General features: G+C 69.7%; 59 protein-coding genes and 2 pseudogenes (1 of these 61 cut by a window edge). 28 read left to right on the forward strand and 33 right to left on the reverse strand.

What is annotated here, in order from left to right; translation table 11 throughout:
- Positions 1–29 precede the first annotated feature (29 nt).
- The 4 genes from H7X46_RS22845 to H7X46_RS22860 all read right to left on the reverse strand — a co-directional run bounded on the left by H7X46_RS22845 (position 30) and on the right by H7X46_RS22860 (position 3212).
- Positions 30–341: a hypothetical protein gene (locus H7X46_RS22845; protein WP_186361349.1), complete on the reverse strand. Its 312-nt coding sequence runs from the start codon at positions 339–341 to the stop codon at positions 30–32.
- 98 nt (positions 342–439) lie between these two features.
- Positions 440–1060 (reverse strand): response regulator transcription factor, encoded by a 621-nt coding sequence (locus H7X46_RS22850; protein ID WP_186361350.1) that lies wholly within the window; start codon positions 1058–1060, stop codon positions 440–442.
- Positions 1057–2226, reverse strand: a complete 1170-nt coding sequence (locus H7X46_RS30890; protein WP_186361351.1) for a histidine kinase — start codon at positions 2224–2226, stop codon at positions 1057–1059. The genes H7X46_RS22850 and H7X46_RS30890 overlap by 4 nt, the downstream gene beginning before the upstream one ends.
- Positions 2223–3212 (reverse strand): hypothetical protein, encoded by a 990-nt coding sequence (locus H7X46_RS22860; RefSeq protein WP_186361352.1) that lies wholly within the window; start codon positions 3210–3212, stop codon positions 2223–2225. Before H7X46_RS22860 ends, H7X46_RS30890 begins: the two co-directional genes overlap by 4 nt.
- A 1315-nt stretch (positions 3213–4527) precedes the next feature.
- Here H7X46_RS22860 and H7X46_RS22865 point away from each other — a divergent pair.
- From H7X46_RS22865 to H7X46_RS22885, 5 genes are all read left to right on the forward strand, one after another.
- Positions 4528–4887, forward strand: coding sequence for a VOC family protein (locus H7X46_RS22865; protein WP_186361353.1), 360 nt, complete (start codon positions 4528–4530; stop codon positions 4885–4887).
- Positions 4888–5361: 474 nt separating this feature from the next.
- Positions 5362–5892 (forward strand): DUF6886 family protein, encoded by a 531-nt coding sequence (locus H7X46_RS22870; protein WP_186361354.1) that lies wholly within the window; start codon positions 5362–5364, stop codon positions 5890–5892.
- Positions 5893–6045: 153 nt separating this feature from the next.
- Positions 6046–6237, forward strand: coding sequence for a hypothetical protein (locus H7X46_RS22875; protein ID WP_186361355.1), 192 nt, complete (start codon positions 6046–6048; stop codon positions 6235–6237).
- Positions 6238–6338: 101 nt separating this feature from the next.
- Positions 6339–6710 (forward strand): helix-turn-helix domain containing protein, encoded by a 372-nt coding sequence (locus tag H7X46_RS22880; RefSeq protein WP_345355741.1) that lies wholly within the window; start codon positions 6339–6341, stop codon positions 6708–6710.
- Entirely contained in the window at positions 6710–7507 is a 798-nt protein-coding gene (locus H7X46_RS22885) for a DUF2637 domain-containing protein (protein ID WP_186361356.1), read from the forward strand. The genes H7X46_RS22880 and H7X46_RS22885 overlap by 1 nt, the downstream gene beginning before the upstream one ends.
- Before the next feature lie 256 nt (positions 7508–7763).
- Here the strand turns inward: H7X46_RS22885 and H7X46_RS22890 are convergent, their stop codons facing one another.
- Positions 7764–8555 (reverse strand): HAMP domain-containing sensor histidine kinase, encoded by a 792-nt coding sequence (locus H7X46_RS22890; protein WP_186361357.1) that lies wholly within the window; start codon positions 8553–8555, stop codon positions 7764–7766.
- Positions 8556–8571: 16 nt separating this feature from the next.
- Between H7X46_RS22890 and H7X46_RS22900 the strand changes: the two genes are divergently transcribed.
- Positions 8572–9743, forward strand: a protein-coding gene (locus tag H7X46_RS22900; RefSeq protein ID WP_370588921.1) for an IS3 family transposase whose coding sequence is annotated in 2 segments (ribosomal slippage) — positions 8572–8860 and positions 8860–9743 — 1173 coding nt in all. Because the reading frame shifts where the segments join, the coding sequence is not laid out codon by codon here.
- On the opposite strand, the gene H7X46_RS22905 is transcribed toward H7X46_RS22900, so the two are convergent.
- The 4 genes from H7X46_RS22905 to H7X46_RS22920 form a co-directional block, all read right to left on the reverse strand.
- Positions 9700–10140 (reverse strand): hypothetical protein, encoded by a 441-nt coding sequence (locus H7X46_RS22905; protein WP_186361358.1) that lies wholly within the window; start codon positions 10138–10140, stop codon positions 9700–9702. The genes H7X46_RS22900 and H7X46_RS22905 overlap by 44 nt on opposite strands.
- Positions 10121–10819 carry a response regulator transcription factor gene (locus tag H7X46_RS22910; RefSeq protein WP_186362846.1) on the reverse strand — a complete coding sequence of 233 codons (699 nt, stop codon included), beginning with the start codon at positions 10817–10819 and terminating at the stop codon, positions 10121–10123. Before H7X46_RS22910 ends, H7X46_RS22905 begins: the two co-directional genes overlap by 20 nt.
- Positions 10820–11011: 192 nt before the next feature.
- The gene (gene fetB, locus H7X46_RS22915; RefSeq protein ID WP_186361359.1) at positions 11012–11776 is read right to left on the reverse strand and encodes an iron export ABC transporter permease subunit FetB; all 765 of its coding nucleotides are present in this window, start codon (positions 11774–11776) and stop codon (positions 11012–11014) included.
- Positions 11773–12453, reverse strand: a complete 681-nt coding sequence (locus H7X46_RS22920; protein WP_186361360.1) for an ATP-binding cassette domain-containing protein — start codon at positions 12451–12453, stop codon at positions 11773–11775. Before H7X46_RS22920 ends, fetB begins: the two co-directional genes overlap by 4 nt.
- Before the next feature lie 246 nt (positions 12454–12699).
- Here H7X46_RS22920 and H7X46_RS29160 point away from each other — a divergent pair, with 246 nt between their 5' ends.
- From H7X46_RS29160 to H7X46_RS22965, 9 genes are all read left to right on the forward strand, one after another.
- On the forward strand, positions 12700–13185 hold the full coding sequence (locus H7X46_RS29160; RefSeq protein ID WP_222131394.1) for a DUF1259 domain-containing protein: 486 nt from the start codon (positions 12700–12702) through the stop codon (positions 13183–13185).
- 22 nt (positions 13186–13207) lie between these two features.
- Positions 13208–13528 (forward strand): DUF1259 domain-containing protein, encoded by a 321-nt coding sequence (locus H7X46_RS29165; protein ID WP_222132560.1) that lies wholly within the window; start codon positions 13208–13210, stop codon positions 13526–13528.
- Positions 13529–13540: 12 nt separating this feature from the next.
- Positions 13541–14500: a YbhN family protein gene (locus H7X46_RS22930; protein ID WP_186361361.1), complete on the forward strand. Its 960-nt coding sequence runs from the start codon at positions 13541–13543 to the stop codon at positions 14498–14500.
- A gap of 17 nt (positions 14501–14517) precedes the next feature.
- Positions 14518–15555: a phosphatidylglycerol lysyltransferase domain-containing protein gene (locus tag H7X46_RS22935; RefSeq protein ID WP_186361362.1), complete on the forward strand. Its 1038-nt coding sequence runs from the start codon at positions 14518–14520 to the stop codon at positions 15553–15555.
- A gap of 126 nt (positions 15556–15681) precedes the next feature.
- Positions 15682–15897 carry a DUF378 domain-containing protein gene (locus tag H7X46_RS22940; RefSeq protein WP_186361363.1) on the forward strand — a complete coding sequence of 72 codons (216 nt, stop codon included), beginning with the start codon at positions 15682–15684 and terminating at the stop codon, positions 15895–15897.
- Between the two features lie 134 nt (positions 15898–16031).
- Positions 16032–16496 (forward strand): Chromate resistance protein ChrB, encoded by a 465-nt coding sequence (locus H7X46_RS22945; RefSeq protein ID WP_345355707.1) that lies wholly within the window; start codon positions 16032–16034, stop codon positions 16494–16496.
- A 3-nt stretch (positions 16497–16499) separates the two neighbouring features.
- Entirely contained in the window at positions 16500–16931 is a 432-nt protein-coding gene (locus H7X46_RS22950; RefSeq protein ID WP_186361365.1) for a chromate resistance protein ChrB domain-containing protein, read from the forward strand.
- A 29-nt stretch (positions 16932–16960) separates the two neighbouring features.
- A complete protein-coding gene (chrA, locus tag H7X46_RS22955; protein ID WP_186361366.1) occupies positions 16961–18412 on the forward strand; it encodes a chromate efflux transporter in 1452 nt (483 codons plus the stop codon).
- Positions 18413–18890: 478 nt separating this feature from the next.
- Entirely contained in the window at positions 18891–19553 is a 663-nt protein-coding gene (locus tag H7X46_RS22965) for a hypothetical protein (RefSeq protein WP_345355696.1), read from the forward strand.
- 73 nt (positions 19554–19626) lie between these two features.
- On the opposite strand, the gene H7X46_RS22970 is transcribed toward H7X46_RS22965, so the two are convergent.
- From H7X46_RS22970 to H7X46_RS22980, 3 genes are all read right to left on the reverse strand, one after another.
- Entirely contained in the window at positions 19627–20436 is an 810-nt protein-coding gene (locus tag H7X46_RS22970) for a class I SAM-dependent methyltransferase (protein ID WP_186361367.1), read from the reverse strand.
- Positions 20433–22025, reverse strand: coding sequence for a radical SAM protein (locus H7X46_RS22975; RefSeq protein ID WP_186361368.1), 1593 nt, complete (start codon positions 22023–22025; stop codon positions 20433–20435). Before H7X46_RS22975 ends, H7X46_RS22970 begins: the two co-directional genes overlap by 4 nt.
- A gap of 122 nt (positions 22026–22147) precedes the next feature.
- Positions 22148–23524, reverse strand: coding sequence for an NAD(P)/FAD-dependent oxidoreductase (locus tag H7X46_RS22980; RefSeq protein WP_186361369.1), 1377 nt, complete (start codon positions 23522–23524; stop codon positions 22148–22150).
- A gap of 610 nt (positions 23525–24134) precedes the next feature.
- On the opposite strand from H7X46_RS22980, the pseudogene H7X46_RS30055 reads away from it, so the two are divergent.
- Together H7X46_RS30055 and H7X46_RS30060 are read left to right on the forward strand one after the other, a co-directional pair.
- A pseudogene (locus H7X46_RS30055) lies at positions 24135–24580 on the forward strand (L-threonylcarbamoyladenylate synthase); the annotation flags it as partial.
- An 87-nt stretch (positions 24581–24667) separates the two neighbouring features.
- Positions 24668–25048 (forward strand): Sua5 family C-terminal domain-containing protein, encoded by a 381-nt coding sequence (locus H7X46_RS30060; RefSeq protein WP_369774553.1) that lies wholly within the window; start codon positions 24668–24670, stop codon positions 25046–25048.
- 148 nt (positions 25049–25196) lie between these two features.
- Here the strand turns inward: H7X46_RS30060 and H7X46_RS22990 are convergent, their stop codons facing one another.
- Positions 25197–25838, reverse strand: a complete 642-nt coding sequence (locus H7X46_RS22990) for a carbonic anhydrase (protein ID WP_186361370.1) — start codon at positions 25836–25838, stop codon at positions 25197–25199.
- A gap of 301 nt (positions 25839–26139) precedes the next feature.
- Between H7X46_RS22990 and H7X46_RS22995 the strand changes: the two genes are divergently transcribed.
- Both H7X46_RS22995 and H7X46_RS23000 read left to right on the forward strand, forming a co-directional pair.
- Positions 26140–26487 carry a DUF427 domain-containing protein gene (locus tag H7X46_RS22995; RefSeq protein WP_186361371.1) on the forward strand — a complete coding sequence of 116 codons (348 nt, stop codon included), beginning with the start codon at positions 26140–26142 and terminating at the stop codon, positions 26485–26487.
- On the forward strand, positions 26484–26864 hold the full coding sequence (locus H7X46_RS23000) for a hypothetical protein (RefSeq protein WP_186361372.1): 381 nt from the start codon (positions 26484–26486) through the stop codon (positions 26862–26864). The genes H7X46_RS22995 and H7X46_RS23000 overlap by 4 nt, the downstream gene beginning before the upstream one ends.
- On the opposite strand, the gene H7X46_RS23005 is transcribed toward H7X46_RS23000, so the two are convergent.
- Positions 26861–27610: a class I SAM-dependent methyltransferase gene (locus H7X46_RS23005; protein WP_186361373.1), complete on the reverse strand. Its 750-nt coding sequence runs from the start codon at positions 27608–27610 to the stop codon at positions 26861–26863. The two genes, H7X46_RS23000 and H7X46_RS23005, sit on opposite strands and share 4 nt — an antisense overlap.
- A 251-nt stretch (positions 27611–27861) precedes the next feature.
- On the opposite strand from H7X46_RS23005, the gene H7X46_RS23010 reads away from it, so the two are divergent.
- On the forward strand, positions 27862–28197 hold the full coding sequence (locus H7X46_RS23010; RefSeq protein ID WP_186361374.1) for a glutaredoxin domain-containing protein: 336 nt from the start codon (positions 27862–27864) through the stop codon (positions 28195–28197).
- A gap of 71 nt (positions 28198–28268) precedes the next feature.
- Positions 28269–28571: a nitrate/nitrite transporter NrtS gene (nrtS, locus tag H7X46_RS23015; RefSeq protein WP_186361375.1), complete on the forward strand. Its 303-nt coding sequence runs from the start codon at positions 28269–28271 to the stop codon at positions 28569–28571.
- A 90-nt stretch (positions 28572–28661) separates the two neighbouring features.
- On the opposite strand, the gene H7X46_RS23020 is transcribed toward nrtS, so the two are convergent.
- From H7X46_RS23020 to csoR, 4 genes are read right to left on the reverse strand one after another with little or no spacing between them, the layout of a single operon-like run.
- Positions 28662–28880 carry an SHOCT domain-containing protein gene (locus H7X46_RS23020; protein WP_222131395.1) on the reverse strand — a complete coding sequence of 73 codons (219 nt, stop codon included), beginning with the start codon at positions 28878–28880 and terminating at the stop codon, positions 28662–28664.
- A 33-nt stretch (positions 28881–28913) separates the two neighbouring features.
- Positions 28914–31106, reverse strand: coding sequence for a heavy metal translocating P-type ATPase (locus H7X46_RS23025; RefSeq protein ID WP_345368245.1), 2193 nt, complete (start codon positions 31104–31106; stop codon positions 28914–28916).
- Positions 31103–31342, reverse strand: coding sequence for a cation transporter (locus tag H7X46_RS23030; RefSeq protein WP_186361377.1), 240 nt, complete (start codon positions 31340–31342; stop codon positions 31103–31105). Before H7X46_RS23030 ends, H7X46_RS23025 begins: the two co-directional genes overlap by 4 nt.
- Positions 31339–31713, reverse strand: a complete 375-nt coding sequence (gene csoR, locus H7X46_RS23035) for a copper-sensing transcriptional repressor CsoR (protein WP_186361378.1) — start codon at positions 31711–31713, stop codon at positions 31339–31341. The genes H7X46_RS23030 and csoR overlap by 4 nt, the downstream gene beginning before the upstream one ends.
- 151 nt (positions 31714–31864) lie before the next feature.
- On the opposite strand from csoR, the gene H7X46_RS23040 reads away from it, so the two are divergent.
- The 3 genes and pseudogenes from H7X46_RS23040 to H7X46_RS23050 all read left to right on the forward strand — a co-directional run bounded on the left by H7X46_RS23040 (position 31865) and on the right by H7X46_RS23050 (position 34293).
- Positions 31865–32296: a heavy metal-responsive transcriptional regulator gene (locus H7X46_RS23040; RefSeq protein WP_186361379.1), complete on the forward strand. Its 432-nt coding sequence runs from the start codon at positions 31865–31867 to the stop codon at positions 32294–32296.
- A gap of 121 nt (positions 32297–32417) precedes the next feature.
- Entirely contained in the window at positions 32418–33380 is a 963-nt protein-coding gene (locus H7X46_RS23045; protein WP_186361380.1) for an IS481 family transposase, read from the forward strand.
- Positions 33381–33410: 30 nt separating this feature from the next.
- A pseudogene (locus tag H7X46_RS23050) lies at positions 33411–34293 on the forward strand (IS5 family transposase).
- Between the two features lie 1280 nt (positions 34294–35573).
- Here H7X46_RS23050 and H7X46_RS23055 read toward each other — a convergent pair.
- The 11 genes from H7X46_RS23055 to H7X46_RS23100 all read right to left on the reverse strand — a co-directional run bounded on the left by H7X46_RS23055 (position 35574) and on the right by H7X46_RS23100 (position 47790).
- On the reverse strand, positions 35574–35957 hold the full coding sequence (locus H7X46_RS23055) for a helix-turn-helix transcriptional regulator (RefSeq protein ID WP_005456801.1): 384 nt from the start codon (positions 35955–35957) through the stop codon (positions 35574–35576).
- Positions 35872–36270: a tyrosine-type recombinase/integrase gene (locus H7X46_RS30895; RefSeq protein WP_267285383.1), complete on the reverse strand. Its 399-nt coding sequence runs from the start codon at positions 36268–36270 to the stop codon at positions 35872–35874. The genes H7X46_RS23055 and H7X46_RS30895 overlap by 86 nt, the downstream gene beginning before the upstream one ends.
- A gap of 49 nt (positions 36271–36319) precedes the next feature.
- Positions 36320–37171, reverse strand: a complete 852-nt coding sequence (locus tag H7X46_RS30900; protein ID WP_083844754.1) for a phosphoadenosine phosphosulfate reductase family protein — start codon at positions 37169–37171, stop codon at positions 36320–36322.
- A gap of 96 nt (positions 37172–37267) precedes the next feature.
- The gene (bioD, locus tag H7X46_RS23065; protein ID WP_005456800.1) at positions 37268–37948 is read right to left on the reverse strand and encodes an ATP-dependent dethiobiotin synthetase BioD; all 681 of its coding nucleotides are present in this window, start codon (positions 37946–37948) and stop codon (positions 37268–37270) included.
- 97 nt (positions 37949–38045) lie between these two features.
- Complete coding sequence (gene fabI / locus H7X46_RS23070; RefSeq protein ID WP_005456799.1) at positions 38046–38831, reverse strand: enoyl-ACP reductase FabI; 786 nt, start codon at positions 38829–38831, stop codon at positions 38046–38048.
- 239 nt (positions 38832–39070) lie between these two features.
- Entirely contained in the window at positions 39071–40753 is a 1683-nt protein-coding gene (ilvD, locus tag H7X46_RS23075; RefSeq protein WP_005456798.1) for a dihydroxy-acid dehydratase, read from the reverse strand.
- Positions 40754–40788: 35 nt separating this feature from the next.
- Complete coding sequence (locus H7X46_RS23080) at positions 40789–42234, reverse strand: NADP-dependent isocitrate dehydrogenase (protein WP_186361382.1); 1446 nt, start codon at positions 42232–42234, stop codon at positions 40789–40791.
- Between the two features lie 41 nt (positions 42235–42275).
- Positions 42276–42875, reverse strand: coding sequence for a hypothetical protein (locus H7X46_RS23085; RefSeq protein ID WP_005456790.1), 600 nt, complete (start codon positions 42873–42875; stop codon positions 42276–42278).
- A 91-nt stretch (positions 42876–42966) separates the two neighbouring features.
- Entirely contained in the window at positions 42967–45597 is a 2631-nt protein-coding gene (locus H7X46_RS23090; RefSeq protein WP_073577308.1) for a DUF2309 domain-containing protein, read from the reverse strand.
- A 154-nt stretch (positions 45598–45751) separates the two neighbouring features.
- Positions 45752–47335 (reverse strand): proton-conducting transporter membrane subunit, encoded by a 1584-nt coding sequence (locus H7X46_RS23095; protein WP_005456783.1) that lies wholly within the window; start codon positions 47333–47335, stop codon positions 45752–45754.
- Positions 47332–47790, reverse strand: a complete 459-nt coding sequence (locus tag H7X46_RS23100; RefSeq protein WP_005456782.1) for a hypothetical protein — start codon at positions 47788–47790, stop codon at positions 47332–47334. Before H7X46_RS23100 ends, H7X46_RS23095 begins: the two co-directional genes overlap by 4 nt.
- 126 nt (positions 47791–47916) lie before the next feature.
- Here H7X46_RS23100 and H7X46_RS23105 point away from each other — a divergent pair, with 126 nt between their 5' ends.
- From H7X46_RS23105 to murF, 3 genes are all read left to right on the forward strand, one after another.
- Positions 47917–48216, forward strand: coding sequence for a winged helix-turn-helix domain-containing protein (locus H7X46_RS23105; RefSeq protein ID WP_005456781.1), 300 nt, complete (start codon positions 47917–47919; stop codon positions 48214–48216).
- Complete coding sequence (locus H7X46_RS23110) at positions 48216–49085, forward strand: DUF6671 family protein (RefSeq protein WP_005456780.1); 870 nt, start codon at positions 48216–48218, stop codon at positions 49083–49085. The genes H7X46_RS23105 and H7X46_RS23110 overlap by 1 nt, the downstream gene beginning before the upstream one ends.
- A gap of 150 nt (positions 49086–49235) precedes the next feature.
- Entirely contained in the window at positions 49236–50546 is a 1311-nt protein-coding gene (murF, locus tag H7X46_RS23115) for a UDP-N-acetylmuramoyl-tripeptide--D-alanyl-D-alanine ligase (protein WP_370588922.1), read from the forward strand.
- Here the strand turns inward: murF and H7X46_RS23120 are convergent.
- On the reverse strand, positions 50451–51584 hold the full coding sequence (locus H7X46_RS23120) for an L-threonylcarbamoyladenylate synthase (protein ID WP_345368243.1): 1134 nt from the start codon (positions 51582–51584) through the stop codon (positions 50451–50453). The genes murF and H7X46_RS23120 overlap by 96 nt on opposite strands.
- A gap of 134 nt (positions 51585–51718) precedes the next feature.
- The gene (locus H7X46_RS23125; RefSeq protein ID WP_158057000.1) at positions 51719–53035 is read right to left on the reverse strand and encodes a folylpolyglutamate synthase/dihydrofolate synthase family protein; all 1317 of its coding nucleotides are present in this window, start codon (positions 53033–53035) and stop codon (positions 51719–51721) included.
- 214 nt (positions 53036–53249) lie between these two features.
- Between H7X46_RS23125 and H7X46_RS23130 the strand changes: the two genes are divergently transcribed.
- Entirely contained in the window at positions 53250–54281 is a 1032-nt protein-coding gene (locus H7X46_RS23130) for a TerC/Alx family metal homeostasis membrane protein (RefSeq protein WP_043537254.1), read from the forward strand.
- Positions 54282–54690: 409 nt separating this feature from the next.
- Here H7X46_RS23130 and H7X46_RS23135 read toward each other — a convergent pair whose 3' ends face one another.
- Positions 54691–55170: a winged helix-turn-helix transcriptional regulator gene (locus tag H7X46_RS23135; RefSeq protein WP_186361383.1), complete on the reverse strand. Its 480-nt coding sequence runs from the start codon at positions 55168–55170 to the stop codon at positions 54691–54693.
- A gap of 88 nt (positions 55171–55258) precedes the next feature.
- A protein-coding gene (locus tag H7X46_RS23140; RefSeq protein WP_005456773.1) for a hypothetical protein crosses the window boundary here: on the reverse strand, positions 55259–55367 show its 3' portion. The gene runs 389 nt beyond the window's last position; the window shows 109 of its 498 coding nt (coding positions 390–498); its start codon lies off the right edge, out of view; the stop codon is at positions 55259–55261.

Genomic DNA, 55367 nt, shown 5'->3' on the forward strand with positions numbered 1-55367 from the left:
TCGCGCGCCCGGTCCGGCGACGGACCGGATCAGCGCCCGGAGGCGCCCTTGGCGCAGCCGACGGCGACACCTGCCAGCGCCGCGGGTGCGTTGCCGGTCAGGATTCCGGGCGCCGCGGTCCACATCGCGTTCTCGTAGCAGGCGCCTTCCCGCTTACCGATCGGCGCGTGGCCCCCCTTCGAGCAGCTCCCCGGCCCGCCCTTGGCCTGGGCGGCCGTGCCGGAGCAGCCGGGCGAGTCGTCCGCGAACGCGGCGCCGGGCACTGCCACCGCTCCGGACGCGGCCAGCACCACACCCGCTCCGACCGCCGCGGCGCGTCGGGCCCACCTGTTGTTCTTCATACATTCCCCCCGCTCGTGATCGTTCGTCGAGCGGCCCACGTCCTACCAGCCGACCCCGACGCGCGTCTGTGAGCGCGGCCACACCCGGGGTGCCGCCGTCAGAGCCAGCCCGCGTCCTCGGCGATGCGGATGGCGTCCATGCGGTTGCGGGCGCCGACCTTGCTGATGGCGTTGGACAGGTAGTTGCGCACGGTGGTCGGGGCGAGGCTGAGCTCGCGCCCGATCTCGGCGGTGGAGATGCCGGCGCGCACGCTGCGCAGCACGTCGCGTTCCCGGGCGGTCAGCGGGCTGTGGCCGGTCTTGCGGGCCTGGGCGATGAGCGTCGGGTCGATGACCCGTTCGCCTGCCGCGACCGCTCGCACGCTGGCGGCGAGGGTGCCGGAGGGGGCGTCCTTCGGGAGGAAGCCCCCGACGTCCGCGTCGAGCGCGGTCAGCAGGTGGCCGGGCTGGCTCAGGCCGGTCAGGATCAGCACCCGGCACTCCGGGACGGTCTGCCGCAGCGCGGCGGCCGCGGACAGCCCGTCCGTCCCGGGGAGGTCGATGTCGAGGACCGCGACCCGCGGCCGGAGCCGCTCGGCGGTCTCGACGATGTGGTCACCGCGGTCGAGCTCGGCGACGACCTCGAGGTCCGGTTCCAGGGAGAGCAGCGCGGCCAGCGCGCCCCGGATCAGGTGCATGTCCTCGGCTATCAGGACGGTGATCGGGTCCGCGCCGCTCATCCCGGCAGCGCTCCCTGGCCCGCAGCGGCGAGGGGCGGCGGTTCGGCGGGGACCTCGACGTCGAGGACGAAGTCGTGCCCGTGCCGGGCGGCGCTCACCCGGCCACCCAGCGGAGCGGCCCGTTCGGCCAGCCCGGTCAGGCCGTGGCCGGCACCGGGCCCGTGGCGTGCCCCGTCGTTGCGGATGCGGAGGTGCGTGATTCCGCCCCGGCAGGTCAACCGGAGCCGGCACGTCTCTGCCTCGCTGTGCCGCAGCACGTTCGTCCCCGCCTCCCGCACCACGCCGGCCAGCATCCGGTCGCTGTCACCCGCCGGTGCGGGGCCATCCTCGTCGAGATCCACCGTGACGTGGATCCCGGCGCACTCGAGCAGTGCGGTGAACGCCGCGATCTCGCCGGTCAGCGTGAGCGACTCGGCGCCGTCGATGGTGGTGTGGATCTTGCCGAGCACGTCGTCGGCCAGGTCGGCGACCTCGTCGAGCTGCCGGCGGGCCGCGTCCGGTTGCCGGTCGGCCAGTGCGGTCGCCAGGTCCCCCTTGAGCGAGATGGCCGACAAGCTCTGGCCGAGAAGGTCGTGCAGGTCGCGGGAGAGCCGTTGCCGTTCCCGGCCGAGCGCCGCCGCCGCGGTCCCGGCGCGGGCGGTCTCCAGGTCGGTCAGGGCCCGCATGAGCAGGGCGGCCCCGGCCAGCGCTGCGGTCGCGACGGCGAACCCGAAGCCCCAGTACACGCTCACCCAGGCCGCCTCCCACCAGCTGACGTCACCGGCGTCGAACCATACGAGCTGGGTCCACAGCATGCCCACGACGGGGACTGCCCCGACCAGAACGGCGAGCGCGGGGGGTCGCAGCAGGAGCAATGCGGACGCGGTGACGAAGAACTGGCTCGACGCCCAGTTGAACCCCCAGACGGGGAGCGGCAGGTACACCAGCCCCAGCAGGACGAGCCCGCTGAGCGGCCAGCCTCGGGGTCGGCGGTGGCGCACCACCGCCAGGCCGTGGTGCACGTGGAGGGCACCGATCGCGGCGGCCACCGGCAGGACGTGCTCCCAGGGGACCGCGGCGGCGGCACCGGAGGGGTCCCCCGTCACCGTGTACAGCGTCGGGGCGATCAGGAACAGCACGGTGGTCGCGCCGATCAGGAGCGGGGCGCGATGGCGTGCGGCGATCACGCGTCGTCCCTCCGCTCGTCGATCCGGACCCGCGGCTGCCCGGCGGTGAGGTCGGCGGTCAGCGTGACGTGCCGGGCCTCGCGGGCGGCCAGCAGCTGCGCGATCCGGTCGTGCAGCTCGGCCCGGGCGGACGGGGCCAGCTCGCCCGCGGCCGGGGTGACTGCGTCGTCGCGGATCTCGACGGCCATGCCCCCGGCGCGCAGCAGCGTGGCGGCGAGCTCGATCTCCGCGTGCACCGACGCGTCGCGGTAGCCGTGGACCAGGTCGCGCGCCCGTGCCAGCGCGGAGCGGGACAGGTCGGTCAGCTCACCGATCTCGGAGGCGGGGGTCGAGGCATCGGCCCGGCGGGCGCGGCGGGCGATCTCGGTCAGCTCGGCGCTCACCGCGCTGCCGACCTCGGCCTCCACCCGCAGGCGTTCCTGGGCGACGGCCGCCGCCACCAGCTCCGCCCGGGCCATGCGGACCCGGCGCACCGACCCGACCAGCCGGAACATGATGTCGATGGCCAGCGCCTTGCTCGTCATCAGCGCCGGCCACAGCGGTGCGATGCCGAACCACACCGACAGGGCCGGGGTCACGACCGTGACGAGCCCGGCGAACACCATCCACGACCACGGCGCGGGCAGAGCCAGCAGGACGGCGGTGGCCACGACCAGCATGCTGTAGATCCAGGCCGGGCCCAGCAGCGGGAGCCCGCCGACGGCGACGACGGCGATCGCGGCGACGGCCCACCCGGACAGCGGGTGCCGGTGGCCGCGCACGGCGCCGCGGACGACGAGCAGGTACCAGGGCAGGCAGGCCGCCATGCCCAGCGTCAGCCGGACCGCGAGCAGAGGGTCGTCGTGCCCGGCGTAGGTGGTGTGCGCCGCGAGTCCCTGCGTGACGGCGACGAACGGCACCGCCAGGGCCAGGCCGGCCGCGGCCAGCTCGAACACCCTCGACGCGTGGCCCGGCTCGGCCTCCCCGCGGGCCGCGTCGGGGTCCACGGTCAGCCCCCGTCGGCCTCGGGTGACGACGACGCGGACGGGGTCGGCTCCGGCGAGCTCGTGCCGGGCCCCGGCTGGTCCGGTTCCGGTTGCTGCGTCCCGGACGGCTGCGCCGAGGGCGTCGGCGTCGCGCTGCTTCCGTTCGTGGGCCGGATGTACGCGCCGATCGGGCCCCGGGTCGGTGACGGGGTGGCCGAACCCTGGCCGGCCGGCTCCTCGGAGGGCGACGCGCCCGGCTGCTCGCTCGGGGTGGCTCCGTCGGTCGTCGGCGCCGGGGGCGGTGCAGCTGCCGTGCTGTCTGCGTTGCCGCCCACCTCGTCGGTGGTGCCGGGGGTAACCGGTTCGACGACAGCACCGCGGGCAGGGACGGACTCCGTCGAGGCCGGACCGGCCACATGCCCGGTCCGGGACGGCGCGGCCGGGCCGGCGGGTATGCCGCCGTCGTCTCCGCCGGCCGGCGCACCAGGGGCCGGTGCGGGGGCACCTGCCGGGGCGGGGGCACCTGCCGGGGCGGCGGCACCGGCCGGGGCCGGCGGCGGCGCGGCGGGGCCGTGGTTCGCGGCGAGCGAGCGCGCCGTCGCGCTGTACCCGGTCAGCTCGGGAGCCGTCACGGCCACCACCCCGAGCGTCGCCGTCGAGAAGATCGCGAAGCACGCTGCGGTCATCGCGAGACGCCGGGGCGGGCGGGCCGGGCCGTCCGCCACCCGGCGGTGTGGAGATGGCGGCGACAGCGTCGGCCGCTCCGCGACCGGTGGCCGGTCGGCCTCCACCGTGCCGAGGCCACCGCCGCCCGCACTCGGCCGATGATCGCTCACGCGGCCCCCCACAGAGTCGGCAAGATCAGCCCTCCGATCGCATTCTGCTGCACGACGGTCACCGCGTCGACCTCGCCGCCGACCGCCGGGCCCCCGGGCAGTAGATGCGATTGTCACATGTCACCCGGCGACGCCCGGCCCGCGGGACTTGTGACATCTGCATCTACTGGAGGACCGGGCGCACCGGGGACCCTCGTTCCAGTCGGGTTCGGGGCGGGCCCGTACGGGCCGCGCGGGCGGTGTGCGACATGGGGGGTTCACACAGCGCCCGCGCGGCCCGGTGTCCGACGAGCCCGGGCGCGTCCGGGAACGTGCTCCGGTCCCGGCCCCACCTCGACGAACAGCCGGAAGCACGCGGCGCACCGTCCCACGAGGGTCCTGCAGTCACACACTCCGCAACGTCGAAGCCGGCCACCTGGTCAGGACACATCGACCCGTTCCGGAACGGGAAGCCCTCTACCGTTCGAGCTGAACGCATCAGCGGCACGCGGGAGTGGACGATGATCACCGGGGTACACGCGCTGATCTACAACCAGGACGCCGAGGGGCTGCGGGAGTTCTTCCGCGACAAGCTCGGGTTCGGCTCCGTGGACGCGGGCGGCGGGTGGTTGATCTTCGCCCTACCGCCGGCCGAGCTCGGTGTCCATCCGACCGACGGCGACGCCACCCACGAGCTGTACCTGATGTGCGACGACATCCAGGCGACGCGCACCGAGCTGGAGGCCAAGGGGGTGGAGTTCGTCGGTCCGATCGAGGACGCCGGATTCGGGCTCGTCACGGCGATGCGCATCCCCGGCGGTGGGGAACTGCGAATCTACGAGCCCAGGCACGCGACCCCGCAGCCCTGGTCCGCGCGCTGATCCGTCACCTTCGACGTAGTAATTCGGTTCCGCAGGGCGCCCCTATCGTCGTCCCTTCACGGTCGGTCCGGCGAGGACCTTCCTGTCATGCCCTCCTCGTCGACGTCGATCTCCGCCGCTGCGTCCGTGCGAGCAGGTGTCGCTGCCCAGCTTGAGAGCAGCTGCATGGCTTCGGCCGTGCGAGAACCCGCCTCGACCGTGAAGAAGAGCATGACCAGGCCGGTGATCTCCTCGCGGCGCCGGCTCGTCCCTGCCGGGCCGAGGGGCGGGGGCAAGGTACTCAGTCCCGACTTGTATCCCGACCCTCGGTCTGGCTGCCGTCTCGGCGGGCCGTGAGGAGGTCACCCGCCGCACTCCCTGATTTCCGAAGCGGTGCCGGGTTCGGGCGGAGCCCGCCGGAGGTGCTGCCACCCTGACACCGGATCCGGGCGAACACTGTGTCGCCAGCCCTTGCGACGGGTGAAGCATGCCGTCATGCGCCCCGCTCCCGGTCACGTCCTGCACTTCTCCGAGGACCCCACGATCCAGGTGTTCGAGCCTCACGTTGCCCGGACTGCGCGCCAGAAGGACGCCTACGTCTGGGCCGTGGATGGCTTCCAGGCTCCGAGCTACTGGTTCCCCCGGCAGTGCCCTCGCGCGATGGCCTGGCGGACGTCTTCCACGACCGACGATGACGCACGGGCGATCATCGGTCCTGGCCCGGAGACCCGCGTCCACGCCGTGGAGTACGCCTGGGTGGATCGCATCCGGGACGCGAAGCTCTTCGCCTACCAGCTGCCGTCGGAGACCTTTGAGCCGTTCGGCGCCCCGGAGCCGCACGCCTACGTGTCGACGGCAACCGTGCGGCCAGCAGGCCCGCCGGAGCCGGTGGGTGACCTCTTGGCACTGCACGAGGTCAACGGAATCCAGCTTCGGCTGCTACCGCGGCTTCATGCGTTCTGGGCGGCCGTCACGACAAGCAGCCTCGGGTTCAGCGGCATCCGGCTGGGGAACGCGCAGCCGTAGCACCGAAGCCGCTCGGAGATCAGAGCACTCCTCCACCGGCCGGGGCCGGGTAGCCGAGCCTCGGCGCCGCGAACGGGCCGGAGGTGTAGTGAGCGAGCGACGGGGTCCGACGTGCCGGCCCCGCGCCGCTGGAGGCGGCGCCTTGACGGCCTCGTGAGCCACACGCTGCGTAAGACCGTGGCGAGCTTCCTGGACGGCTCCGGACGAGTCCGCCCGAAGATCAGCGATCAGCTAGGTCACTCGAAGATCACCATGACGCAGGACCGCTACCTCGGTCGGCGGCTCACCGATCGGGAGACCGCGGAGATCCTGGAGAATATGTTCGAGCCGGACAGGGACGAGTAAAGGTCCCAAAGTGGTACTGCGATCTTGACCGCCGATCACGACCGAGGGGCCGACCTGCGGGAAACGTGGACCTAACGCTAAAGCATACGAACCACCACGACGTGCTGGTCGAAGGTCCAGAGATCCAGGTCACGCCCGTTGGCGCCCTCACCCGGCAGCTCGATGACCATCAAGTGCAGCAACTGATCAAGGGCTACGAGGCCGGCGCGACCGTCTACGAGCTGGGTGACCAGTTCGGTATCGAGCGTCGCACCGTCAGCGCGATCCTCCACCGCCACGGCGTAGCGATGCGTCGACGTGGCCTATCCGACGAGCAGATCGACGACGCGGTTCGGCTCTACCACCAAGGGTGGTCGCTGGCCCGGATCGGTGACCGCATGGGCGTCGCCGCCGGCACCGTGCGCCAACGGCTGCACGAGCACGGTGTCACGATGCGGGACACCCAGGGGCAGCCCGGGGCAGGTGCGGTCTGATGCGCGCCGAGCCAGCCACATCCCAGCCCGCCCCCGATCGATCACTTCGTCTGCAGTGCGCGTGCACGCTGTTGGTGGCCGTGGGGGCGGCCTACGTCTCCTATCGGCACGGCCGTGAGTTCGCCCTCCGGTTCGGTGCCGACGAAACTACCGCCACCCTCTGGCCTCTCATTGTCGACGGCCTCTTGACGATGGCAACGATCGAGCTGTGGAAGGCCGGTCACCGGTATCGCGCCAGCGGGCAGTGGAAGGCATGGTTGTCGTTCGCCCTCGGGATCGGGCTGTCGCTGTGCGCCAACATCGCCTCCGCGCCCGAGCTGAACGCTTTCTCCATCGCCGTGGCCGCCTGCCCCCCGCTGGCACTACTGCTGTCGGTGGAACTACTCAACCAAGCGCTCAAACGCCGCCGCGCGGAAACCTCAAGCGGCACCGATCACGAGCCCGACGAGAACGCATCACCAGAGCCGCACTCACCGGACACGGGTGAAAGCAGGTCGTCAGAGAACTCCGAGACGAGCGCCGAGATGCCAGCACTGCACACGATAGTGAACAACGTTCCTGGTCACAGCACCAACAGCGCCGACGCTGACTCAGAGCCACCGGACGGCGGCGACGATGATCTACTGCTAGAGGAGGCGTACCGGCTCGATGCCGAACACTGGAACCTCTACCAGCGGCCGATCTCAGCCGACACCCTCCGCCGCAAGCTCAGCATCGGCTCGCGGCGATCCCGCGCTCTCACCCGACACATCCGACAACACCGACGGCCCGGACCAGCGCTCGCGGCGGTGGAATGAGCGCCGGACCCGCGGTGGGCTGCCGCCCGGGAGCCGGCAACCCACCGCAAAGTTGCCGGGGACGGCGAATTCCCCCGAGCCCGGCGATCATCTTCCCGTCGGCTCGGCATGTTCAGTGGGTATCGGCCGACATTCCCAAGACCGGGTCCGACCCGGTTGTTGCACGAAGGGGAATCGACGGCAGGGGTCACGACTGCGCTCGGATCGCAACAAGTATTGCTGTCCGCCAGCCCGTGAGGTGCCGGGCATTGGCCGCTTATCCGTGCGGTTGCTGGTCGTGTGGAGCGGGGAGGGTGATGGAGGCGTCGGCGCCGGTATCGGGGCGGTTGGTCAGGTGGGTTTGGCCGCCGTTGGCGGTGATCAAGGCTGCGGTGATGGCGAGTCCGAGGCCGCTTCCGGGGTGGGTGCGGGCGGTGTCGGGTCGGGTGAAGCGGTCGAAGGCGTGGGGCAGGAAGTCGTGGGGCAGGCCGGGGCCGTGGTCGAGGACGTGGATTTCCGCGCGGCCGTTGGTGTGGGTGGCGGTGAGGTGGATGTCGCCGGTGGCGTGCCGTAGCGCGTTGTCGACGAGGTTCGCGATTGCGCGGTCGAGGTGGTCGGCGTGGGCCAGTGCGGCCAGTCCGGTGGGGGCTTCGACGGTGATGTGGCGGCGATGGTGCTGGAGTGCGGGGCGGAAGCGGTCGGCGACGGCTTCGAGCACGGGACCAAGTTCGACCACTGTGGACGATGGTCTGGTCTGCTGGCGGTCGGTGCGGCTGAGGGTGAGCAGGTCTTCGGCCAGCCGGGACAGGCGTTGGGTTTCGGCCAGCGCGGAGTGCAGGGCGGTGGTGAGTTCGTCGTGGCTGCGGGGGCGGCGCAGGGCGAGTTCGAGTTCGGTGGTCAGCAGGCTTAGCGGGGTGCGCAGTTCGTGGCTGGCGTCGGCGATGAACTGGCGCTCGCGGGTCAGGGCGGTGTGTAGCCGGGTGAGCATGGCGTTGAGGGTCTGGCCCAGGCGGGCGATTGAGCTTGGCCCCGTGGCCCGGACACCTGACCTGAGGTGACCGTCGGTCACCAGGGAGGATGTTGCGGTGCCTGCACCACACCCGCCTGAGTTTCGTCAGCGTGCCGTCGAGTTGGCTCGTCTGGGCGACAAACCGGTCGCCGCGCTGGCCAAGGACCTGGGCATCAGCGAGTCGTGTCTGCGGAACTGGATGGCCCAGGCGGACGCCGATGAGGACGGTGACTCGGCGCGGCTGACCAGTGCGGAGAAGAAGGAACTGGCCGAGCTGCGTAAAAAGAACCGGCAGCTCGAGCTGGAAAACGAGATCCTTAAACGAGCAGCGGCCTATTTCGCCCGGGAAAACATACTCCCAAAGTAATCTACCCGCTGGTCCGTGAGTTGGCCGACGACGGTATTGACGTCGCGGTGGCCTGCCGGGTGTTGAAGGTTTCCCGTTCCGGCTATTACGAGTGGTCCACCCGGCCGCCCTCGGCCCGTGACGAGGAGAACGAATTGTTACTCAAGCACATCCGCCAGATTCACGCCGAGTCCCGCGGCACCTACGGTTGGCCGCGGGTGCACGCCGAACTCACGCTCGGGCTGGGCCTGCCGGTCAACCACAAACGGGTCGCACGACTCATGCGACAGGCCGGCATCCAGGGCCTCTACCGGCGCCGCCGGCGTGGCTGCACCGTGCGCGACCCCGCCGCAGATCCAGCCACCGACCTGGTCAATCGCAACTTCGCCGTCGAGGAGCCCAACCGCCTGTGGATCACCGACATCACCGAGCACCCCACCGGCGACGGGAAGGTGTACTGCGCCGCGGTGATGGACTCCTATTCCCGCCTCATCATCGGCTGGTCGATCGCCGACCACATGCGCTCCGAACTGGTCACCGACGCCCTCGGCATGGCCATCCTGCGCCGAAACCCCGAAACCGGGACAACAATCCTACATTCCGACCACGGCGCGCAATACACCTCCTGGGCGTTCGGCCAGCGACTCCGGGCCGCCGGCCTGCTCGCCTCGATGGGCACCGTCGGAGACTGCTACGACAATTCCATGATGGAATCCTTCTGGGGCACCCTGCAACTCGAACTCCTCGACGCTAAACAGTGGAAAACCCGCGAGGAACTTGCCAACGCAATCTTCGAATGGATAGAATTCTGGTATAACCCGAAACGGAGACACTCCCGCATCGGAATGCACAGCCCCGTCACGTTTGAAGCCCTGCACACGGAGTCAGACCAACACCACTGACCCCACACCCGATGTGTCCGACGAACAGGGCCAAGCTCACGATCTCGTCGCCGGTGTCGGGGACGGGGAGGTGGTGCTCGGGTTGGTCGGCGTCGATGGTGGCTGCGCGGCTGCGCATGGCTTCGACCGGTCGCAGGGCGGCGCCGCTGAGGGTGTAGGCGGCAAGCACGGCCACGAGCAGCACCAGCGGGAACACGATGAGTAGTTCGCGGATGAGGTCGGCGACGATGCCGTTGGCGTGCTGTTGCAGGACGCCGGTGGGGTCGCCTTCGTTCACCGCGTCGCGGAACTGCAGCACGGTCGCGATGCCCGCCCCGGCAAGGACGAGGGCCATGACGGCGGCGAACAGGATCGTCAGCCGCCAGCGGATGGGCAGTCTAGCCAGCAGAGGGCGCATGGTGGCCTCCGTCGGTGCGGAGTCGGTATCCGGCACCGCGCACGGTTTCGATGGAGCGCACGCCGAAGGGCCGGTCGATTTTCTGCCGCAGGTAGCGGACGTAGACATCGACCAGATTCGAGGTGGTGTCGAAGGCGGTGTCCCAGCAATGATCAAGCAGTTGGTCGCGGGTGTGCACCATGCCAGGCCGGCGCATGAGCGTTTCCAGCAGCACGAACTCCCGGTTACTGAGGAAGATTTCGGTGTCGCCGCGCCAGACGCGGTGGCTGGCCGGGTCCAGGTGCAGATCACCTGCTTGTAGTACGGGCGTGCGGTCGGCGAGGCCGCGGCGGGCGAGTGCGCGGAGCCGGGCGAACAGTTCGGTGAGGTGGAACGGTTTGGTCAGGTAGTCGTCGGCGCCGACGTCCAGGCCGCGGATGCGGTCGGGCACCGCACCGCGGGCAGTGAGCATGAGCACTGGCGTTGCCACCTTCCGCGTCCGCATCCGCGTGCACACCTCGAACCCGTCCGGTCCGGGCAGCATCACATCCAGCACGATCACGTCGTACTCGCCAGCCAGCACCGCGGCCAGGGCTTGGTCACCGTCGGTGGCGACGTCGGCGACGTGGCCTTCTTCTCGCAGCCCGCGGGAGAGGAGCGCGGCCATTTTGGGTTCGTCTTCGACTACCAGGACGCGCATGGCCACCTCACGATCCGGCATCCCCGGTCACCGGGGAAGTTGTTCTCATCGTCCTCTCATCGACTGCTCGTACCGTCTGCGGTGCAACCAGGGTTGCAGCACACGAGTGCCCCAGCGAGCAGGAGGGGAGCATCGACGTGTCCGTCAATGCGCAGCTCATCCCCGGTGGAGAATGCGCCCCACGACGTCCGGCTAGCGGCGGAGCCGATGAGCTGTGGTGTCGAACAGTCGACGCTGGGCGAGGTGGCTGGCCACGGCGGCGGCCACGGTCGCGGCGGCCAGCAGCATGTACATGACCACGATCTGGTAGCGGATCGCGGTCAGTGGGTCGACGCCGGCCAGGATCAGCCCGGTCATCGCCCCCGGCAGGCTGATCAGGCCGACGACCTTGGTCGAATCGATCGCGGGCAGCAGTGCAGTACGGGCGGCCGAACGCCGGTGCGGGGCGAAGGCGTCCACGAGCGACATCGCCAGCGCCAGGCGCGCCTCGATCACCGGCCGGGCGTGACGCACGTCTTCGACCAGCCGCAGCAAGGTCAAGCCGGTGGCCTGCATCGCGGTGGCCACGATCATGCCGCCGATCGGCACCACGACCTCGGGCCGAGCCGGCAGGACGCCCAGGAGCAGCAGGCTGGCCAGCGAGACCAGCGAGCCGACGGCGATCGCGACGGTGGCCAGCAGCCATCCGCGAGGCACACCCCGACCGCGCCGACCAGCAACGTGCCCGGCGACCAGCACCATCAATCCCACCCAGCCCGCGGCACCGAGCAGCCCGGCGTGCTGGAACAGCAGCAGGAGCACGACGCCGACGGCGGCCAGTTGCGCGGCGGCCCGCGCGGAGGCGATGAGCAGGTCGCGGGTGAGGCCGAACCGCTGGTGGACGGCGACCGCGACGGCCACCGCCACCAGCAGCACCGATGCCGCCACCTGCAGCCAGGTCACGTCCGTGGTGATCATGAGGCTGCCTCCGGGTACTGGATGTCGTCGGGTGCGCCCGAGGCCAGCACGCGGCCGTGGTCCAGCAGGATGACGTGGTCGGCGACGCGGCGGACTTGGTCGGCGTTGTGGCTGACCAGCACAACCGCACAGCCGCGCCCGACAAGATCGCGGACGGTGCGCTCGATGGCGGTGGCACTGGCCGCGTCCAGTGACGCGGTGGGCTCATCGAGCAGCAGAACCTCCGGCTCCAGCGCCAAGGCGCGAGCCAGGCACACCCGTTGGGCTTCCCCGCCGGACAGCCCTGTGGTGCTGCGATCGAGAAACGACAACGGCAGGCCGACCCGAGACAACAGGGCACCTACCTCCTCTGGGGCCACGTGCGGGCAGCCGAGGCGGATCTCCTCGGCCACCGACTCGCTCAACAACTGGGGCTGCTGCGCGACGAGCTGCACTCGGCGTCGCAGATCCAGCACGTCATACCGGCCCAGCGCGGTCCCGTGGAAGGTGATCTGCCCGGCGTCGGGGTCATCCAGCCGGACCAGCAACCGCAGCAACCGCGACTTGCCCGCCCCACTGCGGCCCACCACAGCGGTGCACGCAGCGGGCGGGATCTGCGCCGAAACGTCCTCCAGCACGAGCGCCGGGCCGTGCCGCAGCGTCACGCCACGGAGGGCGAACACCGAGTCCTGCTGCACATCGACCCCCTCGCTGAGATTCTTGTAACCATGGTTACATCGTGGAGGATAGTGATGGCAATGCCTCAACGGCTCCGTTCCGAGAAGTCAGGCTGGTTCTCCCGGCCAAGTCACATCGGCCCTTCGGTCACCGTGGCCGTGCTCGCGGCTGTGGCCCTCGTGGTCAGCGGCTGCAGCGGCGGAACCACACCGCCGCACCAGCAGCATCCCGCCGCGGGCACGGGTGCCCAAGCCGCGGAGGCGCCAGTGCCCACGACCGAGGCTGACTGGCGAGGTGCGGCCGAGGTGCTGGGCCGGCCGGGCAAGCTCAAAGACGGCACGGTCTACCGGTTCAGCTTCCCGCGCTCGGACCTGGACGTGACCTCGCAGAACGTGACGGTCAAGCCCGCGTTGGCGCTGGGCTCCTACGCGGCTTTCGCTCGCTATCCGGATGGCTCGTCGATGGTGATGGGCGATTTGGTGGTCACCGAAGGCGAGTTGCCCGCCGTGACCGATGCGTTGCAGCGCGCGGGGATCAACCAGACCGCCATTCACAAACACCTGTTGGATGAATCCCCGCCGGTGTGGTGGAGCCCATATCCACGGCCACGGCAACCCCCAAGACCTCGCCCGCGGCATCCGGTCCGCTCTGGACGCCACTGCCACGCCACCGCCCAGCAGCCAGCAGCAGCCCCCGCCGGAGCTGGACACCGCAGGAATCGATGCCGCGCTCGGGCGCAAAGGAACCGCTGAAGGCGGGGTCTATAAGTTCTCCGTGCCCCGCAAGGAGACCATCAGCGATTCCGGCATGGTCGTGCCACCCGCGATGGGCGTGACCACGGCGCTGAACTTCCAACCCACCGGCGGAGGCCGCGCCGTGATCAACGGCGACTTCGCCATGACCGCAGGCGAAGTACAGCCGGTGCTACGAGCCCTACGGCAACACGGCATCAGCGTGATCTCACTGCACAACCACGGACTGAACGACGAACCGCGCCTGTTCTACACCCACTTCTGGGCCGAAGGCGACGCTGTCCAACTCGCCCAAGCCCTGCGCCCGGCGCTGGACGCCACCAACGTGAAGCCACCCAAGTAACGGGCCGCAGCCATGACGCACCACCTGGTCGACTCCCGCACGTCCCCCCGCGGCGGCAAGGGCCTGCCGACGGCGGCGCGGCGTCTCGGGATCGTGGTGTCGGTCGTGCTGATCGGCGCGGCCGGGTGGCTGCTGGTCCGGGAACTGCGCGGGCTGCGTTTCGGCGCGGTCGTGGGCTATCTCGGCACGGTCTCGCCCGGGTGGCTGCTGGTGGCGCTGGTCGGCACGGTCGCGGCCTACGTCGCGCTCGTCGGCTACGACGCGCTCGCGCTGCGGCACGTTGGCCACCCGTTGCCGTGGCGGCGGGTGGTGCGCGTGGGGTTGATCGGGTTCGGGATCAGCAACACGGCCGGCCAGGTGTGGTTGGCCGGTGGCGCGGTGCGGTATCGCCTCTACCGGGCGGCGGGGCTGGCTGCCGGCGAGATCGCCGGCGTGGTCGTGTTCGTGTCGCTGGCGTTCTGGCTGGGCTATCTCGCCCTGGCCGGCGTGGTGTTCCCCCTCGCCGCGCCCGGCGTGCCCCCGAGTCTGCGGCTGGGCGTTCCGCTGGACACGCTGGGGTGGGTCTGCCTGGCCCTGGTGGGCGCCTACCTGGCCTGGTGTGGGCTCGGGCAGGACCAAGCCCGATTGCGCCCACCGGCGCTGCGGGTGGCGCTGCCCCAGGTCGGGGTGGCCGTGCTGCGCACGCTGCTCACCGCGAGCGTGCTGTACGCGGTGCTGCCGGAGGGGGTCGACTACCTCGCCGTCCTGGGCGTGTTCGTGTTCGCCGTCGGCATCGCAACCCTCGGGCAGGTGCCGGGCGCGGCCGGGGTGCTGGAGGCCGTGGTGCTGGTGGCGCTGCCCGCCCTCGACCCGGCCGCGGCCGTGGGCGCGCTCGTGCTGTTCCGGCTCCTGTACTACCTGCTGCCCCTCGCGGCGGCGCTGGTCGCCCTGACCTTTTCCGAACTCCACCCCCGTCCCGGAGGCGCATCGTGAGCCCGGAGACGCAGCACATGCCCACCCGGCGAGAGCGCTCGTTCGAGCGCGCCCGCGCGATCCTGCGTGCCTACCCGGCCGCCAAGGCCCAACTCGCCGTGCTCGACGACAAGCACCTCTTGTTCAACTCCGCCGGCACCGCCTTCATCATGTACGCCGGCCACGGCCGCAGCTGCGTCGCCCTCGGCGACCCGGTTGGCCCGCCGCAGCACGCCCCCGCGCTGATCCGGCAATTCCACACCATGTGCACCACCCGCGGGCTGCGGCCGGTGTTCCACGAACTCAGCAATGACCACCTCGCCACCGCCACCACCCTGGGGCTGCACCCGCTGCGCATCGCCGAGGAAGCCCGCGTGCGCCTGGACACCTTCTCGCTGACCGGCCGCCGGCGGCACAACCTGCGCAACCGGCTGCGCAACGCGACCAAGGACGGGCGCACCTTCACCTGGGTCCCCTCGTTGGCCCACGCCCCGCACCGGCTGTCCGAACTACACGCAATCTCCCACGAGTGGCTGGGCACGAAACCTTCCCGGGAAAAACGCTTCTCGCTGGGCCGGTTCGACCCCGACTACCTGACCACCGTCGACTTCGCTGCCGGCCTCATCCAGCAGCACGACCAGCCCCTCGCCTTCGTCACCACCTGGGCCGGTACCAGCCACCAGGAGCTGTACCTCGACCTCATGCGCTGCCGGCCCACTGCCCCGCGCGGCACCATGGACCTGCTGTTCGTCCGCATGCTGCAGCAGGCCCACGCCGACGGATACACCTGGTTCAACCTCGGCATGTCCCCGCTGCCACCGGCCACCGACGACCTCTCCACACGGCGATTCGGCCGGCTCTACGCCCAGGCCCGCGACCTCGCGCACCACTTCTACAACCTCGACGGGCTACGCCAGTACAAAGACAAATTCGACCCCCACTGGTCGCCCCGCTACCTACTCGCCCCGAGCCGACCCGGCCTCCTCCGCGCCCTGTCCGACGTCGCCCTGCTCACCTCCGGCGGCACCCGCGGCATCCTCGGCGACACCTGGCACCACCTCACCCGACGCCGATGACCCAGCCACCCGCCCGACAACCCATACACCAGCCACACCCGCCAACGCAGCGACGAGAAGCCCCGGTTTGCTCCAAGCAGGCCTGCTGCACACCGTCCCCGTCCCCAACATGGAAAGGAAACCGCGATGCGACCGCAGAACACCCTGGATTGGGTAGCCTTTGTCCTCCTGCTTGTCGGCGCGTTCGCCTGGGCCGCGTTCATCACCGACGTCAACGTCCTCGACGTAGCCCTGGAACCCATCGCCGACGTCCTCGACGACACCGTCTTCGGACTCATCGGCCTGGCCGGGCTGTACTGGATCGCCCGCGTACTCGGCCTGCCCCCGAAAGCCTCAAGATAGCGGCGTGCCCTCTGCCGCTGTCCGCACAGCGCGACCGTCCCCTGCAGAAGAGGGTATTGATGTAACCATGGTTGTACTGCAACCATGGTTACATGTCATCGGAGGCTGCTGGCCCACATGCGCCCGGGGAGTGGGTGTTGCTGTCGTACCGCATGCCGCGGGAGCCCTCCACCCCGAGGATCGCGGTGTGGCGCAAGCTCAAACGCCTCGGCGTGGCTCAACTCGCCGACGGGGTCGTCGCGCTCCCGGCCGACGCGCGCACCCGCGAACATTTGGAATGGCTCGCCGACGAGATCATCGAGGGCGGCGGCATCGCCGGGATCTGGATCGCCCGGCCAGCCAGCCTCGCACAGGAGCGGGAACTGGCCTCGGGGATGGCCGAAGCCCGGGCGGGCGAATACCGCGCCCTCGCTGAGGAAGCCACCACGGCCGCCGACCTGGCAGAGAACGCGCGGCTGTCCACGGCGCGGCGACTGCGGGCCGAACTGCGGCGCATCACGCGCCGCGACTACTTCCCGCCACCGGATCGTGAGCAGGCGCGCCGCGCGGTCGAAGCGCTGCTGCATCCCACCGCAACCGACCTGCCGCAGGAGAGCTGACCGATGAAGTGGGCCACCCGCGCCAACATCCACATCGACCGGGCCGCCTGTGCCTGGCTGATTCGCCGCACCATCGATGCCGAGGCGGAGTTCGTCTTCGTCGCCGACCCCGCCGAGGTGCCCACCGACGCGACCCCGTTTGACATGCGCGGGGTCGAACTCGGGCACCACCAGGGGGATTGCAGCTTCGAGACCATCCTGCGCCGCTACGACATCACCGACCCCGTGCTGTGGCGCATCGCCGAGGTCATCCACGAAGCCGACCTCGACGACGAACGCTACGACGCCCCCGAAGCCCCCGGTATCGATGTCGCGCTGCGCGCGCTGTCGATGGTTTGCGACGACGAGCAAGTCCTGGCCCACACCCGCCCGCTGTTCGACGGGCTCTACGAGTACTACCGCCGCGCCACTCTGCTCGGCCGCGAACCCGCATAGCCCCCACTGTCCACAGAGGAACAGAATCGATGCGCGACACCCCCGACCAGTCCACCCCGAAGCCACCAGAGCCGCCGCAGGACACCTCCGAAAACGCCCCGGAATCCGCGGCCACACCCCAGTCGCGTAGCGGCGATCTGGTGCCATTTCGGCAGGCGCTGCGGACCTGGTTTGCCATCTCGCTGCAGACCTTCGGCGGACCGGCCGGGCAAATCGCGGTCATGCAACGCACCCTGGTCGACGACAAACGCTGGATCGGCCAACGCCGCTTCCTGCACGCCCTGAACTACTGCATGCTGCTGCCCGGCCCCGAAGCCCAACAACTCGCCATCTACGTCGGGTGGCTGCTCAACGGAGTCCGCGGCGGACTCGCCGCCGGCACGCTGTTCGTCCTGCCCGGTGTCATCGCCCTACTCGCGCTGTCCGCCATTTATGTGGGCTTCGGTGACACCATCCTCGTCACCGCGATCTTCGCCGGACTTGGCCCCGCAGTGGTGGCCATCGTCGCCCAAGCCGTCCACCGGGTCGGCAAACGCGCCCTGACCCACCCCGCCCTGATCGCCATCGCGATCGGCGCCTTTCTCGCCCTGGCACTGTTCGGCGTCCCGTTTCCCATCGTGATCGCCGTGGCCGCATTCGCCGGATGGCTGCTCGCCAAGATCAAACCCCACGCACTGCGCGCCGGAAACGGCACCGAGAACAGCAACGGCCCGCAACCACTGATCGCCGACGATGCCCTGCACACCGAACGCCCCACCCTCGGTCGAGCCGCCCGCATCATCCTCATCAGTGCGGCACTCTGGGGACTGCCGCTACTGGCCGTCGCGCTCCTGACCGGCGTGGGCAGCGTGTTCACCACCCAGGGCATGTTCTTCTCCGGCACCGCACTCGTGACCTTCGGCGGCGCCTATGCCGTGCTCGCCTTCGTCGCCCAACGTGCCGTCGAAGTCTATGCCTGGCTCTCGGCAGGGGACATGGTCCGCGGTCTGGGCCTGGCTGAAACCACCCCGGGACCATTGATCATGGTCGTGCAGTTCGTCGCGTTCCTCGGCGCCTACCACCACCCCGGCGGCCTCAACCCCTGGATCGCCGGAATCCTCGGCGCGCTCATCACTACCTGGGTCACCTTCGTGCCCTGCTTCCTGTTCATCTTCCTCGGCGCCCCACACATCGAACGACTCCGCAACAACCACACCCTCTCCGCGGCGCTGACTGGCATCACCGCCGCCGTGGTCGGTGTTATCGCCAACCTCGCCCTCTACTTCGCCACCCACACCTTCTTCGGGGCCAGCAATCAGCTTCGCCTGGGAATCTTCGATGTGAACGTCCCCGACCTGGCCACCGTCAAACCGGTCGCGGTCGCCATCACCGTCGTCGCCATCGTCCTGATCTTCCGGCTGCGCTGGTCAGTACTCCGCACGCTCGGCATCTGCGCCTTGCTCGGCCTTGTCGCAGGGCTGACCGGGCTACCAATGACCTGAACACGAGCCAAGCCGCTGCTATCAGCGGTGCCGCTTACATCTCCTACCACCACGGCCGCAACGACTGAGGTGAACGCATCCGCACACGACACACGACGGATCCGCATCGGCCAACGATCCCTATTCGCCGTCAGCAGACCCCGGCATGAACCAAGACGAGCAGCTCATACCCAAGTGCAACCCAACTACCTTGCGGGATTAGAACTCGAGAAGCCGTCCTGACCAGCACTTTTGCGTCAGACACCGGAAACGCACCACGGACCGACAGGAAGCCCCTTCACCTGCCATTTCCGCAGGTCATCGAACATGGAGGGGCTTCCTATGGTTACCCTACCTGTGGAGGTTGGGGGAGCTTATTTCAACACAAAGTACCAGGTCACAGCGCTAGAAGGACTGCGGTAAAAGCTGCCGGACCTGAATGCGCCCGCCCAAACGAAACCGAAGCAGGCTAAGCCTGGCCGCGCTCGACGGAGACCAAGTGCGGCAACTGATCGAGGGCTACACCTCGGGCGCGACCGTCTACCAGCTGGGTGATCAGTTCGGTATCGAGCGCCGAACCGTGTCCACCATCCTGCATCGCCACGGGGTCCCGATGCGCCGTCGCGGCCTGTCCGCCGAGCAGATCGACGACGCCGCCCGGCTCTACCACCAGGGGTGGTCACTGGCCCGGATCGCCGGACGCATGGATGTCGCTGCCTGCCCACCCCTCGCGCTGCTGCTATCGGTCGAACTACTCAACCAGGCCATCAAGCGGCGCCGCGCGGAGATGACGATCGAGAACGGTCCTGAGTCTGCCGAGGCCGGCTCAGCGCTGCCGGCTTCGGCAGATTCAGGCGGGGCCAGCCAGACGCTGGACGCTCTTGTAGAGGCCGAGAGGGTGCCAGCATTTCGCACGGTCGTGAACAACATGCCTGGTCATAGCACCGAAGCCGACTCAGCGGAACCGTACGGTGAAGAGGGTGATCCGCTATATGGGGAGGCATACCGGCTCGACGCCGAACACTGGAACCTGTACCAACGCCCGATCTCAGCCGACACGCTCCGCCGCAAGCTCAGCATCGGCTCGAAACGAGCCCGCGCCCTCACCCACCACATCCGCCAGCACCGCCAACCCGCAGCAGTGCTCACGGCAGTGGACTGAGCACCGGACTCGCGGTGGGCCGCCTCCGCCGGGCGCTAGGCCCGAAGAGGTGGAGGCCCACACACCACGTTGCTTATCGTGGTTTCTCTGCTGTGATGAGCGCATATCCAAGGGTGCCGGTGGCGGCGGCGTCGGCGGCGAGTCGCGTGTAGTGCAGTACGGCGTTGACGTCGATCCCGGCGGCGACGAGTTGGTCGGGGGCGGTCATGCGGAGCAGTTTCAGCCGCGCTTCCATCATGTCGATCATCGACCGCAGTGCCTCGTCGTGGCTTTGGGTGTCGGTGGTGCGTAGTCCGGCGGTGTCGAGGATGGCGATGTAGTCGTCAAGTGGACGGGCGTCGGCGATGCAGGCGACCCAGCCGGCAAGTCCGGTGAGTTCGGTGGGGAGACCGTCGGGGTGCACGGTGATGTCGGTGATGCCGACCCGGCCACCGGGCCGGAGCACGCGCGCGAATTCACGTGCTGCGGTGGGTTTGTCGGGGAAGGTGCAGAATGCGCATTCGCAGACCACGGCGTCGAACTCGGCGTCGGCTAGGGGGATTCGTTCGGCGTCGCCGGTGTGAAAGCGCACCGTCTGCCCGAGGCCGGCGTTCTCGGTGGTGGCCCGCGCCTTGTCGACCGTGGCTTGATTGAGCTCGATTCCGTCGACATGTACGCCGCGTTGGGTGGCCAGCAGGCGGGCCGTGGCGCCGGGGCCCGCAGCGACGTCGACGACATGCTGCCCGGCGCGCAGGTCGAGGGCGTCGGCCAACCGCTCGGTGAGAGCCTGCCCGCCGGGGTGATAGGACTCGCCGAGCAGCAGTGCCACCGCGTCGTTGCCGTAGGCTGCCGCGCAGCAATTCTTGATCTCGGCCGCATCTGCCGGACTGTGTCGGGTGCTCATGATTCCACCGCCTTGCGTCCCACGTTCGTCGTGTCTGGCGCGACGGCGTTCCGGTCGGCGTCTGCGTTTGTCGCGATTTTCGAGCCGTAGGGCGAGTCCGTCAGGAGGGGCTGGAGTTCGGTCGCGTTGGGTACCACGCCGGGGATGTCGACTCCGGACTGCTGGGCGCGGACTTGTTCGCGGTAGCCGACGGAGTTGTAGGCACAGAAGGGGATGAGGCGCCCGTCGGGGGTGATTTCCTCGACGCAGCACTTCATGAGTTGTTTGACGTTGAGGGTGTAGGGGTCCTGGAAGTCCTGGACCACGATCATGAAAGCCTTATCGCCGAGGTCCTTGGCGGCTTCGGGCAGGTCGATGCCGCATGCTTCGCATTCCAGGTCAGCCGCGGTGGTCTCCAGGTTGGTGCTGGTGGTTTCGGTGCCCATGAAGGCCGACGCGCTCCAGAGCTTTTCCAATGCTTCGCGGACGCCTTGGTCGGGCATGACGCGGTTGGTGACGTAGTCCAGGTAGTCGTCGAGGTTGATCAATCGTGGGATGGGGATGACGTCGGTGCGGTCGGCGGTCTTGTCGACCAGCAGGTAGGTGATCGAGCGGCAGGTGGGAAAGCAGCACGGCACGGGGAAGAAGTCGCTCGTGCGGAACCAGTCTGGACACTGGTCGGCGAGCAGTTCGATCACGTCCGAGTTGGTCAGCCGGTTCAATGGATCGAACTCGATGTGCCGTCCGGAGTGCGTGACGGGTTGGAACGCCACCGAGCGCACGGCGGGGTGCTCGATGCCGAAGCGGACGATGTCGCCGACCTCGTGCTCGTTGAGCCCGCGTTCCAGCGCAGCGACCAGCGTGACGGTCAGCCCGGCGTCCGCGCAGTTGTCCAGCGCCTTCTGCTTGCGGTCGCGGAGATCCTTACCGCGGATCTCCAGATACGTGCGCTGGTCGAAGCCGTCGAACTGCAGGTAAATGTTGACCCGTTTACCGGGACGGTTCCGCTCCCCCAGCGCCTGCACGAACCGCTGGTCGGTGGCCAGGCGGATGCCGTTGGTGTTGAGATTGACCGCCTTGATCGGCCGCTGCTGGGCGAGGTCGATGAAGTCGAGGAGGTGCTTGTGGATGGTGGGCTCACCCCCGGAGAACATCACCACCTCGGGTTCGCCCTCGGCCTCGACGAACACGTCCAGCATCCGTTCGCACTGCTCCAGCGTGATCGAATAGCCGTCGGGTTGGTGGCCGGAGTCGGCGAAGCAGATCGGGCAGTCGAGGTTGCAGTTGGTGTTGACCTCGATGATCCCCAGGCAGGCATGCTGCTTATGTTCCGGGCACAGCCCGCAGTCCGACGGGCAGCCATCTTTAACTTCGGTCTGGAACGCCAGGGGGATCGTGCCCGGCTTGTTGAACCGTGCCGAGTCCAGGTACGCCTGCGCGTCGCCGTACACCAAGGCTTCGAACCATCCGTGCTCGGCGCAGCGTTTGCGCAGGTAGACCTTGTTGTCGCGGATGTTGACCTGGCCGTCGACGACGACCTTGCACACCGGGCAGATGCTCTTGGTGTACTCGATGAACACCTCGTCGCGATCCTGCTTCTGCTGCGCCACGCTGCGAGCCCCGCTTCCGTCTCGGTGATCGACCTACGCGCACAGCTCAGCAGCAAGCCTTCCTGATCGCAGCAGCACTGTTCGCCACCGAACAGTTCGCAGGCATCGCTCGCGGAGCAGGGTCAACGGTCACGTGCGCGCTGTCCGGCTGGCCTCGCGGTTCGTCCGCCATGGCCTCCGACGAACTGGGCCGCGGTCTGCTGGATGGCCAGCGACCATGTGGGGTAGGCGTGCACCGCCTGTGCCAGGCGTCCGGTGAACATGCCGGTGCGCATGGCCAGCGCGGGTTCGTGGATCATCTCGCCGGCTCGTTCGGCCACGATCGTCGCTCCCAGCACGCGGCCACCCCCGACGGTGCCAAGCAGGCGGCGCGGGCATGCGAGGAGTTTGACGAACCCGCACGGATCGGCCGACGTGATCGCCCGGTCCACCTCGGTCATCGGCAGATAAGCCACCCTGGCCGAGGTGCCCGAGAGGTCGCGCTCAGCGGTGCCCACGACGGCGACTTCGGGGTCCGTGAACACCACCATCGGGATCGAGCTCGGATCGAAGGCAGGGCGCCGAGTGCGCCGCAGCCCCGCGGTGACGGCGATGCGCCCCATCGCGTAGGCACCGTGGGTGTGTGGAAACAGCCCGGTGACGTCGCCAGCGGCCGAGACCCCCTTTACGCCGGTGGCCATGTACCGGTCGACCAGGACGAAACCCCGCTCGTCGGTACGGACACCTACGGACTCCAACGCGAGGTCGTGGGTGTCCGGGCGGCGCCCGGTGGCCACCAGAAGCCGGTCCGCGCGGACGGTCTCGCCGTCGTCGAGATCCAGCAGGACCTGTCGACCATCCATTCGAGCCGCCCGGGCCGCCGTGCCGGTGCGCAGCCGAATTCCGTCCTCGGTCAGAGCTTCGGACAGCGCTGCGGATGCCTCGGGGTCGAGAGCGGGTAGCACTCGCGGCTGCGTCTCGATGAGCGTCACCTCCACGCCGAGCCGCGCGAACGCCTGGGCGAGCTCGCATCCCACAGCCCCGCCACCAAGAATCGCCAGCGAACCCGGAGCTTCGGCCAAGTCGAACACGGTTTCGGTAGTCAACAGGGGCACGCGGCCCAACCCGGGAATCGGCGGGACGGCCGGGCGGGCGCCGGTGGCGACGACGATCTGCCGCGCCGTCATGCGCCGATCATCGACGGACACCGTGCGGGCCGAGACGAATCGCGCACGGCCCCGGACCACGTTGATGCCTTGCTGGCGTAAGACGTCGTCGTTTTCGGTGGCCGCGACGCGGGCCACGGTGTGGCGGACGCGGGCCAGCGCTTCGCCGAACGGCATCCCGCGCGCCGCAGCGTGCAGCAGGGTTTTCGACGGCACGCACCCGGTGAACGTGCAGTCGCCACCGGGGTCGCCGTCGGAGACGAGCACGACTCCCAGTCCCGCCCGTCGGGCAGTGGTCGCCGCGGCCAGACCGGCCGCGCCGCCACCCATCACGATCACGTCGCTGTCGGTCACGCCCGCAGCCAACCACGCAAGGTCAACTTCTACGCACGGGGTTGTCGCCTAGCTGACACTTCCCGTGGTGGTCGGACTGGGACGACTCTGTCAGCAGAGCGACAGTCGGCGCTTGTCTGCGTCGCGCGTGTGGCGTGATGGAGTCAGCGGGCGCGGACCGTGATGGTGGAAGCCGTATGACAGGCAGGGATGGTTAGCCGTTGATCCAATCGCCTGAGCCGCCACCGGTTCTCAAGGAGCTCGCCGTGCTCGCCGTGCTCGGCCGGGCCGCCGGCGTCGGTCGAGGGGCAACCGTTGTCTGGCGGCTGCTGTCGTCTCCCGGAACCGAACGACTACCGGGATGCCGTTGCCCTGACGCGAGACCAGGCAGCCCGGGGCATTAGAGGACCATGCCAGTTTTACGCTGAGCTGTGTCCTGGCGGTGTTCCCCCGTGCTGCCGTGACGGTGTTCGTTCGTGCGGGCTCAGGTGGTGCCCTCGGCCTTGGTTCGTCGTCATGCGCCGACGAGGCTGCAGAACGTGGAGAACGGAACAGGGAAAGGATTGCGACAGTGGCGGCGAGAACCACCGACATCGACAAGGCAGCCGGTGTGCTGCGCGGCGGAGGGCTGGTGGCCTTCCCGACCGAGACCGTCTACGGTCTGGGCGCCAACGCCGAGGATGCCGCCGCCGTCGCACGCATCTTCCAGGTCAAGGGCCGCCCGTCCTCCCACCCGCTGATCGTCCACCTCGGTGACGCGGAGCAGTTGCGCGACTGGGTCGCCGACGTGCCCGCGACGGCGCGCCTGTTGGCCGAACGATTCTGGCCGGGGCCGCTCACGCTGGTCCTGCGGCGCAGTCGCCGGGTGCCCTTGGAAGCGACGGGGGCCTGGAGACGGTGGCCGTGCGCGTGCCCGACCACCCCGTCGCCCTCGCGCTGCTGTCGGCCTTCGGCGGCGGTGTCACGGCCCCGTCGGCCAACCGCTTCGGCTCGGTCAGCCCCACCACGGCGGACCACGTCCGTGCGGAGCTCGGCGATGCCGTCGATCTCGTGCTGGACGGCGGCCCCTGCCAGGTCGGTGTCGAGTCGACCATCGTCGATGCCACCGGCGAGGTCCCGAACGTCCTTCGGCCCGGCGGGGTGACCCGCGAGGCCCTCGAAGCAGTGCTGGGGCGTCCGCTTGCGGTCCACTCGACCAGCCGCGTCCGAGTGCCGGGCCAGCATCCGTCTCACTACGCGCCGCGGGCGCGGGTCGTCCTCGTCGAGCCCGAGAAGATCGTCGCCGAAGCGGAGTTCGCGCAGGACCTTGGCCACCGAGTGGGCGTGTTGCTTCCCCCGTCCTTCGCCGACGTCTCGGTCAAGGCGCACGCCGTGGTGGCCCTCCCCGGTTCGATGGCCGCCTACGCGCGCGGGCTATATGGCTTCCTGCGCGAGCTCGATCAGCGGGGGTGCGACCTGATCGTCGCGTCTTTGCCGGTGGAGGAGGGGCTGGGCCTGGCGATCGCCAACCGGCTCCGCCGTGCCGCAGGGCCTCGGCCCTCCTAGTGAACGGCACCGACATCGTTCGATGTTTCTGCTGAGCGCCCACCAGGGCGGACGTACGACCCTACTGACGCAACGTTGTGCCCGCCCTGAAGGAACGGTCCGACCAGCCCGCCACGGATTGGTGGCGTGCCCTGGTGGTCGGAGCGGGTCAGGAGGTGGTGCCGACGGGCACCTGAACTCCGCGGGCCGCGGCCACCTTCGCGCGGCCGTCGGCCAGGCGGTAACTCAGACCGACCACGGCGGTCTGGCCGGCATCGACCCGTTCGGCGAGCAGCCGGGAGCGGTCCAGCAGCTGGTCGACGGTGTTCCTGACGTGCTCGGCAAGGATCTCGTCGGCCTGCAAGCGTCCGGCGGCCCGCGCCGTGAGCACGCTGGGAGTCACCCGCTCGACGACGTCCCGGATGTATCCGTCCGGCACCAGGCCGTCGTCGAGTGCGGCACACGCGGCAGCAACCGCGCCGCACGAATCGTGCCCAAGGACCACCACCAGCGGGCACCCCAGCACACCGACCCCGTACTCGATGCTGCCCAGCACCTCCGAGCCCATCACGTGGCCCGCGGTGCGCACCACGAACAGGTCCCCCAGGCCCTGATCGAAGATGATCTCAGCGGCCAGCCGGGAGTCGGAACATCCGAACAGCACCGCGAACGGGCGCTGGGTCGATGCGATCTCCGCTCGACGAGTAGCGTCCTGGTTCGGATGCTTCGGCGCACCGGTGACGAAGCGCTGGTTACCGGACAGCAGCAGTTCGAAGGCTTCTTTGGGGGTCGGGGACGTGCTTTCGGTCATGGCCGCAGCCTAGGCCAAGCCCCCGGACCATCACTCTGGCCGGTCTCCGCCAACACCCGCTCTATCGTGTACTGGGCAACCAGTGTAGCGGCGACGCTGTTACCTCTTACGCTGCCGCTGCGGCCGATCTTCTCCCCGTTGACGCTCCTCTCGCTGCTGCTCACCGTCCTCGTCTCCGGCACCCGGGACGGACCTCGCCGCCCAGCATCTGACGATCGACTTGTCATCGTCCTGACATTTCCACGGCAGCAATGCTGAGATCCCGGTTGACTTGGGGGTGAGTGACGTTGAGGAGGGCGCCATGTTGCGCGCGGTCTATCACGGCCAGGTCCTGGCCGAGGCACCCCGGACGGTGCAGGTGGAAGGCAACCACTACTTCCCGCCGGAATCGCTGCGAAGAGACTCCTTCGTGGACAGCCCCACCAAAACACTGTGCCCATGGAAGGGAATCGCCCGCTACTACAGCCTCGTCACCGACGAGACGGCCTTGCCGGACGCGGCCTGGTACTACCCGCACCCGACGCCGCTGGCTCGACGGATCAAGAACCACGTCGCCTTCGACCCTGACGTGCGCATCGAGGGCGAGCCGGAAGGACCGCGCACCGGCGTGCTGGCCAGGTTGCGGACCATAGGGCGAGGTGACCGGTGACGACCGGCAGCGAGGAGCAAACCCGCACGCGGGTTCGCACGGACCGGTTGCCGATGTGGCGGATCGGCCTCACCGGCGGCGTGGTCGGCATCCTGTGCTGTGCCGGCCCCACCGTGCTCGCTCTGCTCGGCATCGTCAGCGCCGGCACCGCGTTCGCATGGGCCACCGACCTCTACGGCAACTACGCGTGGTGGTTCCGCCTGAGCGGGCTCGCCGTCCTCGTCCTGCTCGTGTGGCTGGCGTTGCGCCGCCGCGATCAGTGCAGCATCGCTGGAATGCGGCGCTGGCGGTGGCGCCTGCTTGGCGTGCTCGCGGTCGCGGTGGCGACCTACATCGTGCTGTACGCGGTGACCACCTGGCTGGGCACGCTGGCCTAGTGCCGGGCGATGACCCTGCGCAACGGCAGGGGGAGCCTGCGGCCTGGGCGCGCCCATGAGCCTAGCTTCTGCTTGGCGCTGGCAAGGCGGTCAGCGCTGATGCCCGGTAGATACAGGCTGTCGACAAGCAACGCGGCGGAGTCGCCGGTGTTCACCGGAAACCAGAACGTTCGACGCTCGGTGGCGACGATCTGAAACCCGTGTCGGCTCAGGAGCCCCGCGAGGCGGTCGCAGGCGTGCGGGTTGGGCCAGCGTGGGCTGGCGAATCCCAGAGCCCCCAGCATCCGCGTCCACCCGAGCAAGCCCTGCGGAGAGGCACCGAGCCGGGACGGCACCAGGGCGGCCAAAACGCCGCTGGGGACCAGGACGCGTCCGATTTCGGCCAGCACATCGGGTAGCGGTGTGACCACTTGCAGCGCCATCGCAGCGCACACGGCATCGGCGGCGCCGTCGACGAAGGGCAGCGCGTCGGCCCGGGCTTGCACGACTGGTTCTCGGCCGGCTGCGAGGGCTGCGGTCAGCTCGCTGCTGCTGAGGTCCGCCCCGACCCAGCGGTGACCGGGCAGATGGTCCCGCGTCGGGGCGGATCCGCAGGCGACATCGACGATCCACCCCGCGGTGTCGTGCAGCGGCTCGGCCAGCCACGCATACGGCGAACCCTCCACCTTGCTCAGCACCTGTTCCGTGACGCCAGGCTTCTGGCCGTGAAAAGTTCTGAGGTAGCTCTGCCAGTCCGCGCCGCTCATCTCCGCTCCGGTGTCATAACTGAAGAGTCTGCGAGAAAGGCAGACCACTGCGCATCGTCATCGCTCGTTGCCAACCGTGCTGCCCGGGCCACGATCGCCACGGTTCAGCTGACCACGGGGCGATCATCGCTCATCTCTGTCACGGCGCTGACACTCCGGACACGCGATCACACCGGCAACCGATTCCCTAGGCGTACCGGGTGTTTCTGCCTGGGCTGAGCGAAACACTGACGAGGTCGCGTGGAGGCGTGATGAACACAGAGCAGGTCGAGTCGGTCACTGCTGTCGAGTTCTACTGGCGTCCCGGCTGTCCGTTCTGCATGGCGCTCCGGCTGCCGCTGCGCCGTAGCGGCCTGCCTGTGCGGGAAGTCAACATCTGGGACGATCACCAAGCCGCCGCGCGGGTACGAGCAGTAACCGGCGGCAACGAGACCGTTCCCACCGTCTTCATCGGCCAGCAGGCCCTGGTCAACCCGAGCTTCCGACAGGTCCAGGCCGCGGTCCGTGAGCATGCACCTCAGCTGATCCAGGAGGCTGAGCCATCGCGGAGCCGACGAGGTTTCTGGCCATTCCGCCGTCGGCGGTGAGAGGGGACTGCCATGATCGCGAGTCGCGGATCTTGCCGCCACACTCGCTGCGCGACCGAGGTGGCATCACCATGAGAAATGCGGACTCGCCGCGCCCCGTAGTCGGCGAAGACGAGGTGCGCGCAGGCCCCGAACGCTCGGAAGCGTGGTCGCATCCACGGCAAGCCGTGGGATGGTTCCTGAAGGGGCGGACCGTACGCACGGCCGCCCCTACGGCGGCTGTGGTCGGCACGGTGCTCTCCGCAGTGAACCAAGGCGCTGTCATCGCAGGCGGGTATGCCACGGGCATAACCTGGGTCCAGGTCGCGGTCAACTATGCGGTGCCGTTCACCGTCGCCAGCATCGGATATCTGTGCGCCTGCCGCACTCGTTAAGTTCGCGGCAGGCGCACAGTCTTCGCAATTACTGTCCACAGATCAGTCACGCTGGAGACATCCCATCGGGCCAGGAGGCAGCAGGAGCGCCTATCGTTTTCGGAGCTCGGCTCTGCGGCGTTGATATTCCTCGTGATCGATGTCCCCGGCGGCGTAGCGGCGGCGCAGTTCCTCCTCCGCAGGGTCGGAACGCGAGCCCGGGCCAGCGAGCATGTGGCGGATCAGCCAGATGATCGCCACGGTGATCAGGACTAGCAGCGCGAGGCCGATCAGGCCCCATAGCAGCATCCAGGCCATCATGCCGCCCATGCCCTCCATCATCATCGTGTCTGTCCCTTCGGTTCAGTGGGCTCGGGCGAAGCGCCGCAGCCGCAGCGAGTTGGTGACCACGCTGACCGAGGAGAACGCCATCGCCGCAGCGGCGATGATCGGGTTGAGCAGCCCGAGAGCGGCCAGCGGGATCGCGGCGGTGTTGTAACCGAACGCCCAGCCCAGATTCTGGTAGATCGTGCGCAGCGTCTTGCGGGACAGCTGGATGGCGTGGGTGACGCCATCCAGCTGGCCGGACATCAGCGTGATGTCGCTGGATTCGATAGCCACGTCGGTGCCGGTGCCGATCGCGATGCCCAGGTTGGCTTGCACCAGAGCGGGGGCGTCGTTGACGCCGTCGCCGACCATGGCCACTACGCGGCCCTCGTCCTGCAGTCGGCGCACCTCGGTGACCTTGTCGGTGGGCAGCACCTCGGCCAACACGCGGTCGATGCCGGCCTGAGCGGCGACGGCCTCAGCGGTCTGCTGGTTGTCCCCGGTGATCATGGCGACTTCCAGGCCCATGCCGTGCAGGTGCCGCACCACCGCGGTGGCCTCGTCCTTGAGGGTGTCGGCCACGCCCAGTACCCCGTGGACGTGTCCGTCCCAGCCGGCGTAGACCGCGGTGTAGCCCTGGGCTTCCATGTCGGCGGCGCGCGCCGCGAGCTGTTCGGGCAGGTGCAGCTGCTGCTGGTCGAGCAGTTCCTGGCGACCCACGTGCACCACGGTGCCCTCCACCTCGGCGCGCACGCCGTGACCGGCGACGTTGGTGAACTCCGCAACCGCCGGCAGGTCCAGGCCGCGTTCGTGCGCGGCAGTCGTGATGGCGGCGGCGACCGGGTGTTCGGAGCCGGATTCCACGGCGGCGGCCATCCGCAGCATGTCGGGCTCCGAGCCGTCGGCAGTCGCGGTTTCGGCCAGCTGCATCTGACCGCGGGTGAGGGTGCCGGTCTTGTCGAACACGACGGTGGTGATCTTCTTGGATCCTTCCAGCACCTCGGCGCCCTTGACCAGGATGCCCAGGTGGGCGGCTCGTCCGGTGCCGACCATGATCGCCGTGGGGGTGGCCAGTCCGAGCGCGCAGGGGCAGGCGATGATCAGCACCGCCACCGCGGCGACCGTGCCGGCGGTGGGGTCACCGGCGAGCAGGCTCCAGGCGGCGAAGGTCACGACCGCGATGCCGATCACGATGGGCACGAACACCTCCGAGACCCGGTCGGCCAGCCGTTGCACCGGCGCCTGCCCGCTCTGCGCCTCTTTGACCAGGCGCACGATCTGGGCCAGGGCGGTGTCCGCGCCCACAGCGGTGGCGCGCACGGTCAGCAGCCCGTCGGTGTTGATCGTCGCGCCCGCGACGCGGGAGCCCGTGGTCTTGTCGACCGGGACGGATTCGCCGGTGAGCATCGACTCGTCCACTGCCGCGCGGCCATTGACGACCTCGCCATCGACGGGAATCTTCTCCCCGGGCCGCACCCGGACCACATCGCCCATGGCAACCTGTTCCACGGGCACGTCGTGCTCAGCGCCATCGACCACGATCCGGGCGTGTTTGGCGCCCATCTCCAGCAGCGTGTTGATCGCGTGCGAGGCGCGGCTGGTGGAGCGGGCTTCGAAGTAGCGGCCCAGCAGCAGGAACGCGATGATCATCGCGGCCGTGTCGAAGTACAGGTCCCCACCGGTGAACAACTCCACCGTGGAGTAGAAAAACGCCGTCAGCGTGCCCAGGGCAATGAGCGTGTCCATGTTCGCGCTCAGCGCCCGGGCCCGCTCGGCCGCAACGGTGAGGAACGGCCACCCGGCCACGAACTGCACCGGCACCGCCGCGGCGAACGCCGCCCACCGCGCCCAGTCGTGCTCACCGAAAAACATGGTCAACGCGAAGATCGCCAACCCCAGCGGCCAGGCCAGCGCGATCCGCCACACCCAACCACGGGTGGCTTGCTCGGTCTCCTTGCTCACCGACGCCGGTTGCTCCGCAGTGACCGGTTCGAGCTGATAGCCGAGCCGATCCACCGCCGCCTGCCACTCGTCGACACTGGCCTCGTCGGGCTGGTAGGCGACCCGGGCATTGCCGGTGGCGAAGTTGACCTGCGCCTCGGTCACGCCCGGCTGCTTGTTCAACGTCTTCTGCACCCGGATCGCGCAGGAGGCGCACGTCATGCCCTCGACGGAGAACTCCCGACGATCAACACCCTCGCTGCGTGTGGTCTGCTCAGAGGTCGTCACTGCTGGTCACCTCGCCCGGCCTGCTCGTGGGTATCCGCCACGTCGTAACCCTGGTCTTCGATGAGCGTGCTCAGCGCGGCCAGCGACACCGTCTGGTCGTGGCAGACGGTCACCGTCTTCGAGTCCAGGTCAACCTCGACCGACCGCACCCCGGCCGTTGGTGCCACCGCGGTCTCGATCGCCGACCGGCAGGCTCCACAACTGATCTCGGGCACCGAAAACACCGTGGTCGTCATACCGCGCTCCCTTCCTCCTCCGCATCCGGCTGCGTGTCGATAGCGGGCTCGGCTTCGCCGACCGCGGCGCCGTTGACGCGGGCCTGCGGGCCGGTCAGCGCCGGGTTGAACTTCACCGCCTCGACCAGCTCGTCAATAGCCGGCTGACCCCGGCCATCCAGTACTGCTTCGGAAAAGCAGGTCTCCAAGTGGTTGTGCAGCATGATCCGGTTGGCCCGCTCCAGCGACGACTGCGTCGCCGAGATCTGCTTCATCACATCCACGCAGTACGCGTCGGCCTCCAGCATCCGGATGATCCCGTCCAGGTGACCCCGCACCGTCTTCAACCGGTTCAACGCCGCGCGCTTCTTCGCCGTGAGTTCGTCGGCCATGCTGTGCTCCTCGTCTCCGGTATTCACTACCGTCAACGCCCACCTCTACCGGCCATATTCCCACCCCACCCGGGGTGGGGGTTACCCTGACGGGGCGGGCTTCGTGCGCTCGCCTGTGCCGAAGTGACGTCGTCCGCGGGGAGGCAGGGAGTTGACCGTCGGGGATCACCGGACGATTGGGCAAGCCGCCACGCTGGCGGGAGTGAGCGCGAAATCGATCCGGCTGTACGAATCCCGAGGGTTGCTCCCGCCCGCCCCGCGCTCAGCCCAGGGCCACCGGCTGTTCACCCAGGCCGACATCGAGACGCTGCGGTTCATCGCCCGGGCCAAGGCCGCGGGCCTGCAGCTCACCGAGATCAAAACGGTGCTGGAGCTGCACCGCGACGGGCAGACACCCTGCGAGCAGGTGCGCGCCACACTGGGACAGCGCCTAACCGAGCTCGACACGATGCTCGCCGAACTCTCCGTGCTCCGCGACCGGATCCAGAACCTGCTCCAGCACGATGACGGCGGAGTCGACCCCGGTTCCGGGTTCTGCGCGATCATCCAATCCCAGCCTGCGCCCGCTCCGGGAACCCACTAGGTGTGCTGTTCGGGCACGTTGGTGACAGGTCGGCACGCGGTGGATGATCTTGATATGGGTGAGGGCCTCCGGGTTCGGTGTGGATCACCACGAACACACGCCGACCCGAGGAGGCCCTCTGGTGGTCCACCGTAACGCTCCGCTGACTCCGACCGGGCGGCTGCGGCTGGCCCGATGTGTCGTCGATGATGGCTGGCCTGTTCGTCGTGCGGCCGAGCGGTTCCAGGTCGCCCACACGACCGCGGCCCGCTGGGCGGGCCGTTACCGCCACGACGGCGAGCAGGCTATGGACGATCGCTCCAGCCGTCCGCACCGCAGTCCGCAACGCACGAGTCGGGCGGTCGAGGACGAGGTCCTGCGGCTGCGTGACGAGCACAAGATCGGGCCGGGGCGCATCGCCGGCCGGGTCCCGGTCGCCGCGTCGACCGTGCACCAGGTCCTGCGCCGCCACCACCGTCCGATCCTGGCCGCGTGTGACCGGGCCACCGGCGAACCGGTGCGCCGCTACGAACACCCCCGCCCCGGCGAACTGGTCCACGTTGACGTGAAAAAACTCGGTCGGATTCCCGAGGGCGGCGGCCACCGCGTCCTGGGGCGTGCCGCCGGCCGGGGCAATCAAGCCCGCGCCTGCGGTGGCGGATATCTGTTCCTGCACACCGCACTCGATGACCACTCCCGACTGGCCTACACCGAAACCCTGGCCGACGAGAAGGCCGCGACCTGCGCCGCATTCCTACGCCGGGCGCAGGCCTGGTTCACCGGCCACGGCGTGACCATCGAGCGAGTACTCACCGACAACGCCTGGTCCTACCGCAAAAACACCTGGCAACAAGTCTGCACCGACCTGGGCATCGCCCGACGATTCACCCGCCCCTGGCGCCCACAAACGAACGGAAAAGTGGAGCGCTACCACCGCACCCTGCTCGACGAATGGGCCTACCAACAGCCCTACCACTCCGAACGCGAACGCCAGCGAACCTTCGCCGACTGGCTCGACTGGTACAACTTCCACCGACCCCACACCGCCATCCACGGAGCCCCACCAGCAGACCGCGTCCCCAACCTCTCCGGATCACACAACTAGGGCGTGTTGCTAAAAGTTGTTCCGGGATGTGTGGGCGATGCTTGGGGGGTGTCGCGAGATGTCATCACTGACGAGGTTTGGGAGCTGATCCAGGACGTGTTCCCGCCGGTGAGGACGCGGGGCCGTCCGCCGGTAGATCGACGCACGGTGGTCGAGGCGACCGCGTGGCGGTTCCGGACGGGCTCAGCATGGCGGGACCTGCCCGAGCGGTTCGGGAGCTGGAACACGGTTTACAAGAACTTCCGCCGGTGGGCCGCCGCGGGCGTCTGGGACGACCTGCTCACTCACGTGCAGAAGCGAGCGTCGTTGGCAGGAGAGATCGACTGGGTTGTGTCGGTGGACTCGTCGATCGCGCGTGTGCATCAGCACGGAGCGACGATGAGGCGGGTCACGGGGGGCTCCATCGAACTACAAGAAGGCCGGGCTGGAACCGCCTGATCACGCGATCGGCCGGTCACGGGGCGGTGTGACGACGAAGATCCACCTCGTCTGCGATGGGCAGGCCCGGGCTCTGGCGTTCGTACTGACCGGCGGGCAGGTCGCGGACACGAGCATGTTCACCGACGTGCTCGACGAGATCCACGTCCCCGGCCGGGGCCCTGCGCGCACACGCCCGGACCGCGTGCTCGCAGACAAGGGGTACCCGTCGAAGACGAACCGGGGCTGGCTACGCGAGCGCGGTATCAAGGCCACCATCCCCGAGCGCGCCGACCAGATCGCGAACCGGCGCACGCGGCCAGGCCGCCCGATCGACTTCGGCAACGAGCAGAAGGAACGCTACAAGGGCCGCAACGTCGTCGAGCGGTGCTTCAACGCGTTGAAACAGTGGCGAGGACTCGCATCGCGGTTCGACAAGACGGCCTGCTCATACGCGGCCGGGATCCGTATCGCCGCAGCCCTCCAATGGATTTAGCAACACGCCCTAGGAGAAGGTGACGCCCGCGCAGTCCGGGCACAACGGCCCGGCGGGCTCGCGGCGGAACACCGCGGCTAGTTGGCCGCAGCAGTGGCAGTGCTCGTGTGTGAGCCGTACCGCGTCCACACAGGACAGGCAGACCGGGCCCTCCGGCCAATGTTGTTCGGCGCGGGCGGTGGTTCCGCATCGGGTGCAGGGGACCTGGGCGGCCAGGTAGCACGGCACGCACCTGGCCACACCGTCCGTAGCTGGCACGGACATCGACGGTCGTTGCCCGCAGTCGGTACACGGCGGACCGGGCCGCACCACTTCCCAGCACGCTTTGCACCACGGTCCATTATGGTCACGCGCGCACACCACCTTGTGGACGCCGCAGCCCGAGCACGGTTCGGCCAGCGTCTGGCGGCGGCAGCCGTCGCACCACGGTTCGCCGTCGGCGTCGCGGTAGGCCACCAACCTGGTCCGGCCGCAGTTGTGGCACGGCTGGCGTGGCCCAGCTTGCTGGGCGCAGGCCCGGCAAACCCCCGTGCTCAGAATCCCGACCTTGCGGGTCTTCCCGCAGCGCGGGCACAGCACCTCCGGCGCACGCCGGTTGTCGCACTTCTCGCACAGTGGCCCGTCCTCGATGAGCCGAGCCGCAGGCTTGTCCTCGCCGCAGTCGATGCACCGGCGCAGCGGCCGTTGATGCCCGCGCTGCCAACACCGCCGGCACACCGGCCGTTTCTCGTCGTCGCGGACGGTGACCGGCGCCGTCTGGCCGCATCGTGAGCAGGGCTCGGCCAGATGCGTCCGGCGGCATCGTTCGCACCACGCTCCTTCCTCGGTGTGGGCGGCGGCCAGCACGACCTTGCCGCACATCCAGCAGGGCTCGCGGGGAACGGTCTTGCGGTGGCAGGTGTAGCAGACCCGGCCCTGCGGGCTGTTCTTCGTGGCCTTCATCGTCCGCCCGCATACCGAGCAGGGCAGCGGGACGCGCCGCTCGCGCTGCCAACACCGCGAACACACCGGCTGCCCGTAGCGCCGCGCGGGCACCCGCCCCGACCGACCGCACAGCGAGCACGGTTCGGCCCGGCGCTTTCCGTTGCAGTTCTGGCACCACGCCCCCTCCGCCGTACGTCCAATCGGAACGGTCAGACGGCCACACCCGACACAGCTCTCCTTGTCCCGGCGGGCGTGGTAGCAGGTATGGCACAGCCCGCTAGCGACCAGAGATCGGTCGCATCCACAGCTGGCGCAGACACCTCGCCCTTTCCCCACGTGCGTGACCCGGTGTCCGGTCAGCTCTCGGCGTCGAAGAAGTCCGCGGACAACAACGGCATGTCCGGCACGGCCGGCCGCGGACCCCGGCGAGCCGGCTCCTCGGTGGCCGATTGCGGCTCGACCTCCACCGCCAGGTCCTCGAAGCGGCAGTCGAGGATCTTGCACAAGGCCAGGATCAACTCGATCGGCATCTTCGGCGGACGTTCGGTGCTGACGAGCCGGTAGATCGAGCTGCGGTCGAACTCGAAGCCGTACTTGCGCAACTCCGGGATCAGCTTCGTGGTGGTGTACCAGTTCTTGCGGACCGCCATCAGCTCACGCAGCCGCCACTCGTAGCGCGGCTGCCGGACCTGCACGTCGTCGTTCTGCTCGTCCGGTCCTTGCCGGGACACCGCGTTCATCGCACCCTCCTCCGGCGGCCAGCAGGCTCACCTGACGTGTGATCGCTGAAGTCGTCGTCCATCTCCGCCTCCGTCTCGGCCATCGCGAAGGCGCGTTGCAGCACGGCTTCCTCGGCACCGCGTCCAGGTGCTCGCGGACCTTTAGGTTCTTGAAGTCGCTGCTGACCGCCGTGTAGATCGCCGTGGTCGCCGCGTGGGAATGACCGACCTGGTCAGTGACGAACTGCCCGTCATAGCCGGACTCGATCAGCCTGGTCACGTACGTTCTCCTTCTTCCCGCACTCGGCGTGTGCGGTGGGGTTCGTGTGGCGATTGAGCAGGGACGGCCTTTGTGACTTTGTTCGCCGCGCCAGCGACGGCTCTCAGGCTGCGCGTGGCCTGGTGTCGTGTGCGCGCTTGTTGGTGTGGCTGCTGATGCGGAGTTCGAGCCGCACGGTTTGGTTGTGGCAGCGGTACAAGGCGCGTGGGTCGAGCCAGTCGGCGTCCCGGTTGTCGTCCGGCGCGAGGCCGACGGCGGTGGGTATGCCGAGATCGGCATCGGTGTCGGTGAACAACGTGCCGGCGCCGAGCGTGATCTCCTCGCCGACCGTCGGCGTGACGGGTGCCAGGGACCGCGCTATGTCGCCACAGTGCTCGGAGCGACGTGTCTCGACCACGATGGCGACGAGTCGTCCCGGTTGGCCGACGGGTGCGTTCTCGAACGAGACGTAGTCCTCGGCATCCGGACCGGTGAGCAGGAACACGGTGCCGTAGCGGTCGGACTGGCGTTCGAACCTCGGCCACCACAGTTGGCCCTGGCCGAGCTCGATCGTGGCTGTCTCCTCGGTGTGTCCCGCGGTTGCGGCTTGCTCGGCGGCGGTGATGATCTCGGCCATGGACAGGTCGTTGCGGAACCGGTGCCCGATCTCGGCTTCCAGCTCCGCGTACTCGGCGGCCAGTTCCGGGCGTAGTTGTGCGGCGCGAACCAGATCCGCGCGGCTGGCGAGCACACAGAGGGAGCACGACAGGCGGGTCATGCCCTGGTCGTAGGCCGGGTGGTACGGCACACCTGACGCATGGATGCGTTGCCATACCTGGGTTTCGGTCCAGTCGTGGATCGGAAGCCAGGTGTCGACAGTGCGCCGGCCGCTGCTGGCAGCCTCGCCACGACTCAGGCGAGCCTGCTGGCGCAGAGCAATACCGTTCCGCGTCGAGTTCTCACCTCTCGCGATCACTCATGGTGACTGTCGCTGCCGGGTGAAACTGACCCGGTCTGACCAACCGCTCGGGTCCAGGACGTGGGTAAGCGGGTCAGTGACCGAGGGGCGTGGTCAGGGATTGCGTGCCGAGGGGGGCTCGCCGCTGATGGCGCGCCAGGCCGCGTCGGAATCAACGGTGTCGGCGAGGTCGTGGTTGGTGAGTACGGCGAGCGCGTCGATGGCTGTCAGCCAGTCGCGGCTACGCCGGTGCACCTCGTCGCTGGGGTCGTATCGGTTCAGGACGACTAGCACCTCGTGTCCGGTGAGGGCTCGCGCGGCGAGGCGCACCTGGGACACAACTCCTAGGACAGGCTCGGTGACCAGTAGCACGAGGTCCGGTCTCACCCGCTGCGCCAGTGAGAGGGTGTCGCCGTCATGGGCGATTGGTGAGCACAGCCCGCCTGCGCCCTCGACGAAGCCGATGGCGACGTCTGAGGGCCAGTCGAGTTCGGCGACGAGGTCGTCGAGCAGGATCGGAGCCAGTTGTAGGGTGTCGGCGGCCATCGGTGGCGCGAGGGGTACCGGGTACCACCGGTGTGGCGGGCACACCGTGTCGGCGGGCGTGTCAGTTGCCTCGCCGAGCACGGCGGCGTCGGTCGCGGTATCACCGGGTGTGAACGACTGCGCCGGTTTGCGGGCCGCGACCTCGATGCCAAATGCTCGCAATCGTCGCGACAAGGCGGCGGTCACCCAGGTCTTGCCGACCTCGGTGCCGGTGCCGGTGACCAGGATGAGTCGGCTAGGTCGGGTCATGGAGCGCCCACCGGGTCAACCAGCCGAGATCTTGCCCAGTCTGCGCCAGGGCACCTGCCCTGATCAGTGTGGAGGTGTTGGATGTCCTCGTGGCCCATCATGATCCCTGTTGGCGCAGGGGCGCGGCCATGGCGTGGTAGCCGCCGTCGACGTGGAGGATCTCGCCGGTGATAGCGCGGGCGAGGTCGGAGAACAGGAAGCAGACGGCGTCGGCCACCGGGGTCGAGTCGGCTGGGTCCCACCGCAAGGGCGAACGGGTTGCCCAGGCGTCGAGCAGGGCTTCGAAGCCGGGGATGCCGGTGGCCGCCCGGGTATGGATCGGCCCGGCCGCGACGAGGTTGACCCGGATTCCGGCAGGCCCGAGGTCGCGTGCGAGGTACCGGTTGAGCGACTCCAGTCCGGCTTTGCAGACGCCCATCCAGTTGTAGACCGGCCACGCGGCGCTGGCGTCGAAGTCGAGCCCGACCAGGCTGGCGCCGGAGGGTGGGGCGAGCCGGTTCACCGCCGCGGCGAGCGCGGCGAGGGATACGGTGCTGGTCTGGAACGCCAGTCCGATCCCTTCGGGGCGGGCGTTGAGTAGGGGGCCTTCCAGGGCGTCGGCGGGTGCGAAGGCGATGGCGTGCAGGGCGCCGTCGAGTCTCTCCCACCGCTCAGCGATCGTTGCGGTGAGCCGGGCGGTGTCGTGGGAGGCAGTGGCGTCGAAGGGGATGACGTCGATGTCGCCGGTGAGCTGCGCTGCCGCCGCACGGGCCCGATCGAGATCGCGGGGGAGCCCGGTGAGCAGCACCTCGGCGCCGAGTTGTTGGGCGCGGCGGGCGACGGCGAAGGCGATGCTGTCGGTGGTGACGACCCCGGTCACCAGGATGTGCTTGCCGTCCAACACAGTGCGGCTCCTTCGCGGGGGTTGGTGTGTGCGGCCCGGCAGGCGTGGGTCGTGACCGCTTGGTGGACGTCGATGGCCCGGCGGATGCAGGGTCCGGTCGTGGCGGTGATTCCTTCGACAGGGCGGTCGGCGCTGGCGGCACCGCCGATGCGCCCCGCAGGCCGTGCCGCCGGCACGGCGATGGGAGAAAAGCCGGATCGCTCGCGTGACATGATGGTGTTTGCGTCGGGTGGGGCTGCTCATCGTGGGGTGGCGCCGACGAGCGCCCCCTGCGAGGCGCAGCCGACGAGGCGGCTGTACTTGGCTAGGAAGCCGTTGCCGGTCGGGGCAGGGGGTGGGTGCCAGCGGTGACGGCGTCGTTCGAGTTCGGCAGGGTTGACGTCGAGATCGATGGTGCGTGCCGGGATGTCGATCATGATCGGGTCGCCGTCGGCGACCAGCGCCAGCGGCCCGCCGGCAGCGGCCTCGGGGGCGACGTGGCCGACGCAGAGGCCGGTGGTGGCGCCGGAGAAGCGGCCGTCAGTGACCAGCGCCACCTGGTCACCCAGGCCGGTGCCGCGGACAGCGGCGGTGACGGCGAGCATCTCCGGCATTCCCGGTCCGCCGCGTGGGCCTTCGTACCGGATCACGATCACCTCGCCTGCGGTGAGGCGACCGCCTGAGACGTAGCCCATGGCGGCGTCTTCGTTGTCGAAGACCCGGGCTGTGCCGTGGAAGCGGTCGACGGTCAGGCCGGCCATCTTGACCACCGCGCCGCTGGGGGCGAGTGCCCCGCGGAGGATGGCCAGGCCGCCGTCGGGGCGGAGCGGGTCATCTGGCGTTCGGAGGACCGTACCGTCGGGTTTCGGGGCTGCGAGTTCGGCGAGGTTCTCGGCCAGGGTGGCTCCGGTCACGGTCAGGCAGTCGCCGTGGAGCAGTCCGGCGTCCAGCAGCGCGGCGAGCACTGCGGGCACGCCACCGACCTGGTGCAGGTCGGCCATGACGTGGCGCCCACCGGGACGGAGATCGGCGATGTGGGGGGTGTGTCGGCTGATCCGGTCGAAGTCGTCGAGGGTCAGGCGGACGCCGGCTTCGTGGGCGATGGCGGGTAGGTGCAGCGCGGCGTTGGTCGACCCGCCCAGGGCCATGACCACGGTGATGGCGTTCTCGAAGGCTTCGCGGGTGAGGATGTCGCGTGGGCGGATCCCGGCGCGCAGGGCGGCGACGGCGGCCGCTCCGGTGTCGTGGGCGATGCCGGGGCGTGTGGGGTCGATGGCGGGGGCGGATGCCGAGCCGGGCAGTGCGATACCGAGGGCTTCGGCTTCGGCGGCGATCGTGTTGGCGGTGTACATGCCGGCGCACGATCCGGCTCCTGGGCACGCGGCGCGCTCCAGCTCGTCGAGGTCGTCGGTGCTGAGCAGGCCGCTTGCCTGCGCGCCGACGGCCTCGAACACGTCCTGGATCGTCACCGGCCGACCCTGCCAGCTCCCGGGGAGGGAGGAGCCGCCGTACAAGAACGCCGTGGGTACGTTGAGGCGTGCGGCGGCCATGAGCATCCCGGGAAGGCTCTTGTCGCAGCCGGCGATGGTGACCATCGCGTCGAGTTGTTCGGCCTCCATGACACACTCGACCGAGTCTGCGATGAGGTCCCGGCTGGGAAGGGACGCGCGCATGCCGCGGTGCCCCATGGCGATCCCATCGGACATGGCGATGGTCGAGAACCGCATCGCCACCCCGCCCGCCTTCCTGACCCCGTCGGCCGTCGCGCCTGCCAGGCGGTCCAGGGCGATGTTGCAGGGTGTGAGGTCGTTGGCGGCCGCGGCCACACCGATCTGCGGCCGGGTGAAGTCCTCGTCGGCGAACCCGACTGCCCGCAGCATCGCCCGGGCCGGTGCTCGGGTGACGCCGTCGGTGACGATTCGGCTACGGTGACGCGGGTCCATGTCTTCTCCCGGCTTCGCTTGGTCAGCTCGGCCCTTCATTGGCCCTGGCCTCGGGTGAATGCGGGTTCGCCGTCGAAGGCGTAGAGTCCTTCGGTCTTGATCGGTTCGATGCCGTGCTCGACCATGCGGGCCTGGAGGGCGACGACCTCGGCGGCGGTGGTGGTCCCGCGCGGGTCGAGGAAGCGGCATCGCCAGTGGTCGGTGAGCAGGGTCTCGGGCGCGCCGCCTGGCCAGACCTTCTGTCCCCGGTTGGAGATCATGTCAAGGTGCAGGGGTGCGGCGAACGGACGAAGCTTGGCGGCGAGTTCGTCTGGGGTGGTGTCTGGGCTGTGGACGAACACGTCGACGCCGAGCTGGGTCTTGGCGGCAGCGGATCGGCCCGCGAGCTTGACGGTGATCGGCCTGTGCTGGGCGTAGTGCGTTGCCGGCAGCCGGGTGGGTTCTTGGCCGAGACGGTCGATGACCGATGCCGCGAACGCCGTGGTGCCGACCTTGGAGGTGCTGGTATCGGGCTCGTAGATGTCGTAGGTGTGGATGCCGTCTTCGATGGTCCGCAGCCAGGCGTTGTGGACTCGGCTCGCGACGTCGGCTTGTCCGATGTGGACCAGCATCTGTACCGCGGCCAGCAGCAGCCCTGAAGGATTCGCAACGTCTTGGCCGGCTCGCCGGGGGGCGGATCCGTGGATGGCTTCGAACATGGCGACTCGCTCGCCGATGTTCGCGCTTCCGGCGAGGCCGGCAGATCCGGCGATCTGGGCGGCGACGTCGGAGAGGATGTCGCCGTAGAGGTTCGGCAGGACGACGACGTCGAACGCCTCGGGGGTGTCGGCGAGCTTGGCCGCACCGATGTCGACGATCCAATGCTCTGCCTGGATATCGGGGTAGTCGGCGGCGACCTCGTCGAACACCCGGTGGAACAGGCCGTCGGTCATCTTCATGATGTTGTCCTTGGTGAACGCTGTCACCTTGGTTCGCCGATAGGCTGTGGCGTACTCGAAGGCGTAGCGAATTACCCGCTCGCATCCCTGCCGGGAGATGAGCTTGAGGCACTGCACGACCTCGTCGGTCTGGCGGTGCTCGATGCCGGCGTAGAGGTCCTCTTCGTTCTCCCGAACGATGACGACGTCCATGCCAGGGTGCTTGGTGGCGACGAACGGTGCGTAGGCGACGCATGGCCGGACGTTGGCATAGAGACCGAACGTCTTGCGCACGGTGACGTTGAGGCTCTTGAACCCTCCGCCTTGCGGGGTGGTGATGGGCGCCTTGAGGAACACACCCGTGCGGCGGATCGACTCGAGCGCCTCGGGAGTGACGCCGGCGGGGTTGCCAGCCTGATAGACCGACTCTCCGATGGTGATCGTGTCGATGTCAAGGGCCGCGCCTGCGGCGTTGAGCACCGAAAGGGTGGCTTCCATGATTTCCGGACCGATTCCGTCTCCGTGGGCGACGGTGATCGGTGCGGATGTGGAATGCGTGGTCATGCTGCTCCTGAGACCGAGGACGTGACGGGACGCTGGATGGGCTAGGGGCGAGTCGTGGCGGTGCCGCGTGCGAGCCGGCATCCGGCGCTGGTCGTGCCGCACGGTCCACTGATGCCCTGCTCTGGGTCATCGATGTACCAGTGGGTCGCGACCAGGCGCGGGTAGCGGCTGCCGAGTTCGGTCAGGGTGGCGTGGACGGTGTCGCGGGAGTCGGTGTGCGCGAAGACCGGAAAGAACGCTCCCGGCAGGCTCGCTGCGGGCGCCGCGCCTTGCACCAGGACATCGAGGATCAGGCGCCGTCGCTGGTGGGGGTTGTGTGCCTCGCGCAGGGCGGAACCGTCCAGCCAGCACAGCGACCACAGCCCGGACACCGAGGAGGAGGTCCGGATCCCCACCGGCACTGCTGGCGGGCGCCCTTCCGTGGGGTCCCCGACGGCGCATCCGCAGGTCTGCACATGCTCGCCGCACGGGAACAACGTGGGCAGGTCCGCGTCAAGCTCGCGGCGGATCCAAATCCCGAGCAGGGCGTCCCGCTGAGCTGGATCGCCGCCGTAGCGCCGGTGGTGGACCAGGTAGTCGCTCGCCTGCTCGACGGCGACCTCGGCGTGGTCCACACTTGAGATCAGTAGAAGCGCGCTCATCGGGTACCTCTCTTTCCAAGCGGCTCTGTTACGTGGGGAGTTAGGACAGGTCGTTCCGGGTGGGACGCCGCCATCGGGTGGTGTGGAGCGGTCACGGGAGCGCCTGCCGGGATGTCGGTGCTGGCGTGTCGGTGCTGGGGTGCCAGGGCTGCCACCCGGTGGGGGTGTAGCGGTGCCACGGGTCGTCGGGCTGTTCCCGTGCGGCGAGTCCAATCCAGTCGTGGCTGAACATGTGGTGCAGCATTGTGTGGCGGGCGATGAGGGTGTCCAGCCTGGGCAGGGGTGCCTGCACGATGGCGAGCAGGCGTTGCGGTTCATGTCGGGCGTGGTGGCCGTCGGTGAGGGACTGCCAGGGCAGGCCGGGCTGGAGGTCACTGGTGTGGCCGGTCATGACGCCCAGGCCCCCACCGGTGACGTTGTGCAGGGTTTTGCTGCCGGCGCCGAAGGACTGCGGGTCGACGGTGGCGAAGTAGTACTGGCTGTTGATCCAGTGTGCGACGACGAGCGGCGCGGTGAGGATTGTTTCCAGGACGGTGCCGGTCGGGTCGAGGTCGGGATCGTAGTCGTGGAGGAACACGCGGCTGTGCAGGTCGATGCCGCGGGTGAGGGCGCGGGGCGCGATGAGGAAGGCGGCGTTGTCGGCGAGACCCCATTCCGGGAAGACCTGGGCCCAGTCACGGGCCCGGGCGCGGGTGTGGCGCGCCGCGTGCCGCGGGCGGGGCCGGGTGGGTGCGCCCGGCAGGATGGCGCAGCGTTCGGCGGCCAGCCGGGTGCCGGCCGTGCGGAGGTCGGCGGTGAGCCTGTCAGCGTCGCGGCGGTGGGTGGCGGGCAGGAGGTGGGTGTCCAGCAGGCGTACGGTGTCGGTGGTGGTGTCGTGTTCGGCCGGGACGAACCAGGTGTCGTCGGGAACGGTGATGCCGCGGTCGGCCAGGTGACGGCGGACCTGCGGATCGTTGAGCAGGGCGGCGGCCGTGCGGGCGTTGGGACCTCCGGGATGTCCCCCGCAGGCGCCGCAGTCCAGCGCGGCCTGGTAGGGGTTGTTGTCGGTGTGGGCGCGGTGCCCGCAGAACACGACCAGCCGCGCGAACCCGCGGGTCAGGCCCATCAACGTCAGGATGGTTTCGGCGGTCGCGGCACGCTCCTCGGGGGTGAGCGCCTCGGCGATGGAGATCTCGGTCTGCGGCTCGGGCGTGATGCGGCGGGCCCACCACGCGCCTGTGGCGCCGGCGGCACGGGGAGTGAAGGTCTTGGCCGCGGCCAGCGGCCCGGCCAGCCAGCCGGCGGCTTCGGCGAGGGCGAACGGCGCCAGCAGGTCGTCCTTGGCGGCGTGCAGGGAGTGCTCGGCGGCGGCGAGCACCCTGCGGCCGGCCAGTGACCGCTCGGCCGCGCGCCGCCGACCAGGGGCGGGGTGCTCGGTGAGGGTGTGGCGAGGCGTGATCGGGCCGGGACACTGGGTGCGAGCGGCACCCCCGGCGAGGTCGCGGTAGCGCATGGCGACGGCGAAGAAACCGGCGAAGCCCAGGGTCTGGTAGCTGCCGAGGACCTCCAGGTGGCGGCGCAGTCCTTCGGAGCGGGGATCGATGCAGCACACCACCTGCGCCCGCGGTGGGGCTTCGGGCAGTTCGGGCTGGGGCCGGCCGAGGATGCGCAGCAGCAGCCGGCTCCGGTAGTGGTCCTCGTAGGCGTCCAGCCAGACCAGCGCCCGCTGCTGGATCGGCAGCTGGTCGAGCAGCTCCACCAGCTCGCTCCGTTGGGCGGCATCGGTGTCGGTGACTTCCAGCGCTCCCAACAGGTGGTAGGCCCGGTCGTGCGGGTCGACGGTGGCCTGCCGGGTGTCGAACCGGCTCGCGGAGGCCCAGGACCACGCTGTGCCGGGAGCGTGGGAGCCGGCGAGCGCGGCGGCTTCGACGGCCAACCGCAACGCGAGGTAGTCGACGAGGTCGATGCCGCTGTCGGGCCGCTCGCCGCGCCACCGGACGTGGGCGGCGAAGCCGGGCAAGCAGGCCAGGTGGGCCTGCAGGTAGCGGGTCCGCTGGTCGTCCGGGACACCGAGCGCGGCCAGCGCGTCCAGGATGGTGTGCTCGGCGCGTTCGGGCAGGTGCCGCAGCCGCGCCCGCACCGGCCGCGGCAAGGTTCCGTCATGGGCGGCCAGCGCCCGCCACGCCGAGTAGAAGCCGCGGTCACGACCCGGCATCCGCCAGGTGGACTGGCCTTCGTCCAGGTAGGCCGCGCACCACTGGATCGTGTGGGTGTTGAGCAGGGCGGCCACCTCCGGGGCCAGTGCTTCGGCCGCGGTGCGTGCCTGACGGCGCGGCGGTGGACACGCGATGCCCTGGTGCAGATCGGCCACCAGCAGGTCGACCGGGTCGTAGGCGCGGTTGCCGAGAGTGAGCGGGCCCCGCTGTAGCGCCGTGGGGTGGCGGCGGGCCAGCGCGGCGCGCAGGTCGTCGTCGGTGATCCGGCCGCGCTGCCAGGCGGCACGTAGCCAGGTCTCGTCTGGGGTGACTCGTGCTCCGAGCAGATCCGCGGCGGTGGTGGCCGCGTCGGCGAACGGGCGGTCCAGCAGGCCGGACAACGGGTTGACCGCGATGAAGTCCGCCAATGGCCAGGTCGGAGCCAGGAATCCGGCCGCGTCGGCGATCTCGGCGCGCACTGCCGCCTGCTGTGTGGCGACGTCAGAGACGGCATCGGGGGCGAGGTTGGTGGCGGGGCCGGTGGTCATGAGTGTGAACCCTCCTGCGCGAGCACGACGCGACAAGTGGCGGAACGTGCGACCGTGGAGAACAGGGGAAGCCACGCGTGCGGGACAGCCGGTGACTCACCTGTCATGGCGGCGACCCGCTTGCGCGGGATGCCGTCGAGCGCGTGGGGGCGAGTCACGCCCGAGCTCCTTCCAGTTGGGGAACCGGCCGCGGACGCGGTGTCGGTACCAGCCGTGGCGGGTGACCCCAGGCGGCGGTGTACGTGCGCTGCTGCCCGGCGGACAACGCCGCCACGTACAGCCGGTCGCGCCACCGGCCCAGACCGACCGCGGGTGCCAGGTGGAGCAGCAGCGCACCGGCCGCCAGCACCGCCACCACGGTCGCGAGAACCCAGGCCGAGACAGCGGCGGGCCCGCTTGCGGGCAGGCTCGGGGCCAGGAGCTCGGTGACCGCGCCCACCAGGGCCAGGTACCCGATCGCCACGCCCGGCAGCACGATCACCACCGTGACCAGCGCGCCGCCGGTCGGGTGACGACGCAGCCAGCCCCACGCCAGCCGCGCGGCGGTGGCCACGGCGAAGAGCGACAACGCGACGCCGCCGGCATGAAGGGGTAGCAACCAGGCCGCCACCCCGACCGCCGCGACGGCGGCGACCCCGGCGAGGACAGCGACCTGCGCTGCGCGGGCAGGAGCCAACCGAGGCGCGGGAGGAGCCGCAGTGTGGCCAGCGTGCCGCTGCACGGCCGACCCCGAGCCGAGGAACAGGGTGGCTTTGAACAGCCCGTGCGCCACCAGGTGCACCACCGTCGCGGCGTAGAGGCCGAGCCCGCAGGTCATGAGCATGAACCCCATCTGCCCGATCGTGGAGTGCACCAGCGCCCCTTTGATGTCGGGGCGGGTCAGCATGATCGCGGTGGCGGCCACGACGCTGGCGGCTCCGATGGCGAACGCCAGGTGTGTCGCCACCGGCGCGGCACCGACGATCGGCGACAGCTTCACCAGCAGCACCCCGCCGGCGTTGACCACGCCGGCGTGCAGCAGAGCCGAAACCGGGGTCGGTGCCGCCAGGGTCGCCGGCAGCCATCGGTGCCAGGGCAGCTGCGCGCACCGCACGGCCGCGGCGACCACCAGCGAACAGGCCACCACCGTGCCCACCGCACCGCCGAGGGCCGCGTCGCCCTGGTGGCGCAGGTCGAGATCCCCCCAGACCGTGACCGCGAGGACAACCCCAGTCCACAACGCGGCGTCCCCGGCGACGACGGCACGGGTGGTGCGCCGTGCGGCATCGACGGCCGAGGGCGCCGGCCGATACATCCCCACCAGACGGCACAAGATCACCCCGGTCAGCGTCCACGCCACCGCCAGGGTGACGAGAGTCGCCGCGGTCACCATCACCGTGGTCGCGGCGGTCAGCGCCCCCGCCGCGACAGCGAAGCGGGCCGCGGCCGGATCGCCGTGCAGGTAGCGGCGGGCGAACGCCTGGACCACGGCGCTGACCGTGCACACCAGCAGCAGAACGATCGCCCCGACGTGGTCGACCACCAGCCCGGTCCAGGCTCGCCCGTCCGGGTTGGCCAGCACCATCGCCACCGGCCCGCCGACTACCACCGTCACGGCCAGCGTCCCCGCCAGCGCGGTGGCCACCAGCGCCGCACCCGCACCCAACGCGGGCGCCAAGCTCCGTAGCCGCCGGATCGACCCGGCCATGGCCGCAACAGCGGGAAGGGCCACCAAAACGAGCAGCGTCACCCCTGTCACGCCGTCGTACCTTCCTGACCCGCGCGCGCCGCCGCGCCGCGCGTCGCCGGGGCTCCGGCGAGGTCGGTGGCGCGCGGCTCAGCACCGGTGCCCGCAGCGGGCTCGGGCGGCGAACCGAGGTGTTCCAGGCAATGCGGAGGCAACGCACGCCCGTCGAAACCCCCGATCCGCACCCGGACGAACTCGTCGTGGACCACGCAGTACAGCGACCGCCCCCGTTCCAGCTCCCGGGCGATGTAGGCACCCACGCTCTGCGCGGCCCCCCGCCGCACGCCCGGCGGGCTGGTGTCGATCACCACGTCCGGCGGCGGCGAGGCCCACCGGTGCGCCCAGCGCCGCGCCACCTCATCGGCCGCGCGCTCGCCGGTCAGTACGCCCGCCATCTCGGCGTCGACCACCGCGCCCACCTCCCGCAGCAGGTTCTCCCACGGGAGCGCCATCTCCTCGTCGCCCATGACACCCACCTCCCAAGCACGCTACCAATGACCTGTGTTCTAATACGCGGTATGCATCATACGACATTGATGACGTGCTTTGGCAAGCGTGACATGCATTACCCCCGACGAGGTACAGTTGCGGCCATGCAGGAGTGGACGTTCTTGACCAATCACGCCCACGTACTGCTGTGCGTGGTGCGGGATCCACAAGTTCGGTTGCGGGATGTGGCCGAGGTGGTGGGCATCACCGAGCGGGCGGCGCAGCGCATCGTGGCCGACCTCGTCGAGGCGGGCTACCTGGAACGCACCAGGGAGGGGCGGCGCAACCGGTACCGGTTGCATCCGGATTTGCCGCTGCGGCACCCGATGGACCGTGACACCGCCATCGGGCAGCTCGTGGCCCTGCTCACCGGCATCGACGCCCGATCCGGCAACCTCGTGTAATGCTCGCCGTGCACCCCTACGCGGGCGCACCGGTCGCGATGGCCACCCGACACGGCAAGCAGCGAGCCCTCGCTGCCGCCCTGGCGCGGATCCCCGGCATGCGGCTTGTGCTCGCCCACGATGTGGACACCGATCAGCTCGGCACCTTCACCGGTGAGATCCCCCGCGCCGGGTCGGCGGCCGAGACCGCGGTCCGCAAGGCGCGCCTCGCGATCGAGTCGACCGGCCTCGGACTCGCCGTGGCCAGCGAAGGCTCCTTCGGCCCGCACCCGGTCGCGCCAATGCTGAGCGCCGGCCAGGAGATCCTCGCCTTCCTCGACACGGTGCGGGACGTCTGCATCCTGGAGCGCCGAACCACACCGACGAACTTCAGCCACACCACGACCCGCCGCCTCGACGAGGAAACCGACGCCTACCTGGCGCGCGTCGGTTTCGGTGCCCACGCGGTCATCGTCCGTCCCCACAGCCCCGCCGACGTGCGGGCTCCAGGCCCCATCTGCAAGGGCATCCAGACCCGTGCCGACCTCGATGCGGCGATCAGCCGGTGCACCGCGCACTCCACCGATGGCCTGGCGCGACTGGAGACCGACATGCGCGCGCACGTCAACCCCACCCGCATGCGGGAGATCAGCGTGCTCGCCCACCAACTCGCCTCGCGTCTGGCCACCCTGTGCCCGGCCTGCGGCACCCCCGGATTCGGCCCGGTGGACCGCGAACCTGGTCTGCCCTGCGGCACGTGTGGCGAGCCCACCCGCCTGACCCTGGCAACGATCCACGGGTGTGCCCGCTGCCCGCACCGCGGCCGCCACCCTCGCGATGACGGCCAACGACGTGCCGATCCCACGTTCTGCGAATGCTGCAACCCGTAACCCCCGGACACCACCCCCGCAGACCCACCCGGCCGGCCCCAGCCACTGCACGTCCGAAGGAGCGTCACCACGATGATCCCCCTGACCGCCGCCGCGATCGCCGCGGCCACCGACGGTCACCTCGTCCCGGGGACCGACCCGTCGCTGCTGGTGACCGCACCCGCCAGCATCGACTCCCGCCAGGTCCACCCCGGCGGCGTGTTCGCCGCCCTCCCCGGCCGGCGCACCGACGGGCACTACCATGCATCAGCGGCCCTCGCCGCGGGAGCCGCCCTGGTGCTGGCCGCACGCCCGGTGCCCGCCCCTGCCGTCCAGGTCACCGACGTGACCCGCGCGCTCGGCGACCTGGCTCGCCACGTGGCAGACCGACTGCCGGCCACCGTGATCGGCATCACCGGGTCGAACGGCAAGACCACGACCAAAGATCTCGCCACCCAGGTCCTGGCACACCACGGCCCGGTCGCCGCCACAGACCGCTCCTTCAACAACGAGCTCGGTTTTCCCCTCACTGTCCTGCGCGCCACCCCCGACACCCGCTACCTCATCCTGGAAATGGGCGCCCGGGGCCGTGGACACCTCAGCTACCTGTGCGGCCTGGTCACCCCCCACGTCGGGGTCGTGCTCAACGTCGGCACCGCCCACCTCGGTCAATACCCCGACGGGCAAACCGGGATCGCCGCGGCCAAAAGCGAACTACTGACCGGGCTCCCCTCTGCAGACCACGGTGGGCTGGCCATCCTCAACGCCGACGATCCGCTCGTCGCCGCGATGGCCCCGCTCACCCCCGCCCGCACCCGCTGGTGGAGCCAGCGCCCCCACCCCAACGGCGTATACGCCCGAGATGTGCACGTCACGCCGCGCGGCCGGGCGTGCTTCACCCTGCACACTCCCGAGGGCACGGCACCCGTCACGCTCCGCCTGACCGGCCGGCACCACGTCGGCAACGCCCTCGCCGTCGCCGCCCTCGCCCTCGGCCTCGGCCTTGACCACCACACCATCGCCGATGCCCTGAGCGCCGCTGAACCCGCCAGCGGCGGGCGCATGCAAACCATCGTGCGGGGCGACGGGGTCACGCTCCTCCACGACGCCTACAACGCCAACCCCGACTCCATGGCCGCCGCGCTGACCACCCTGAGCACCATGTCCGCCCGCCGCCGGATCGCCGTCCTCGGCGAGATGGCCGACCTCGGCGACCACGCCGCTGGCGCCCACCACCACCTCGGCGTGCTCGCCGCACGCGCCGGCCTCGACGTCCTGATCACCATCGGCACCCGGACCGCGCCTCTGATCGCCGACGCGGCCGACACCGAGCACAGCACCCTCGACATCATCGCCGTTCCCGACAGCCAGGCCGCCCACGACGTGCTAAGTCGAATCCTTCGTCCCGACGATCTCGTCCTGATCAAAGCATCCCGCGCCGCCCACCTCGAACACCTCGTCGCCGCGCTCAGCAACCGCTGAGCAGCCCGGAGTCGCGGCCGTCTGGCTGCGCGACCCGGCCGCTCGGCGGAGCCGATCCGCGATCGCCAATCCGAGCCCGTCCGGGGTAGGAACCGAGGCCACCACGACCTCGCACTCATGCCGGTCGAAGTCACGGAGGAACTCGAAAAGCCGCCGCGCGTACTGCGCACCCGAGTCCGGCACCGCGATAACGCGCTGCCCGGCACACGCACCGGCACCGTCCGCGAACTCGGGCGGCAGCAGGACGCCGACGCGCCGGCCCTGCGCTGCCAGGTACTCGGCGTGGCCGATCACCTGGCCCGGCTCGACCAGGACAACCCGTGCCCTCGGCGCGTAGTGCGACGGATGCTGGCCCGGAACGCGTACGGCACTCCTCGCCCGCACCGGCACGGAGCAACCCAGTGCGCGCTCAAGATCCTCTCGTGTCACGCCGCCTGGGCGCAGTATCGCAGGTGCGCCGGTGAGGTCGACGATCGTGGACTCGACACCCACCGCACAGGGGCCGCCGTCCAGCACGTAGTCGACGTCGGCGCCCAACCCGTCGCCAACATGAGCAGCCGCCGTGGGACTGACCGAGCCGAAACGGTTGGCCGATGGCGCCGCCACACCGCCACCGAACGCCGTGAGCAGCGCGCGGGCGACCGGATGGTCGGGCACCCGCAGCGCGACCGTCTCCAGACCGCCGGTGACCGCGCGGGGAACACGGCGGCCCCGACGAAGAACCAGGGTCACCGGGCCAGGCCAGAAACGGTCAGCGACGCGGCGCGCCGCGTCGGGCACCTCCGCGACCCAGTCGGGGAGCTGACGCGCCCCGCTGAGGTGCACGATCAGCGGGTGCGTCGAGGGCCGCCCCTTCACGGCGAAGACACGCTCCACCGCGTCGACGTTCTCCGCGTCCGCGCCGAGCCCGTACACGGTCTCGGTCGGGAACGCGACCAGCCCACCCGCGCGCAGGGTGCCAGCAGCGCGTTCCACATCGAGTCCCACGCGCTCAGGCGCGATGCCTGGTTGATCCGACATCACCCGTTCACCCCTCACCACTGCAGTCTGACACACCACCGGCTCGCGCGATCACCGTTGCCCCCGCGCCGCCGGACCCATTTCGAGACCGGATCTCGTACCCTCTCTTCCCGATCAGCACGCGCGGCGCTCAGCCCGGGCAGCACGGGTGGTCACGTCACCAGCGCTCGCACGACGGGCAGCGCCTCGCCGATCACATAGAGCGACCCGGTAACTACCGTGAGCGTGCTATCATTCGCCGCCGCCGCGCGGCGCACCGCATCACCCACATCCGCCTCGACCGCGACCGATCCTGCGCCCACCGCCCGCGCGGCGGCGGCGAGCCTGGCGAGCGGCACCGCTCGCGGTGTCCGGGGCGAGGTGCAGATCACCCAGTCACCAGCCCCGACCCCCAGGGCACTCAGAAACGCCTCCGGCGCGCGGGTCCCGGTCATACCGACCACCACGGTGCGGGAGACGCCGTCGAACCGCTCCCGCAGCGCCCGTGCCAGCGCGGTGGCCGCTTCCTCGTTGTGGGCGCCGTCCATCAGCACAGGGCCGGGGGTGTGGACAAGCTCAAAGCGGCCCGAAGCCCGCAGCGCCCCGCAGACCGCCCGCACCACCTGGTCGGCCACCGGCCGGGCCAGCCACACCTCGGCGGCGGCCAACGCCGTCGCCGCGTTCGCCGCCTGCCACGGTGCCAGCAGACGCAGGAAAACGTCGTCATAAGTCGCCCCGGGCGTGAACAGCGACACCGTCCGGCCATCCGCGACCGGCGCGTCGGCGGCCACGCCGAAGTCACGATCCACGGTCACCACGCGCGAGGGGCGGCGGCCCAGGAACGGCGGGTGCATGGCCGGGTCCGCTTCGGCTAGCACCACGGTCGCGCCCTCAGGAACCGCGCCAGCCTCAGCCACGGCGTTGTCCCACCGCCTGTCACCGAAGTACTCGACGTGGTCGACGCCCACCGACGTGACCACCACCAGGCCGGCGCCGAGCGCGGCGGTCGCGTCGCCGCTGCCACCCAGACCGGTCTCGACCACCGCGACATCAACACGTTGGTCGGCGAACCAGCCCACCGCGGCCGCGGTCATCAATTCGAACCAACTGGGCCGCCCCAGCTCTGACGCGGTGCGCTCGTCCGCCACCAGCGGGTCGAGCACCGCCGCCAACTCGTCGTCGGTGATCGTGACACCATCGATGGTGATCCGCTCCTGCGGCCGGTGCAGATGAGGACTGGTGTACAACCCGACCCGCAGTCCACTGCCCGCCAGCACCGCGGCCAGGATCCGGGCGGTCGTGCTCTTGCCGTTGGTGCCGGCCACCAGGATCACCGGCACCCGCTGCTCGGGCCGGCCGAGCGTGCGCAGCAGCCGCTCGATGACCACGGTCGTCGGGGCCTGCGACACCACCCCACCAGCAGCGACCCCCACCCCCCGCTCATGGTCGACGTGACCGTCCAGCCACTGCCATACCCCGGCGCGCCTCACGCCACCGATCCTAGATCCACCCCCGATCAACCTTGACAGCCACATTCCGGCCAGTGACACTGCGTGCAGAGGGGAGTACTTCCCTAAGTGTCTGCCTGGTCAATACGGACACCCCATGGTGTCCCCGGGCGACCGCCCTCACCAGGGTGAAGGAGACCTCGAACGTCGTCCGTGCGCGGAGGTCTTCGTGCCCTTTCATCCCGTGGTGTCGTCTCTGTCCGTGGCCGCGCCCGCCGACTCGGTGGGGTCCTCGTCGATCGGGTCGCCCTGGTTGTGGGTCGCCAGCATCGCCGTAATACTCGGCCTCCTCGTCACCGATTTCGCCGTCACCCGCCGTCCCCACGAGGTGTCGATACGGGAAGCGATTGGCTGGTCGGTGTTCTATCTCACGCTGCCCGTCCTGTTCGGGATCTGGCTGTGGGCGGTGTTCGACAGCGGGCCGGCACTGGAGTTCATCACCGGCTTCGTGGTGGAGAAGTCACTGTCGGTGGACAACCTGTTCGTGTTCATGCTGATCCTGGCCGGGTTCGCGGTCCCGTCCCCCATTCAGCAACGGGTGCTGCTGTACGGCATCGCCGGTGCCCTGGTCCTGCGGGGCATCTTCATCGCGGCGGGCGCGGCGCTGCTGCAGGCAGGCACCTGGGCGTTCCTCCTCTTCGGCCTGATCCTGCTCGTGTCCGCGGGCAAGATCCTGCACGAGGTGCACACCGGTTCGGCCTTCGCGGGCCGCGACGTATCCCAGATGCGTATCGTGCGACTGCTCCGCAGGTTCATGCCCGTCACCGACGACTACCGAGGCACCCGGCTGACCGTACGGGAGCACGGACGACGCGCGCTCACGCCGCTTGCGGTGGTGGTCGCCGCGGTGTTCGTGACCGACGTGGTGTTCGCCGTGGACTCGGTCCCCGCGGTCTACGGCATCACCGCGGACCCCTACCTGGTATTCGCCACCAACGCCTTCGCGCTGCTCGGCCTGCGCGCGCTCTACTTCGTGCTCCACGCCACGCTGGCCAAGCTCGTCTATCTCAACCACGGCCTGGCGGTCATTCTCGCGTTCATCGGTCTGAAACTGGTGTTGCACTGGGCCCACGGAATCTGGCCGGCCACCCCGCAGATCCCCACGCCGGTCTCCCTCGCTGTCATCGTGGCCATCCTCGCCGTCGTCATCGCGGCGAGCCTGCGCACCCGCCGCCGAGCCGAGCAGCACGTGATTGAGGCCGAGCAGCACGTGATTGAGAAGGACTGACCATGTTCACCATGCTCACCGGATTCCTCATCGACATCGCTGTCACGGCACTCATTCTGCTGGCGTTGGTCATCACCTGCGCAGCGTTGGTGCCGCCCCGCCCGCCACGATGAACACACGCCGTCCCGGGTGGCGTGTCAGTGTGGGGTGCGAAGCGAGAGGGGCGCTGGTCGTCGCGAGGTCCTGTCCGCACACCGCCCGGCCACGCCACGTAGCCCTTGCCAGGGCGTGCTTGGTGGTGCTGGCGTCGGTGGCGTGAGGTTTCCTGGACCCGCGCGGTGGGGCGGCGGGTGCCTGCGCCGGATCCGGGTCGGCCAGATCGTGTTGACGACGCGGGGCTTGGTCGTTGAGGTACTCCCCCTCAACGTCGAGAATGACGAACTGTGGTTCGTTTACCAAGGGTGGCGAGTTATCCGGTGCGGCGACGACGCGGAGGAGTCGAGGCGCCGTCAGCCGAAGCATCACGAGCATCGTCAGGGGTGGCGGGACCGACGGCGGTGATGAGGTCGGCGATGCGGTGGTGGGCTTCCAGCGGGTGGCGCAGATGGCCGTCGGGGTTGATGCGGTAGTGGTTGCGGCGGCCGACTTTGGTGCGCTCGATGTAGCCGCCCTGGATGAGGTCGGTGAGGATGAGCTGGACGGCGCGGGTGGTGATGCCGACCTTCTGGGCGATGACGGGCAGGGTCTGGTGCGGGTCGGCGGCCAGGCAGAGCAGCACGTGGGCGTGGCTGCTCAGGAACATCCACGACCCTGGCGTCTGCGACGCGGCGGCGTCGGCCGGTTCCGCACCAGCATCCACCACGCCAGAATCCACCGTGCCGGAGTCGGTGGGATCCGAGCCCGCTGGGGTGGGGAGGGCGTGGTCGGGTGGGGGTTCGGCAGGCCGCATGGGGCCGACCATAAGGCATTCCTTCCACTCTCGATGCCGCTGTCGGCGCGGGGTCCGGATCGGCGGGGAGCTGCTCGACCGGGTGTGATCAGACCAGCATCGCGTCGGGCAGGGTGTGCTCGTCTGCGCGGCGGATCCGCAGCCGAGGTTGAGTGAGGCCGAGCAGGTACTGGCAGGTCGCAGGCGTGAGGAGCTCG

It is taken from the genome of Pseudonocardia sp. C8 (genome assembly GCF_014267175.1).
Classification (GTDB): Bacteria; Actinomycetota; Actinomycetes; order Mycobacteriales; family Pseudonocardiaceae; genus Pseudonocardia.

Excerpts from the sequence above, each read along its gene's own strand:
- H7X46_RS22845 (WP_186361349.1), bottom strand. The coding sequence starts at position 341 with ATGAAGAACAACAGGTGGGCCCGACGCGCCGCGGCGGTCGGAGCGGGT.
- H7X46_RS22850 (WP_186361350.1), bottom strand. The coding sequence starts at position 1,060 with ATGAGCGGCGCGGACCCGATCACCGTCCTGATAGCCGAGGACATGCAC.
- H7X46_RS22865 (WP_186361353.1), top strand. The coding sequence starts at position 4,528 with ATGATCACCGGGGTACACGCGCTGATCTACAACCAGGACGCCGAGGGG.
- H7X46_RS22870 (WP_186361354.1), top strand. The coding sequence starts at position 5,362 with ATGCGCCCCGCTCCCGGTCACGTCCTGCACTTCTCCGAGGACCCCACG.
- H7X46_RS22885 (WP_186361356.1), top strand. The coding sequence starts at position 6,710 with ATGCGCGCCGAGCCAGCCACATCCCAGCCCGCCCCCGATCGATCACTT.
- H7X46_RS22905 (WP_186361358.1), bottom strand. The coding sequence starts at position 10,140 with ATGCGCCCTCTGCTGGCTAGACTGCCCATCCGCTGGCGGCTGACGATC.
- H7X46_RS22910 (WP_186362846.1), bottom strand. The coding sequence starts at position 10,819 with ATGCGCGTCCTGGTAGTCGAAGACGAACCCAAAATGGCCGCGCTCCTC.
- fetB (WP_186361359.1), bottom strand. The coding sequence starts at position 11,776 with ATGATCACCACGGACGTGACCTGGCTGCAGGTGGCGGCATCGGTGCTG.
- H7X46_RS22930 (WP_186361361.1), top strand. The coding sequence starts at position 13,541 with ATGACGCACCACCTGGTCGACTCCCGCACGTCCCCCCGCGGCGGCAAG.
- H7X46_RS22935 (WP_186361362.1), top strand. The coding sequence starts at position 14,518 with ATGCCCACCCGGCGAGAGCGCTCGTTCGAGCGCGCCCGCGCGATCCTG.
- H7X46_RS22940 (WP_186361363.1), top strand. The coding sequence starts at position 15,682 with ATGCGACCGCAGAACACCCTGGATTGGGTAGCCTTTGTCCTCCTGCTT.
- H7X46_RS22950 (WP_186361365.1), top strand. The coding sequence starts at position 16,500 with ATGAAGTGGGCCACCCGCGCCAACATCCACATCGACCGGGCCGCCTGT.
- chrA (WP_186361366.1), top strand. The coding sequence starts at position 16,961 with ATGCGCGACACCCCCGACCAGTCCACCCCGAAGCCACCAGAGCCGCCG.
- H7X46_RS22970 (WP_186361367.1), bottom strand. The coding sequence starts at position 20,436 with ATGAGCACCCGACACAGTCCGGCAGATGCGGCCGAGATCAAGAATTGC.
- H7X46_RS22990 (WP_186361370.1), bottom strand. The coding sequence starts at position 25,838 with ATGACCGAAAGCACGTCCCCGACCCCCAAAGAAGCCTTCGAACTGCTG.
- H7X46_RS22995 (WP_186361371.1), top strand. The coding sequence starts at position 26,140 with ATGTTGCGCGCGGTCTATCACGGCCAGGTCCTGGCCGAGGCACCCCGG.
- H7X46_RS23005 (WP_186361373.1), bottom strand. The coding sequence starts at position 27,610 with ATGAGCGGCGCGGACTGGCAGAGCTACCTCAGAACTTTTCACGGCCAG.
- H7X46_RS23010 (WP_186361374.1), top strand. The coding sequence starts at position 27,862 with ATGAACACAGAGCAGGTCGAGTCGGTCACTGCTGTCGAGTTCTACTGG.
- nrtS (WP_186361375.1), top strand. The coding sequence starts at position 28,269 with ATGAGAAATGCGGACTCGCCGCGCCCCGTAGTCGGCGAAGACGAGGTG.
- H7X46_RS23020 (WP_222131395.1), bottom strand. The coding sequence starts at position 28,880 with ATGGGCGGCATGATGGCCTGGATGCTGCTATGGGGCCTGATCGGCCTC.
- H7X46_RS23030 (WP_186361377.1), bottom strand. The coding sequence starts at position 31,342 with ATGACGACCACGGTGTTTTCGGTGCCCGAGATCAGTTGTGGAGCCTGC.
- csoR (WP_186361378.1), bottom strand. The coding sequence starts at position 31,713 with ATGGCCGACGAACTCACGGCGAAGAAGCGCGCGGCGTTGAACCGGTTG.
- H7X46_RS23055 (WP_005456801.1), bottom strand. The coding sequence starts at position 35,957 with ATGAACGCGGTGTCCCGGCAAGGACCGGACGAGCAGAACGACGACGTG.
- bioD (WP_005456800.1), bottom strand. The coding sequence starts at position 37,948 with ATGACCCGACCTAGCCGACTCATCCTGGTCACCGGCACCGGCACCGAG.
- ilvD (WP_005456798.1), bottom strand. The coding sequence starts at position 40,753 with ATGGACCCGCGTCACCGTAGCCGAATCGTCACCGACGGCGTCACCCGA.
- H7X46_RS23080 (WP_186361382.1), bottom strand. The coding sequence starts at position 42,234 with ATGACCACGCATTCCACATCCGCACCGATCACCGTCGCCCACGGAGAC.
- H7X46_RS23085 (WP_005456790.1), bottom strand. The coding sequence starts at position 42,875 with ATGAGCGCGCTTCTACTGATCTCAAGTGTGGACCACGCCGAGGTCGCC.
- H7X46_RS23090 (WP_073577308.1), bottom strand. The coding sequence starts at position 45,597 with ATGACCACCGGCCCCGCCACCAACCTCGCCCCCGATGCCGTCTCTGAC.
- H7X46_RS23100 (WP_005456782.1), bottom strand. The coding sequence starts at position 47,790 with ATGGGCGACGAGGAGATGGCGCTCCCGTGGGAGAACCTGCTGCGGGAG.
- H7X46_RS23105 (WP_005456781.1), top strand. The coding sequence starts at position 47,917 with ATGCAGGAGTGGACGTTCTTGACCAATCACGCCCACGTACTGCTGTGC.
- H7X46_RS23110 (WP_005456780.1), top strand. The coding sequence starts at position 48,216 with ATGCTCGCCGTGCACCCCTACGCGGGCGCACCGGTCGCGATGGCCACC.
- H7X46_RS23135 (WP_186361383.1), bottom strand. The coding sequence starts at position 55,170 with ATGCGGCCTGCCGAACCCCCACCCGACCACGCCCTCCCCACCCCAGCG.